Below are 56,293 nucleotides of genomic sequence, written 5' to 3' on the forward strand. Positions count from 1 at the left end.
CGGACGCGCCAACTTCGATTTGCTGCGCCGTCGCGTCCTCCTCGCAGCCTGATCCACGCAAAGTGCGGGAGAACCAGATCGATGGACACCGAGTTCATTCGGCCTGAAGCTCGGCCTGCTCCGGGGGTCTGTAACCGATCCGGAGAAGGCGCACGGAAAATTTCCCCCACCGCCGTGGACGCCATCCAAAATTCAACGGCACCGGTATCAGGCGTAGCGCATCGCATCGAGGTCGGCGATGAGCCCCGGACCTTGCGGATGCCAGCCGAGCCTTGCTTGCGTCCGGGCGCTTGAGGCCGGCATGTCCATGCCGGCGAACATCGCCATCCACCCGAAATGTTCGGCCGCCTTGTCCTGCTGGACCGAGATGGCCTCGATCTTCAGGCCACGCGCCAGCGCTTCCACGATCGCGCGCGTCTCGATCCCTTCTTCGCCGACCGCGTGGTAGCGCGCGCCGGGCTCATTCCTCTCGATCGCCAAGCGGTAGAGACGGGCAACGTCACTCACATGGCCGGCGGCCCAGCGATTGCGCCCCTCGCCAATGTAGGATGCGACGCCCTTCTGCCGGAAGATCGCGATCAGCGGCGTGATCAGCCCCTGCTTCTCCGTATTGTGAACCTGCGGCAGCCGCATCACCGAAACGTTGACGCCGGCCTCCAGCAGTTCGTTGCCGGCGCGCTCCGAGGCGATGCGTGGATTGGGGTGGCTGTCGTCGAAGATGTCCTCACGGGCGGGCAGGCCATGGCCGGCGCCGCCCAAGCCGGTTCCCGACGTGATCAGCAACGGTCGATCCGACCCTTTGAGCGCGTCGCCGAGCGCACCGATGACGCGGCGGTCCTTCTCGCAATTCTCGACGAAGCGCGAGAAGTCGTGATCGAACGCGGTGTGGATCACGGCGTCGGCCTTTTCCGCGCCGCTTCGGACGCTCGCCGGATCCTCCAGCGTGCCACGGTGCGCCTCGGCTCCCGCAGCGGCCAGCGAGCGGGCGCCCTCCTCGGACCGGGTCAGGCCGATCACCCGATGGCCGGCCTGCAGGAGTTCGGGAAGCACGGCCGAGCCGATGAAGCCGGTGGCGCCGGTGAGAAAAATGCGCATGGGAATGTCCTCGTCCAAGTCCGATCCCCAGTCTGGCGCGCCGCACTATCCTGTTAAAGTAGTGATGTTTTCCTATTATAATGATCACCAGGATCGCCCATACGTAGGAACCCATGCAAACCGACCACGCCAACACGCTCGCCGCCTTCCTGCGGGACCGCCGGACGCGGCTCGATCCGGCGGCTTTCGGCTTCTCGGGCCGCCGGCGCACCCCGGGACTGCGTCGGGAGGAGGTGGCGCAACGGGCCAACATCAGCCCAGCTTGGTACACTTGGCTGGAGCAGGGGCGCGGCGGCGCGCCATCCGCCGACGTGCTGAACCGGCTTGCCGGCAGCCTCATGCTCACCGATCTCGAGCGCGAGCATCTGTTCATCCTCGCGCTCGGGCGGCCGCCGGAGATGCGCTACAAGCCTGCCCAGGGTGTCAGTCCGCGGCTGCAACGGCTGCTGGACGCGTTCGACGCCTGTCCCGCCTTCATCAAGACCGCGACCTGGGACGTGGTGGCCTGGAATCGCGCCGCGGCGATCGTTCTGACCGATTACGGCAAACTCCCGCCCGATCAGCGGAACATTCTGCGCCTTGTCTTCTGCAACCCGGCGATCCGCGCCAAGCAGAAGAACTGGGAAGGCATGGCGCGCTTCCTGGTCGGCGCCTTCCGTGTCGATGCCGCGCGCGCCGGCGCCGTCAAGGAGATCGCCGACCTCGTCGATGAACTGTGCGAGGCAAGTCCGGATTTCGCCGCCTTCTGGAGGGAGAACGATGTGTATGGGCCGGGCGAAGGGGTCAAGCACCTCCAACATCCGTTGCTCGGGACCTTCGAGATGGAATATTCGGCCTTCGCGGTCGATGGCCGCCCGGACCTCGGTCTGCTTGTCTACAACCCGCTGGACGGGCGGGTCAAAGACCGCATCCGGAGCTTGATCGCTCAAGACTGCCTGGCCGAGCCGGCGAACGGTCAGGCAGTGTCGGAAAAGTTGTAAGCGGGTCCCCATCTGGCGGACCGTTGGCCAAGCTTGGTTCACCCCTCAGGAAGGACGAACCCGATGCCAGGAAAACGGAAGCGACATTCGGCGAATTTCAAGGCGAAGGTTGCGTTGGAAGCGATCCGAGGCGAGCTGACGATGTCGCAACCTCTCGCCAAGCCCGGCCTGGAGCAACGGCACCTGCGCTCCCCTGGTTCGTCCGTCGCGCCTGTTCCAAGCGCTGGAGCGGCAGTCCCTGCGGCGGGAGGTCGCCGTTTCGGTGACGCATTTCCTGGCCATCCCGGAACTGATCGCGGTGACGGATTGCTGCACGACGCCGCCGTGCCTGATCTGCCGCCACCCGACCAGCAAACTTAGACTGAAAATCGCGCCCCGCCGATCTCGGCCGGTTCCCGGTGCGGATGGCGTGGCATGTCCGTTATCGCCACAATCCGGCCCATCGCCGACTGCGCTCCCTGATCAGCGAGGTGGCGCGGGAGGTGTCCATGGAACACGGTGCCCCTCGCCTTCCCGCGTCAGGGTGACCGGCGACGCGTTGGGCGGCCACAGCAGCGCGGACTCGACGCCCATCCACCGGCAGAGCACCGGCCACGTTCCGGCGTGCGCGACGATCAGCGAGGCGCCGCCATCCCCGGACGCCGGCAACCCGTCGAGCGCCGTCGTGACGCGGGCGCGGAAAGCAGTCAGGCTTTCACCGTTCGGCACCTCTTCCCGCAGCAGATCCGCCGGGATGGCGCCGCCTTCGAGATCGCCCCAGCGCCGCTCCTCCAACCCGGTCACGGGAACGACCGGAACGGCCAGCGCCTCGGCCAGGATGCCCGCCGTCTCCAGCGCCCGGCGCTGCGGGCTGCTGTAGATCGTCGAAACCGACCGACCCTCGGCGACCAGGGTCGCGGCGGCCTCCCGGGCCTGTGCCCGGCCCCGGTCGGTCAGCGACACGTCCCGCGACCCGGCGAGCCAGCCGCCGAGGTTGCTCTCCGTCTCGCCATGGCGGCAGAAGATCACCACGCTCAGCATGACAGCCGCCCTGGCAGGTCAGCGAAGCCGGCAAGGATGCCGTCGTGCGGAAGGCCATCGAGCGGCACGCGGGCGTAGCCGTAGGGCACCAGCAGGACCCGCGCCACCCCGGCCGCGCGGGCGGCGGCCACATCGTGCTCGTTGTCGCCGACGAAGACCGTCTCGCCGGGATCGACCTCCAGCCGCTCCAGCAGGCCCAGCACCGGTTCCGGCGAGGGCTTGCGGGTCGGGTAGCTGTCGCCGCCGACCACGGCGGCGAAGCGGCCGGCGATGCCCAGGTCATCGAGCAGCCGCAGCGTCGCCCCCATCGGCTTGTTGGTGCAGACGCCGAGCCGCAGCCCGGCCTCCGCCAGCCCGCCCAGCGTCTCGGCGACGCCGGGGTAGAGCGCGCTGTGGGCGCTGGGGTCGGCCTCGTAGATCGCCAGGAAGCGCTGGAGGCAGCGGGCGGCCTCGTCGGCGGCCGGAATCCCGCCGGTGGCGGCCAGCACGCGCTCCACCAGCTTGGGCGCGCCGTCGCCGATGAAGGAACGCACCGCCGGCAGATCGACCGGCGGCCGCCCCAGTTCGGCGAGCAGGGCGTTGGAGGCGTGCATCAGGTCGGCGGCGCTGTCCACCAGCGTGCCGTCGAGGTCGAAGGCGACGGCGCGGATGGGACGGCGGTTCACGGAGTCGGTCACGGTGACGGCACCTTAAGGACGGAGGAGACGGGCCTTGTCGGCCGCGAGGTCGAGGACGATCGGGGCATCGGGCGCGAGCAGAGCATCGCCCGCCTGATGCGGCGCGTCCACCTGCACCAATTGCCCGCCGACGTCCACCGCGTAGCGGATGGAGGCGCCGAGGAACTCCCGGTGGCGGATGGTCCCCGTGAGCCGGGCGTGGCCGGGGGCCGGCGGTCCGCCGTCCGGACGGATGATCAGGTTCTGCGGGCGGAACATCAGCTTGCCGGCGGCATCCGCCCCGGCGGACGGCGGCAGCGCCACCGGCGTGACCCCGCTGCCGACGAAGACACGTCTTCCGGCCCCATCATCCCGCACCGCGCCGTCCAGCACGTTGGCGGTGCCGAGGAAGCCGGCGACGAACAGGTTGGCCGGGTGGTCGTAGAGATCCTGCGGGGTGCCGACCTGCTGCACCTTCCCGTCCTCCATCACCGCGATGCGGTCGCAGATGGTGTTGGCCTCCTCCTGGTCGTGGGTGACGAAGATGGTGGTCAGGCCGAGCTTGCGCTGGAGACTCAGCAACTCCTGGCGCATCTGCACGCGCAGCTTGGCGTCGAGGTTCGACAGCGGCTCGTCGAGCAGCAGCACCTTCGGCTCGATGACGATGGTGCGGGCCAGCGCGACGCGCTGCTGCTGCCCGCCCGAGAGCTGCGACGGCCGGCGGTCGGCCAGATGCCTCAGCCCGACGAGGTCGAGCGCGGCGTCCACCCGCCGCTCGATCTCGGCGCGGGGAACGCGGCGCTCCTCCAGCCCGAAGGCGACGTTGCGGCGCACGGTCATGTGCGGCCACAGGGCGTAGCTCTGGAACACCATGCCGACGTCGCGCCGGTGCGGCGGCAGGACGGAGATGTCGCGGCCGCCGATGCGGACCTCGCCGCGCTGGGCGGTGTTGAAGCCGGCGATCAGCCGCAGCAGCGTGGTCTTGCCGCAGCCGGACGGGCCGAGGAAGGCGAAGAACTCGCCCGGCTTGATGGCAAGGTTCACGTCCTTCAGGACATGGTTGCTGCCGTAGGACAGGTTGACGCCCTCGATGTCGACGCCGACGCTCTGGATCTGGGCGGCGAGCGCGGCCGGGGAAAACTGGTGGTTCATGACGATGGTTTCCCTCAATGATCCTGGCCGCGTTCGCGGCGGCCGCGCTCGATGACGACGTGCGACAGGTAGGTGCCCAGCCCGACGATGACGACGGCGAAGACGCCCAGCGCCGCGCCCGGACCGCGCCCGGCCGCCGACTGCATGTAGACGTAGAGGCCGTAGGCCAGCGGCGCGTCGCTCTGCGAATGCACCAGCATGATGGTCGCCGACAGTTCCACCGCCGCGGTGGCGAAGCTGGTGACGAAGCCGGCCAGGATGCCGCCCGACATCAGCGGCACGACGATGCGCCCGACCGTCCGCAGCTTGGTGGCGCCCAGATTCTCGGCCGCCTCCTCCAGCGAGGAGCTGACCTGCTGCAAGGCGGCGGTGCAGGCGCGCAACGCGTAGGGCAGCCGGCGGATCGCCAGCGCGAAGACCAGGATCAGCCAGAAGTTCGACAAGGGCTGCCCGGTGAAGGGCATCGGCACGCCGTAGAAGCTGCGCAGGTAGCCGATGCCCAGCACGACGCCCGGCACCGCCAGCGCCGCCATCGCGATGTAGTCCAGCCATTGCCGGCCCGGCAGCTTGGTGCGCAGCACCAGATAGGCGATGGCCGTGCCGATCACCACGTCGAGCAGCGCCGCCAGCGAGGCGTAGAGCAGCGTGTTGGTGATGTACTGCCCGCTCTCGGTGAAGACGGTCTGGTAGTGCTTCAGCGTGAAGGCGTCGGGAACCGGGCTGAACGACCAGATGGTGGCGAAGGACAGCAGCCCCAGCCCGACATGCGGCGCCAGCACCAGCACCAGGATCAGCAGCACCACCGCGTAGGCCGCCACCAGCTCCAGCGGCTTCAAGCGCCGCTTGGCCAGACCGCCGCCGCCGCGCTGCACGGTGGCGTAGTCCTTGCCGCGCATCGCCAGCGCCGACACCCACAGCGCCAGCAGCGAGCAGGCGATCAGCACGACGGAGATGACGTAGCCCATCGGGTCGGCGATGCCGATCGAGGAGATGCGCAGGTAGGCCTGCGGCGCCAGCATGTCGTTGACGTTGAGCAGCAGCGGCGTGCCGAGGTCGTCGAACACCTTGATGAAGACCAGCGAGGCGCCGGCGACGTAGCCCGGCATCGCCAGCGGGAAGACGATGCGGCGGAACAGGCGGAAGCCGTGACAACCGAGATTCTGCGCCGATTCCTCCATCGCCCGGTCGATGTTCTTCAAGCTGGCCGACAGGTTGATGAGGATGAAGGGGAAGTAGTGGATGCTCTGGACGAAGATGACGCCGTTCAGCCCCTCCATGAAGGGGATCGAAACGCCGAAATGATCCCGCAGCAGCAGATTGACCGAGCCGTTGCGCCCGAACAGCAGCTGCATCGCCACCGCGCCGATGAAGGGCGGCATGATCAGCGGGATGATGCCCAGGCTCTGGATCAGCACCGCGCCGCGGAACTCGAAGCGCATGGTCAGGTAGGCGAGCGGCAGGGCCAGCAGGCTCGCCACCACCACCGACATCGCCGAGACGTAGAAGGAATTGGCGAAGGACCGCATGAACAGGTCGTTGCGGAAGAAGTCGGCGAAGTTCACCAGGGTGAAGGCTCCGGTCGTCTTGTCCTGGAAGGCGACGAAGATGACCTGGACCACCGGAACGACCAGGAACAGCAGCAGGAAGGCGGCGATCAGCAGCGCGGCCAGCGCCGGCCCCGGCCGCACGCGCGCGATGCGGTCGCGCGTGAGCGCAAGTGACGTCATGGAAAGGCCCGTGAGCTGGGGGAGAAAAGAGGGGACGCCCGAAGGCGCCCCCCGAGGCTTGACGCACCAGCGTCAGCGCACCAGAGCCGCCGCCTCGTCGGCCTTCCTGCGGGCGGCGGCGTAGTTTTCCTTGGCGAAGGCGGCCCATTTCTGCTCGACCTGCGCCTGACGCTCCGGAACGGCGTCGGTGGCCGACTTGCGCTCCACCGTGAAGGCGCCGGCCAGCTGCGGATCGGCGGCCTGCTCCGCCGTGACCGGCATGGCGGCGACGAGGTCGCGCGCCTCGCCCAGCAGGGCCTTGGCCTTGTCGTTCGGCTTCTTGGCGAGCGCCGCGTCGGCCTTGTGGATGGCCTGGGTCGCCGCCTTCAAATCGTCGAGCTGGAAGGTGACGAGCTGGTCGAACAGCGCGTCCACCACGTTGTAGCGGGCCTGCGACAGGTTCACGTCGAAGCTCACCTGGGCGCCCAGCGAGGTGTCCTTGAACGGGTTGGGGTAGCCGGCGGGCGCCTTCTCGTAGGTGACCGGGTTGACCGGCAGGCGGCGGATCGCCGGCTCCAGCAGGACCTCCTGCCCCTTGGGCGACAGCAGGAAGTCGACGAAGCCCTCGGCGGCGGCCTTGTTGGGGGCGTTCTTCACGACGGCGACGTTGGCCGGCACGATGGTGGTGATGGTGGGGTAGGCGAACTCCACCGGGAAGCCCGACGCCTGCGACGACAGCGCGAAGAAGTCGATGACGATTCCGATGCCGAAGGCGCCCGAATTCACCCCGTCCGGCACGCCGAAGCTGCGTTCGGTGATGGTGCGGTAGTTGCCGGCCAACTCCTTGTTGGTGCGCCAGCCCTTCTCCCAGCCCTCGCCCTGGAGGATCGTCTCGATGGTGAGATGCGTCGTGCCGGAGCGCGACGGGGCGGAGATCGCGACGTGGTCGTAATAGACCGGCTTGGCGAGATCGGCCCATTCCTTGGGAATCGGCAGGTTGTTGGCCTTCATGTAGCGGGTGTTCCACATGATGCCGTAGCCCGAGGCGGCGAAGCCGGCGTAGAAGCCGCCCGGATCGTTGACCGGATAGGCGCCGACGATGTCCGGGATGCCCTTGACCTGCGGCTTGTAGGGCTGAAGAAGCCCGGCGCCCTTCAGCACCTCGAAGGCGTCGGGGGCCGAGGCCCAGAACAGGTCGGTGCCGTTGTTCGACGCGGTTTCCTGGAGATACTTCACGCCCGCGTTGGTGTTGCGGTTCAGGATCTCGACCGTGACCTTGGGGTTGGCCTTCTGGAAGGCCTGCTGGAAGGCGGTCGTCATGTCCTTGGGAAAGGAGGTGACGATGACCAGCTTGCCGCTGGGGTCCTCCGCGAAGGCGGCGGTGCCGGACAGCAGCAGGACGGCCAGGGCGGCGGCGGCGTTGCGCAGGGTGCGCGTGGTGCGAAGCATCGGTGTTGTCCTCCCCTCGATGTCTTATGCTCGCCCATTCAGCAATCGGCGTGCCAGACGGTCAGCCCTTGCGCGGTCAGGCTTCGGACGTCATCGATGGGTCAGGACGGGAACATCGGCTCCTGCGGCTGGGTAACGCGGGGAACACTTCCGCGCCCGGTCTTTTCACTCGTCCGCGAAATCGTCCCGGTTCAGGCCGTGGTGGCGCATCTTCAGGTACAGGGTCTTGCGGGTGATCCCCAGCCGCTCCGCCGTCTCGCCGACCCGGCCGCCGCAGCGGGCGAGCGCGTCCTCGATCAGCTGCTTCTCGACGCGGTCGAGCTGGCCGGCCAGCGGCTCGATCTCCGCCGTTGCCACGACCGCGCCCGCCACGGGGGCGAGACCGTCGCCCAGCCCCAGCGCCACCCGCTCGGCGACGTTGCGCAGCTCGCGGACGTTTCCGGGCCAGCCATGCGCGGCGAGGCGGGCGAGCGTGGCGGCGTCGAGCGGCGGGGCCGTCCGGCGCGAGCGGGCGACGGCGGCGTCGAGGAAGTGGCGGAACAGCAGCGGCACGTCCTCGCGCCGCTCCCGCAAGGGGGGCAGCGGGACGGTGACGACGTTGAGGCGGTAATAGAGATCCTCGCGGAACCTCCCCTCCGCCGCCAGCCGCAGCAGATCCACCTTGGTCGCCGCCACCACCCGCAGATCCAGCGGGATGGTCCGGTTGGCGCCGATGCGCTCGATCACCCGCTCCTGCAGCACGCGCAGCAGCTTGACCTGGAGATGCATCGGCATGCTCTCGATCTCGTCGAGGAACAGGGTGCCGCCGGCGGCGTATTCCAGCTTGCCGATGCGGCGTCCTTGCGCGCCCGTAAAGGCGCCCGGCTCGTGGCCGAACAGCTCGCTCTCGATGATCGTGTCGGGCATGGCGCCGCAGTTCAGCGCCACGAAGTTGCCGGTGCGCCGCCGGCCGCCCTCGTGCAGGCTGCGCGCAACCAGTTCCTTTCCTGTACCGGTCTCGCCGAACAGCAGGATGTCCACCTCGGCGTCGGCGAGGTTCGCCACGCTGGCCCGCAGACGCTCCACCACCGGGGACCGCCCGATGATCCGCCCCTCCGCCCCGCCCCCGGCCAACTGGGTCCGCAGGCGCCGGTTCTCCAGCACCAGCCCGCGATGGGCGAGCGCGCGCCGCACCACCTCGACCAGATGGTCGGGCTCGGCCGGCTTCTCGATGAAGTCGTAGGCGCCCTCGCGGACCGCGCGCATCGCCATGGCGATGTCGCCGTGCCCGGTGACCAGCACCACCGGCACCTCCGCGTCCACGGCGCGCACCCGCTCCAGCAGGGCGAAGCCGTCCATCCCCGGCATGCGCACGTCGGTCACCACCACGCCGGGCCAAGCCGTGCCGAGCCGGGCCAGCCCGGCCTCGGGTTCCGTCACCGCCTGCACCGCGAAGCCCTCCAGCTCCAGCGTCTGGCGGCTGGAATCGAGCACTTCCGGATCGTCGTCGATCAGCAGGACGGTCATGGGCGGAGCTTTCAGGCGCGGTTCAAGGTGAGGACGAAGGCGGTTCCGCCGGGGCCGCTCTCGGCCACCGACAGCACGCCGCCGAAGTCGCGGACGATGTTGTACGAGATCGACAGGCCGAGCCCCAGCCCCGTCCCCACCGGCTTGGTCGTGAAGAAGGGATCGAAGATCTGCCCGACCGGCTCGGCGGCGATGCCGGGGCCGCTGTCGCGCACCTCGATGCGGACGGCGTCGCCCTCCTCCCCGTCCCCTTTCTCCACCATCTCGGCGCGGATGAGGATGCGGCGGACCGGCGCGCCGGCCACCGCGTCCAGCGCGTTGCTCAGCAGGTTGACCAGCACCTGCTCCAGCCGCACCTCCTCGGCGCGGACCCGCAGGGGGGCGCCGGACTCGGCGTCGGCGTCGGGCAGCGCCAGCTCGACCCCGACCGCCTCCTCGCGCAGGCGGTTGCCGAACAGGGAGAGGGCGCCCTGGACCACCGGCCCCAGTTCCACCGCGCCCAGGCGGGAGTCGGGACGCCGCGCGAAGCGCTTCAGGTGGTTGGTGATGTTGGCCATGCGCGCCGTCAGGTCGGCGATCTTGCCCAGATTGCCCTCGGCCTCCTCCACCCGGCCCAGCCCGATCAGCTTGCGGCCGTTGTGGGCGTAGGAGCGTATGGCGGCGAGCGGCTGGTTCAGCTCGTGCCCGACCCCGGCGGCGAGCTGGCCCAGCGCCGCCAGCTTGCCGGCCTGCACCAGCTCCGCCTGCGCCTCGCGCAGGTCGCGCTCGGTGCGCTGGTGCTCGGCGATGGCCTGTTCCAGCCTGTCGTTGGTGGCCTGGAGGTCGGTGGTGCGCTCGCGCACCGTGCGTTCCAGGATGTGCTCGGCTTCCAGCCGTTCGGTCATGTCGGTCAGGGTGACGATGTAGCGCTGTTGCTGGCGGTGCCAGAAGGGGCGGACGCCGACCTGCACCGGCACCGCCCCGCCGTCCGGACGCCGTCCGGTGGCGAGGATGGACAGGGCGGGGATGACGCCTTCGGAACCGGCGGACGACTGGGCGAAGAAAGCCGCGACACGGGCCGCGCCTTCCGCGTCCAGCCGGTCGGCGAGGCGGGGAACGCCTCCGCCCTCCCCGGCCCGGCCGCCGGGCGGCGGCGCGATCAGGGCGGCCGCGAGCGGGTTGACGAACTCGATCACGCCCTCCCCATCGGTGATCGCCAGCCCGGCCTGGGCGTTGTCGATGATCGCCTGGGCGTTCGCCTCTTCCACCGCGACGGCGGTGTCGCGGAAGACCAGCAGCGCCGCCGCCATCTCCGACAGCTCGTCGCGGCCGCCCAGCGGAATGTCGGCCTTGAGATCCCCGGCGGCGATGGCGCGGGCGGCGTCGCCCAGCCGGGTCAGGCGGGAGATCAGGTTGCGGTTGACGTAGAGCCACGCCACCAGCACCGCCACCAGCAGGCTGACCACCGCGCTGGCCAGCAGGGCGGAGCGGCCGAAGGCGATGGCCTGGGCGGAGCGGGCGGCGGCGGCTCTGGAATCGCTCTCCACCGCCTGGACCTGCCGGGCGATCAGCCCGTTCAGCCGGGCGACGATGTCGCGGTTCTCGGCCAGCAGGGCCTGCCCGCGCGCGGCGGTCTCCAGCTCCTCCCGGCGTAGCGCCGGCACGCTGCCGTCGGGCCCGCGCGCGAGATCGAGAAGCTGGACCACCAGTTGCCCCAGCGACACGCCGTCAGCCCAGTCGGCCAGCGCCGCGAGGTCGCGTTGCAGCCGGTCGGCGGTCTCGTCGAGGAAGCCGGCGTTGTCGTCCAGCGTCTCGGCGGTGGCGAGCGTCGCCGCCCGCGCGATCAGCCCGACCGCGAGGTTGCCGTTGGCGCCGATCTGCAGCACCGCCTCGCTGCGCCGGTTCTCCTCGCGCAGGGTGCGGACGGCACCGGCGGATGGTCTTCCGCTCTCGACCGTGGCCAGCGCGCTCTGGATGTTGAAGCGCGCGTCGGCGACCAGCGGATCGATCTCGTCGAGGAAATCGGCGTGCAGCCAGCGCAGCCGCTCGATGACCTCCTGGTTGCGGCGGGCGAGCGCCAGCCGGTGGCGCACCGTACCGTCCAACTCCGACAGGTTGCGGCCGAGCGCGTCCACCACCGGGCGCAGGTCGGAAACGCCGCCGCCGATGCCGTCCGTCAGCGCCCGCAGAGCGGTCAGGCGGCGCCCGAGCGCGTCGCGGATCGCGTCCATCTCGGCCTCGGTCCGGCTGCCGGCCAGAATGGGGGCGGTGGCGATGATGGCGCCACCCTCCTCCGCCAACCTGGCGGCGAGGCCGAGGGCCGGCAGATGACTCTCCGCGAACTCGTCCAGCGTGCCACCCAGCCGGTCATAGGAAAGCCAGCCGAGCGCGCAGGCCACCACCGAAAGCACGGCCACCGCGACGAAGGCGAGGAACAGGCGGACCCGGATGCCGAAACGCACCGCTCCGCCATCCGGCGCGGCCGGTGCCGCCAGGACGCTCACGGCCAGCCCCCCTCGCCGGCCGCAACGCGCAGGATCACCAGCGCGCGTTCGGCCGCCGACAGCGCCGTGTCCAGGCGGGCCTTGGAGAAGGCCCGCCATTCGGCCTCCAGCTCCCCCTGGCGGGCCGAGATCGGCATGCCGCGCGCCGACCGGCGCAACGCCGCGGAGAAGGTCGGGTCGATGGCCTGGACGGCGTCGACTGGAACTGCGGTGGCCGCCGCGCGGGCATCGCGCAGCAGGTCGCGCGCCACCGGGTCGGGAAGCGTGGCCAGCCGGCTTTCACCCTCATGGATCAGTTGCCAGACGCGGTTGAGGGTCTTCAACCGGAAGGTGATCAGCTCGTCGAACAAAAGGTTGACCAACTCGTAGCGGCGGCTGGACAGGGCGCGGTCGAAGAGGAAGCGGTCGTTGCCGGTTTCCCGCGCGTAGGGGTTGGGGTAGCCGGCAGGGGCCGCGGCGTAGGCGTCGGGCCTCACCGGCAGGCGCCCGATATCGGGACGCAGCATCAGCGCCTGCCCGGCCGGCGACAGCAGGAAATCGACGAAGACTCCGGCCCCCGCCGGGTTGGGAGCGCCACGCAGGATCGCCACGCTGGCCGGCAGGAACACGCTGTCCGCCGGATAGGCGAAACGCAGGCCGCCGATGTCCGGCACCCTCTCCCCCGGCTCCGTGCCCTGGCCTGCTCCTTGCCCCAGAAAGTCGATGGCCAGCCCGATGCCGAAGCGGCCCTTGGCGACCCCCTCCACCACGCCGTAGCTGCGCGCCGTCACCGTGGCGAGGTTGCCGGCGATTTCCAGCCACGTCGCCCAGCCGCGCTCCCAGCCATGGAGTTGCAGCACCGTCTCCACCATCAGATGCATGGTGCCGGAGCGCGACGGTGCCGTGATGCCCAGGTGGCGGGCATAGCCGGGCCGGCGCAGATCCTCCCAGCCACGCGGAGCGGCGAGCCCATGGCGGTCGAGATAGGGCTGGTCCCAGACCAGCCCGTAGCCCGACAGCGCGAAGCCGAGGTAGGACCCGTCCGGATCGTCGATCGGCTGGTTGCCGATGGTCGCCGGAGCGCCGGTCGGCCGCGACGCGACGGGCGCCAACAGCCCTGCCGCCTTCAACACCTCGAAGGCGTCGGGAGCGGACGCCCAGAAGACGTCGACCTCCTCTCCCGCACGATCCTGCAATTGGGTGATGGCTGCGGTGGTCTTGGTGTTGACGACGCGGAGGCGCCGGTCGGGATGCGCCTGCTCGAACGCCTCCCGCACCGGCTCGTAGAAGCTGGCCGGAAAGGAGGTGAGCACGGTGACGACGGCGGGCGTCTCCTGACCGGTGGCCGCGGTCGCGGGCAGCAGCACCGCCAAAGCGACCATCACTCCGCGCAGCCACCCGTCGCTTTGCCGGATGCCAGACCTCATGTTTTCCGCAACCCCGCGTCGACCGCCCATGCCATTCCACCGACAGCGATTCTCGAGCGGACACACTCCCCACACTCGGCGCCTGCTGTCCAGAGTCGATGGGCGGACGGATGCCGAAGCCTGATCTGGACCTGCGAACAACTGGGAAGGCCGTCACACGTCAGCGTGGATTTGGATATTGGGGCGATCGATAGCGTGGTTTCGGGGGACACGCAACCAACGATCCTTGCGGTTGGTGGAGGTCGTGATTCCTGGATCGGCAGCATGAGGCCCGATGAAAAGGTTGGTAATGGCCTCGCTTACAGACACCGCTGTTTCCGCTCGGCAGTGCTCGGTGGTGCCTTGATTCGAGGATATCCCAGCGGGCGCAGTCAAAGTGTAGGCTCGTGTGGAGTTGTGTAGGCTCGTGTGGAGTTCGGATACCGGTTCACCCCGCCAGTTCCGCTGCGACCAAGCCGGCCCCTTCAGCGCCACAGCGTCGGGTGAACCCCGGCAATCTGTCGGTCGAGTTGCCACGCGAAAAGATTTTCATCGATGTCTCCGACAAGACCTACCCGTGTTGCGGCGCCGCGCCGCATCTCATCGGCGAGAGTATCTCGCAGCGCCTCGACCCCGTCCCGGCCCGCTTCCGGGTGCTGGTGACCCGCCGGCCCAAGTACGCCTGTCGCCAGTGCGAGGAGGGCGTCGTGCATGCCCCGGCGCCGGCCCGCCTCAACGGCATTGATGCGCAGGCTTGGTTCGCCGACGTGCTGACCAAGCTCGTCGCCGGCCACCCGATCACCAAGCTTGATGAACTCCTGCCCCGGGTCTATGTCAGGCAGACGGAACCCGCCGTGACCTGAAAACACCGCTTACGGAATAAGGCTTATACAGGACGGTGAATTCATCCGGCCATCCGCAAACGAGACAATCATCCAACCAGCTTGTGCAGGGCGTCCGCAACACGCCGTCCCACGGTGGTCCAGTCGCCCGACACGGTCTGCCGGAAAAGCCGCATCGTCGGGTACCAGGGCGTGTCGTCGCGGTCCTGAAGCCAACGCCAGCAGCCGTCATAGCGCGATAGAACCCAGACCGGCTTGCCCAGCGCTCCGACGAGGTGGGCGACCGAGGTGTCCACGGTGATCACGAGATCCAGCCGCAGGACCAGCGCCGCCGTGTCCGCAAAATCGGTGACGGCCCCCATCGGGTCATGGATGTCCATCCCCGCCGGCGGATCGGCGAGCTGTGCCGCCGGCCCGCCCATCTGCAAGCTCACGAAGCGCAGATTCGGGACCTCGGCCAGCGGCGCCAGGTCGCGCAGGGTCATGCTGCGCCGCCGGTCGGTCAGGTTCGCGCGCAGCAGGCTTGGGCGGGGATCTCCCGACCACACCAGCCCGACCCGGAGCCCGGCGCCCGGCAGGGGTTGGCCCAGCCATTTGCCGACAGCCGCAGCCGGCGGGTGGAGATAGGGAATGCCGCTGGGAATCGTGTCCAGCTCGGTGCCGAGCAGCCGGGGCAGACTCAGCAGCGGACAGTGGAAGTCCGGCGCCGGGAATGCCTCGGTCAGCGCGTAGACCGCCGCCACGCCGGGCATGCCGGCGACCAGCCGTTTCAGCGCCGGCTGGACCGCCAGCACCACGCGCCCGCCCTGCGCCGCGACCAGCGGAGCGTAGCGGACGAAATGCAGGGTATCGCCGTGCCCCTGCTCGGCGTGCAGCAGGATGGTGGCGCCGTTCAGCGGCTCCCCCCGCCAAGCCCGCAACTGCGCGTTCACCACCGGGAGCTGACCCGTCTCCCAGCGGGCTTCGTAAAAATCCCAGCCCTCTTTGAGGCGGCCGGCCTTTAGCAGGGCCAGCGACAGATTGAAGCGCGCATCGGGATGCTTCGGTTCGGCTTCCAGCGTGCGACGGAACAGGCGTTCCGCCTCGTCCAGCCGGCCGAGGTCGAGGTTGACGATGCCCAGATTGTTCAGCGCGGAAACATGCGACGGGTTGAGCCGCAGGGCCCGCCGGCACAGTGTCGCCGCCTCGGCAAAGTCGTCACCGTTCTGGGCCTGCGACCGTTGGATGTAACCAAGGTTGGCGTAGGGATCGGGATGGTCCGGCTTGAGCGCCATGGAGCGGCGGCAGAAGCCGGTGGCGCCGGGCCCGTCGTTCAGTTCCCACACCGCGCTGGCAAGATTGTTCCAGGCCCCGGGATGGTCGGGGGACAGGCGCAGAGCCCGGCGGTAGGCCGTGGCGGCCTGCGCATGGTCCGTCTTCCGGGAGGCGGTCGCGCCAAGATTGACGTAGGCCTGCACCGTCATCGGTTCCAGCGCGACCGCCGCCCGATAGGCAAGGTTGGCGTCGGCCAGCCGCCCCGCGAGCAGGCGGGAGTCGGCGACCGCCAGGAGTTCGCCCGCCCCGGCCAATCGCAGCCGGCAGAAGCGTTCCAGCAGGGCCGGCGCGTTGTCGCCCGGCTGGGGCTGCCTGAGAAGGTTGGCGAGCGCTTCCGGGTATGCCGGACGGAGCGCGAGAGCTAGGCGATACTGTTTCTGCGCCTCATCCGGTTGGCCGAGCGCACGCAGCGCCTCGCCAAAGCTGTTGCGGTAGTAGGCCTGCGTTCCGTCGACCGCCAGCGCCCGGCGCAGCCAGTTGCCGGCCGTCTCCGCCGCTCCGACCTGCAGCGCCGTCACGCCGAGCAGATGGAGGACGTCGCCATGCGACGGCTCGATCGAGAGGACAGCCCGGTACAAACCGCCCGCCGCAGCATCTCCCGCCTTATGCCGAGCCACTGCGGAGGCAAGCATCGCCCTCACGTCGGGCAGCGCTACCCCTGCGGGTTTCCCGACCTCAGGCTTGCAGGCCCGTTGGCCCATATCCTTACCTCTCTGCTGCGCCAGGAAATTTATAGGAACACATAGCGCTTTCCGGCGCCAACCTCGGCGTTGAACCCGTACGGGTTCCGGATGGAAACGGCACACGGCGCACCGCGCTCAAGAATGGGTCCGATCACCCGAGCGATGGTCGGACTCCCGTCCCCCGACCGCCTCGCCGGTTTTCTGCCGGAAGAAGGGGGGCCGGCCCGTCACCGGATCGGCCCCCTTCCTTTTCTCGTGCCGGCGTCAGCTCAGCCAGAGACCGCCATCGACCGCCTTGATGGTGCGACCTTCGCGGACGCCGTAATCCAGGTAGTGCGACAACGGATTGACGCCGGCCTGCGCAACGTCGGGGTTTTCGGTCAGATAGGTGGCGACGTCCATCCAGGTGGAAGGCCTGCGCCCCTCCTTCCAGCCGAAAGCCTCGTAATGCTCGTAGCCGCTTTCAAAGACGCCGGCCTGCAACGCCGCCACGACATCGGGGTTGTTCCGACGGTACCAGTCCTCGTCGAACAGCGCGTTCGGGTCGCGTCCCTCGGCGGCGCCGTGAGTGAGGTAATGTTCCAGGCCGCTAGCGAACTCGCCCCGTCCCACCGCGGCGGCGACGTCCTGATTCTGGGCAAGATAGAACTTCTCGTCCAGGGACACGCCCCCCTTCAGCCTCTGCTCGGCGCCGCCGTAGGCCTGGTAATGCTGCAGGCCGCTGGCGAACTCGCCCCGGGCGACAGCCTGCGCCACGTCGGGGTTTTCGGCAAGGTAGTCGCTCTCGAAGAACAGCCCCGTACCGGACTTCGTGATCGGGGCGTCCGGCGCGTTGACCAGTTCCACCCGGTCGTTGAAACGCAACAGTTCGACCCCCTCCATGATGTCCACGCCGAGCGTCGGGCTGGTCATGACCAGCGCCCCGTAGGCCCCGCGGGTGAGGATCACGTCGGCGAAGTTCGCCTCGATGCGGACGGCGTCCACCCCCTCGTCGCCATGCAGCGTGTCGTTGCCCGCGCCGCCCTGGAGACGGTCGTAGCCGAGTCCGCCGAACACGAAGTCGTTGCCGTCGTCGCCGTACAGCAGGTCGCGGCCTTCCCGGCTGCCGATGATGTCGTCGCCGCCGCCGCCGCGCAGCGTGTCGTCGTCGACGCCCAGGATAATGGTCTGGTTGGCACCGTCGCCGATCGCCACGTTGGAGCCGGCGCCGCCGCCCACCGTGACCGCGCCGGTGATGAAGGCGTAGTCCACGTTCTGCAGGTTCACCACCGTACCGGCGGGAAGATTGCGCGCATCCAGCAGCACGGCCGAGGCCTGGCCGGCCGGCGCCGAACCGGTGATGGTGATCGGCGTGACCGGCGCCACGCCCGAAGCCACCGTGGGCGTGACGCTGCGCAGCGTCACCGGGGCGCTGGCGGGCAGCACCTGGGTGAGGCCGGCACTGGACACGGTCGAGCCCGCCAACGGATCGGCGCGCAGCAAGCTGGAGAAGGCATCGGCCAACTCGCCCAGCACCAGGCCGGTGGCTCCGCTGGAGGTCACGCCCACGCCCACGGGCAGGCTGGCCTCCAGCAGCGGGTTGGCGGTGGTTCCGGCCAGCGGCACATCGGCCAAGCTGCTCTTGGCGTCCGTGTCGGTCCGGTTCTCCGTGACCGGGGCGATCACCACGGACTCCGTGGGACGGCCCCTGCTGTCCGTGCCCGTCGTCACCGTCAACAGCGCGCCGTCCACCACCGTTGTCGGGGAAGGCGCGGGAGGCGGCGGGGGAGACGGCGGCGCGGGCGTGGCATTGACGATCGCTTGCCCGAGGAGGCTGGCCATCTCGTTGCCCGCTTCGTCGGACAGGGCGCTGCCGGGCAGTGTCGGATCGTAGCCGAAGGTCACCACCTGCCCGACGGCGACGCCCGACGCGAGCGTCAGGGTCACGGTGCTGCCCCCTGTGCCTGAGGCGGCGATGATGGCGCGGGGCACGCCATCGACCAGAACGCTCATGCCGGTGGTCTGGTGGGGAGAGGCCGCGAGGCTGACCGCCTCGGCAAAGGTCAGGGTCAGCAGGTTTCCGTTGACGGAGGACGTCATCAGCGGCGTCGGCGCCACGGTGTCGACGGTCACGATGAACGCGCCGGACACGGAGGAGCTGTTGCCGGCCAGATCGACAGCCGTCGCGCCCAGCGTGTGGGCTCCCTCGCTCAACAGGCCCGAGGAAAGGCTCCAGGCGCCGGTCGTCGAGTTCGCCGTCACCGTGCCGAGGGCGACCGCCCCCTCGTATAGGACGACGGTGCTGCCCGCCTCGGCGGTGCCGGTGATCGTTGGCGTGGTGTTGCTGGTCCGCGTGCCGGCTTGGTTGGCGACGGCGAGGCCGGTCGGGGCCGCCGCGACCGTGTCGATGGTGACGATCAGCCCCGCCGAGGCCGCCGAGGTGTTGCCGGCGTCATCGAAGGCCTTGGCGGTGAGCGTGTGCGCCGCGTCGGACAAGGTGGAGGCCGCGACCGTCCATAGCCCACCGCCTCCGGCCACGGCCGTCCCCACGGCGATGCCGTCGGCGTACAGCACGACCCTGTTCCCGGCGTCCGCCGTGCCGACGATGGTCGGCGTGGCGATGTTGGTCAGGTTGTCGGTGCCGCTGGCGCCGCTGTCCGTCGTCAGGTCGAGGGCGCCGGGCGTCGCCGCGACGGTATCGACCGTCACGATCAGCACGGCGGACGCCGCCGAGGTGTTGCCGGCGGCATCGACCGCACGGACCGTGAGGCTGTGCGCCGCGTCGGACAGCGCGGAGGACGGGCTGACCGTCCACAGGCCCCCGCCGCCGACCGTGGCCGAGCCGACGAGGACGCCGCCGTCGTACAACTGCACCGTGCTGCCCGCCTCCGCGCTGCCGGTGATCGGCGGCGTGGGATTGTTCGTCAGGTTGTCGTCGTCGTTGGCCAGATCGAGGCCGGTCGGCGCCAGGGGCGCCGTGGTGTCGATGCTGAAGACGAAGGGCGCCGACCGCGGCGATTCGACGGTGTCGGGATCCAGGGCCGTGGCGGTGAAGGTGTAGCTCGACCCGGTCAGGCTTCCGGTCGTGATCGACCAGAGGCCGCTGCCGTCCGCCGTTCCGGTCCCGACGACGGTGACGAAGTCGTACAGCGTCACCACGCTGTTCGCCACCGCCGACCCGATAATGGTCGGGGTCCGGACGTTGGTCAGCTGGTCGGCCTGGACGCCGCTGTCGGACGCCGCAGCCAGCCCGATACCCGTTGGAGCGCTGCTTTCCGGCGTGATGGTGAGCGTCAGGCTGCCGCTTGCGGACGACGTGTTGCCGGCCGCGTCCACGGCCTTGACGGTCATGGCCTGGGCACCGAGGCTCAACGTCGAGGTGCCTCCCGACCAGTTCCCGGACGCGTCCGCATCGGTCTCTCCCACCAGCGTGCCGTTGGCAAACAGCAGGATGTGGGCGTTCGCCTCGGCGCTGCCGGTCAGCACCGGCTGCCGGACGTTCGTCACGAGGTTGTTGAGAAGGCCGCTGTTGCTGTCGGGGCTGAGAGCCGGGACGGCGGGCGCCAGGGGGGCGGTCGTATCGATCGTCACCGCCAGCCCCGACGCGGAGCTGGCCGTGTTCCCCGCCTTGTCGACCGTGGTGAGCGAGAGCTGGCGCAGGCCGGAGGCCAACGTCGCCGACGTGATCGTCCAGGCGCCCTGGGCGTCGGCGGTCGTGGTGCCCACCGCGAGGGCGCCGTCGTACAGCGTGACCACGCTGTCCGCCTCGACCATGCCGACGAGCGTCGGCGTGGTGTCGTTGGTCAGCAGGTCGTCGCGCGCGGCGCCCGTGTCGGACGCCCGCGTCAGCAGCATCGAGCGGACGGGCGTCACGAGGTCGATGGTCACCAGCGGCGCGCCGGACGGGCCTGCGGTGCCGCTGTTCGCACCGGGCGCCACGGCCGTCAGCGTACGATCGGCCACACCCAGGTCGCTTGCCGTCAGGGTCCACAGGCCGTTGGCGTCGGCCGTCGCCGACCCGAAGAAGGTTATGCCCTCTCCGGCGAGGTTCACGCCCTCGTAGAGGTGGACGACGCTGTTGGCCTGGGCGCTTCCGCTCGCCTGCATGATCGAACGGACGGCCGTCGTCAGGTCGATGCTCACGACCAGCCCGCCCGAGACGTCGCTGGTGTTCCCGGCCACGTCCGTCGCCTTGACGGTGAGCGTGTGTTCGCCCTCCGTCAGGGCGCCGGCCGTCACCGACCACAGACCGTCGCCGCCGGCGGTTCCGAGCCCGACGAAGACGCCGCCGTCGTACAGGGTGATGACGCTGTTGGCCTCGGCGCTTCCGCTCACCGTCGGCGTGCTGTCGGAGGTCAGCCGGTCGCTGTTCGAGCGGCCGAGGTCGGATCCCGGCGTCAACACCGGCGTGCTCGGAGCGGCCGAGACCGTGTCGATCGTGACGACGAGCGTACCGGCGGCGCTGGTGTTGCCCGCGATGTCGATGGCGGTCGCCGTAAGCGAATGCGTGCCGTCCGCGAGGGCCGAGGCGACGCCGATGGACCAGCTTCCGGATCCGTCGGCCGTGGCGGTGCCGATGTCCAGGCCGCTCACGTCGTCGCGCAGCGTGACGACGCTGTTCGCCTCCGCCACGCCGAGAACCATGGGGGCGGCGACGTTCGTGACGCGGTCGCTTGCCAGCGCGCCGCTGTCGGAGCCGGTGCCCAGCCCCAACCCCGACGGCGTCGCCGAGGTCAGATCGATGGTGATGACCAGCGGAGCCGAGGCCGCGCCGGTGTTGCCCGCCGCATCCCGGGAAACGACGGTCAGGCTGTGCGCTCCCTCGCTCAACGACGGCGAACTCATCGTCCAGGCGCCGGCGCCGTCGGACGTCGTCGTGTTGAGGAGAGTCGCGCCGTCGTACAGCGTGACCACGCTGCCCGCCTCCGCCGTCCCGGTCAGGACCGGCGTTGCGTTGTTGGTCACCAGATCGTTGGTCGAGCCGCTGTTGGAGCCCGCCGTCAGGACGAGCGACGAGGGCTGGGGCGCGGCGGTGTCGATGGTGACGAGCAGAACGGCCGAGGCGGCGCTGGTGTTGCCAAACAGGTCGATGGTCGTCGCCGTCAGGGTGCGCTGGCCGTCGGCAAGGCCGATCGCCTGGACCGTCCAGTTGCCGTCGACACCCGCCGTCGCCATGCCGACCAGGGCCGAACCGTCGTACAGCCTGACGGTGTTGGAGGCTTCGGCCGTGCCGCGGATCGTCGGCGACGCGACGTTGGTCAGGCGGTCGGTTGCGCTGCTGCCGGAGTCGGTCGTCAGCTCAAGGCCGCTCGGCGCGGCGGCCTGCGTGGCGATGGTGACGACCAGCGCGGCGGAGAGGCCGCTGGTGTTGTCGGCGACGTCCACGGCCCTGGCCGTGAAGGTGTGGGTGCCGTCGGCCCGCGTCGGCGTCGTGAAGGACCAGGCGCCGAGTCCGTTCGCCGTGACCGTCCCGATGGAATCGCCGTTGTCGTAGAGCGTGACGGTGCTGCCGGCTTCGGCGGTGCCGGTGATGATCGGTGTCGTGACGTTGGTCTTGTCGTCGCTCGCGCTCCGCCCGCTGTCCGATGCGGTGGCGAGGTCGAGCCCGCCGGGCGCGTCGCCGGTGAGGTCGATGGTGACCGTAACACCGCCGACGCCGGGATTCCCCGCGTTGTCGAAGGAGGTGATCCCGAAATTGTAGACGCCTGCGGCAAGCGAGCCCGAGGGCGTGAAACTCCAGGCGCCGGTGCCGGCGTCCGCCACCACCGTTCCGAAGGCTTCGGCGGTTCCACCGTTGAACGCGCTCGTGATGATGACGGTTCGGCCTGGGCCGGCGCCCACCGTGCCCACCGTGCCGGTGAGCGTCGGCATGGTCTCGGCGGTGATCCGGTCGCTGTTGGAGGAGCCGGTGTCCGAAGCCTGGGCAAGCTCGACCGACACCTCGTCCGGCACGGTGTCGATGGTGAAGTTGAGCGCGGCGGACGCGCCGCTGGTGTTGCCCGCCACGTCGACCATCGTGGCGATCAGCGAATGCGCCGTCCCGGTGCCGCCCGCCAGGACGGAGCTGGTGATCGACCAGACGCCCGTGCTGTCGGCGGTGCCGGTGCCGAGCGTCGTTGATCCCTTCAGCAGGGTGACGACGCTCCCCGCCTCCGCCCGGCCGGTGATGGTCGGGGTGGTGACGGAGGTCAGGTTGTCGCCCAGGAGGCCAGTGTCGGAGACGGCGGCCAGGGCGAGGCCCGTCGGGGCCGCCGCCGTGGTGTCGATCGTGACCGTCAGCGGCGCCGAGGCGGTGCTGGTGTTGCCGGCCAGATCGAGCGCGACCACGGACAGCGTGTGCGCGCCATCGGCAAGCGACGGCGTGGTGATCGACCAGGCGCCGCTGCCGTCGGCCGTCACGGTGCCGAGAGTCGTTGCGCCGTCGTACAGCGTGACGATGCTGTTCGCCTCGGCCGAACCGGTGACGGTCGGCGCGAAGACCGAGGTAACGCTGTCGGCCGTGGAGCCGCTGTTCGAGCCCGCACTGAGCGACGGGGTTCCCGGCGCGCTGGGCGCCGTGGTGTCCACGGTGATCGTCAGCGTCGCGGACGGGTCGCTGGTGTTGCCAGCGGCATCGACCATCCGGGCCGACAGCGTGTGCGCGCCCGCGCCCAGCCCGCTGGCGGTGACCGTCCAGGTACCCGAACCGTTGGCCGTGCCGGATCCGATGAGGGTGGAGCCGTCGTAGAGCCGGACGAGGCCGTTCGCCTCGGCCGTGCCGACGAGGGTCGGCGATCCGGTGTTGATCAGCCGGTCCGTGTTGGAGGCGCCGCTGTCGACGGCGAGCGACGGGGTTCCCGGTGCCGCCGCCGCGGTGTCGATCGTGATGACCAGCCCCGCGGAGGCCACCGAACTGTTGCCGGCGGAATCGACCGCGCGGGCGGTGAGGGTGCGGGTGCCCGGAAGCAGGGTCCCGGTGGCGATCGACCAGACGCCCACTCCGTTCACGGTGGTGGAGCCGAAGCTCACGCCGCCGTCGTAAAGGGTGACGACGCTGCCCGCCTCGCCCGTGCCGGTGATCGTCGGGGTGACGATGTTGGTGATGCCGTCCGTGCTGGAACGTCCGCTGTCGTAGGCTGCACCCAGCACCGGCGTGCCGGGCGCCGCCTGGACGGTGTCGATGGTGACGTTGAGCGGCGCGCTGGCGGCGCCGGTGTTGCCGGCGGCGTCGGTCGCCTTCACCGTCAGCGTGTTCACGCCGTCGGCCAGCGACGCGGCAGTGATGGTCCAGGCCCCCCCGCCGCCGGCGGTCGCCGTGCCGACGACCGTGGTGCCGCTGTAGAGCGTGACCGTGCTGTTAGCCTCGGCCGTGCCGGTCAGGGTCGGGGTCGTGACGTTGGTGACCCGGTCCGTGTTCGACGCCCCGCTGTCGGACGCGGACGCAAGCGTGACGCCGGTCGGCGCGTTCGGCACGACCGTGTCGATGGTGATCACCACCGCCGAGGACAAGGCGCTGGTGTTGCCGGCCGCGTCCATGCCGCGCGCGGTCAGCGTATGGGCGCCGTTGCCCAGTTGGCTGCTGGTGATGGTCCACAGGCCCGCGCCATCGGCGGTCGCCGTTCCGCGCAGCGTGCCACCTTCGTAGAGCGAGACGAACCCGCCCGCCTCCGTCGTGCCCGTGATGTCGGGCGTGGAGTTCTTCGTCAGGCGGTCGCCGGCGACCCCGGTGTCGCTCGCGGTCGACAGATTCAGCGAGGGCACGGCCGCGACGAGGTCGATCGTGACGACGAGGGCGGCGGAGGTCGCGCGGTTCCCGGCGCGGTCGGTCGCCTCGGCGGTCAGGCTGTGGCTGCCCGGCGCCAGCGAGGGAGAGAGCAGCGACCAGGCGCCCAGGCTGTCGGCCTGGACGGTGCCGAACGCGGTCGGGCCGTCGTAAAGGACGATGGTGCTGCCGGCCTCGGCCGTGCCGCTCAGCGGCAGGATCTGGTGGTTGGTGATGCGATCGCTGTTCGAGACGCCGCTGTCGGACGCGACGGCCATGAGCAGGCTGGGCTGCGGGGTGGACAGATCGACCGACAGGACGATGTTGCTCGACACCGTGGAGGTGTTGCCGGCCCGGTCCACGCTGAGCGCGGTCAGGGAGTGTTCGCCCTGCGACAGGGCGTTCGTGGTCAGCGAGAAGGCGCCGTTCGCGCCGGCCGTCGCCGAACCGACGCTGGTGTTTCCTTCATAGAGGGTGACGACGCTGAAGCTCTCCGCCGTGCCGACGATCGTCGGCGTGGCGAGCTTGGTCAGCCCGTCGTGGTCGGACACCCCGGTGTCGTCCCCGGCGGCGAAGGCCAAGTCCGACATGATGAGGTTTTCGGTGTCGATGGTGACGATCAGCGGGGCGGAGGCGGCGGCGGTGCTGTTGCCGGCCAGGTCGGTGACGTGGGCGACCAGCGTGTGGGTGCCGTTGATGAGCGAGCCCGTGGTCACCGACCAAGTCCCCGAACCGTCGGCGGTTCCCGTGCCGACGAGCGTGGTGCCGGCGTAGAGCGTGATGACGCTGTGCGCCTCTGCGCTCCCGCTCACCGTGGGCGTGGTGTTGCGGGTGAGCCGGTCGTTGGCCACGCCGGTGTCGGAGCCGGCGGTCAGGCTGGGCGCCGACGACGGCAGCACGGTGAGGTCGATGTTGAGGACGAGGGCCGCCGCCACGAGCGCGGTGTTGCCGGCCGGATCCACGGCCTGGGCCGACAGCGTGTACAGCCCCTCGGCGAGCGTCGGGCTGGCGACCGACCATTGGCCGAGGCTGTCCGCCGTCGCGCCGCCCAAAACGGTGGTGCCGTCGGGGTAGTAGAGCGTGACGATGCTGCCGGCCTGGGCGGTGCCGGTGATGACCGGCGCCGTCACCGCCGTGACGGCGTCGTTGCCGACGCGGCCGCTGTCCGTCGCCGGCGTCAAAGCGAAGCCGCCCGGGGTCGGAGGCGTGGTGTCGATGGTCAGCAGCAACGTGCCCGAGGCGCTGCTGGTGTTGCCCGCATCGTCCACGGACCGGACGGTCAGCGTGTTCACGCCGTCGGACAGGCTGCTGGCGGTGATCGTCCAGGCGCCCGCTCCGTCGGCGGTGGTCGTTCCGACGCTGACGCCGCCGCTGTAGAGGTAGACGGTGCTGAGCGCCTCGGCCGTGCCGGCCAAGGTCGGTGTGGCGGCGGACGTGATCAGATCGCCCGGCATGCCGCTGTCCGACGCCGCATCCAGCACCGGCGTGGACGGCGCGTCGGGCGCGACGGCATCGATCGTGATGACGAGCGGGGCCGAGGCGGCGGCCGTGGCGTTGCCGGCGGCGTCGACGACGCGCGCCGTCATCGTGTGCGCGCCGTTGCTCAACGGCGTCTCGATGGAGTAGACGCCCGAGCCGTCGGCGGTGCCCATCCCCACGAAATTGCCGCCGTCGTAGAGGGACACCACCGCGCCGCTCTCCACCGTGCCGGTGAAGGTGGGCGCGAGCAGGCGGGTCTTCCCATCGCCCAACACGCCGGTGTCCGACGCGGGCGCCAGGGTCGGCGCGCCGGGCGCCTCCACGGTCAGGTCGACCGTCACCACCAGCGTGCCGGAGCCGCTCGACGTGTTGCCGCTGGGATCCACCGCGGTGGCGGTGAGGGTGTGGACGCCCTCGGCGAAACCGGTTCCGGTGTAGGACCAGACGCCGCCGCCGTCCGCGACCACGGTCGCCAGCGGCGTCAGGCTGCCGGCGTTGTTGTCGTAGAGGGTGACGGAGCTGTTCGCCTCGGCGGAGCCGGTCAGCGACAGGGTCGTGGCGTTGGTGATGCGGTCCGTGGCGCTGTAGCCGGTGTCCGACGCCGTGGTCAGGGCCATGGCGCTCGGAGCCGGAGTGCTCACGTCGATGGTGACGACGAGGCCGCTGGACGCGGCGCCGGTGTTGCCGGCCACGTCGATGGCCCGGGCCGTCAGCGTGTGCCCGCCCTCGGCGAGCGTGCCCGTCCCGATCGTCCAGACCCCGCCCGTCGCCACCTGCGTGCCAAGCGCGGTGGCGCCGTCGTACAGGATGACGGTGGCGCCGGCCTCCGCCGTTCCGGTGACGGTCTGCGTGGTGATGTTGGTGACGTTGTCGCGGACGCCGCTGTCGCCGGCCGGGTCGATCGAAAGCCCGCCCGGCGCGTCGGGCGCGGAAGCGTCGATGGTGACCGAGAAGACTGAGGAGGCGTTGCTGGTGTTGCCGACGATGTCCACGAGGCGCGCGGTCAGGCCGTGCGTGCCGTTGCCAAGCGCGGAGGTGTTGACCGACCAGCTGCCGTCGCCCGCCACGGTGGCGGTGCCGACGAGGCTGGAGCCGTTGTACAGCGAGACGACGCCGCCGGCCTCCGCCGTTCCCGTGACGGTCGGGGCCAGGACGCTGGTGATCGCGTCGCCCGCCAGCCCCGTGTCGGATCCGCCCGCCAGGGCGAGGCCGGTCGGCGCGTCGGCGGTGCGGTCGATGGTGACGACGAGGCCGCTGGACGCGGCGCTGGTGTTGCCGGCGACGTCGACGGCCCGGGCGACGAGCGTGTGGACGCCGGCCGCCAGGGAGCCCGTGCCGAGCGACCAGGACCCGCTGTCGGAGACGGTCGCCGTGCCCAGCGCCGTGCCCCCGTTGTCGCCATACAGCGTGACGACGCTTCGCGCCTCGGCGGTGCCGGTGACGGTGACCGCCTCGAGGTTGGTGACGCGGTCGTTGCCGACCGAGCCGCTGTCCGATCCGGCTTGCAGCGCCAGCGCCCCCGGCTGGTCGGGCGCCGTCGTGTCGATGGTGACCGTCAGCCCCGAGGAGGTGAGGACCGTCCCGTAGGCGTCGATCTTGGCCTGAAGCGTGTGGGTGCTGCCGGTCGCCAGGGTGCCGGTCGCGGCGATGGTCCAGAGGCCGGTGCCGGCGTCGGCCGTGCCGGTGCCGATCAGCGTCAGGCCGCTGTAGAGGGAGACCGTCGCGCCCGCGAGCGCGGTCCCCGTCAGGGTCGGCGAGGCCACGTTGGTGATCCCGTCGCCCGCCACGCCGGAATCGGAGACGAGTTGCAGACCGCCGGGCACGCCGATGCGCCCGGTCACGGAAAGCGATGTGCTCGTGCTGGTTTCGTTGCCGGCCGCGTCCAGCGCGCGCGCGGTCATCGTGTAGGTGCCGCCGCCGAGTTCCGTCGTGGTGATCGACCACAGGCCGGTGTTGTCGACGGTCGCGACTCCGAGCACCGTCGCCCCGACGGAGGAGCCGTCGTACAGCGTCACGACGCTGTTGGCCTCGGCGGTGCCCGAAAGGATCGGGGTGAACTGGCCCGAGGGCCCGGCCGTGTCCGCCGTCGGCGCCGACAATCCCGGCCCGGTTCGGTCGATGCTGATGACCAACCCGGCGGACATCTGGCTGGTGTTGCCGGCCACGTCCACCGCGGCGGCGGTCAGGGTGTGGGCGCCCTCGCTGAGCCCGGCGATCGTGGCGGACCAGCGGCCCGAACCGTCGGCCGTCGCGCTGGCGGTCGAACCGCCGCCGTACAGGGTGATCGTGGCGCCGGCCTCGGCCGTGCCGATGATCGTCGGGGCGACGGCGTTGGTCAGGGCGTCGGCCAAGCTTCCGCTGTTCGTGGCGCTGCTCAACGCCAGACCGCTCGGGCTAGCCGAGGTCTGGTCGATCGTGACGGCGAGGGCGGCGGAGGCGGCGCCCGTGTTGCCGGCGGCGTCCACCGCCCGCGCGGTCAGCGTGTGGGCCCCCTCCCCCAGGGTGGAGGAGACGATCGTCCAAGCGCCCGTGGAGGCGTCCGCCGTGCCCGTTCCGAGCAGGGTCGCGCCCTCGTACAGCCGCACGGTGCTGCCGGCCTCGGCCGTGCCCGTGATCGCCGGAGTTCCCACCCGGGTCCGGTTGTCGTTCGGCGTGCCGCTGTCCGAAGCCAGCAGAAGCGCGCCAGGCGCGTCCGGCGCCGTCAGGTCGACGGTGACGACGAGACCGCCGCTCGCCACGGAGGTGTTTCCAGCCAGATCGACGGCCTTGGCCGTCAGGGTGTGGGCGGCGCCGGTCAGCGCGGCGGACATGACCGTCCAGTTGCCGTCGGCCCCCGCCGTGGCTTGGCCGAGCAGGGTCGAGCCTTCGTAGAGAAGCACGATGCTGGAGGCCTCGGCCGTCCCCGTGACCGAGGGCGTCGTGAGGTTCGTCCTCGAATCCCCCGTGACGCCGCTGTCCGACGACGCCGCCAGAGCCAATCCGGTCGGAGCGGAGGCGCTCGTGTCCACCGTGACCGTGAAGGCGGCGGAGGGGAGGCTGGTGTTGCCGGCGGCGTCGATGGCCTTGGCCGTCAGCGTGTGCGCGCCGATGGAAAGGCCGCTGGTGGCGATCTCCCAGTTGCCTTGGCCGTTGGCCGTCACCGTGCCGAGCGCCAGGGCGCCGTCGTAGAGCGTCACGACGCTGCCGGCCGCCGCCGTGCCGGCGACGGTGGGCGAAAGATTGTTGGTGAGGCCGTCGGTCGCGCTGCGGCCGCTGTCGGTGGCGGCGGTCAGTTTCAGGCCGCCCGGCGCGTCCGCCGTGCTGTCGATGGTGACGATCAGGCTTCCCACGCCGTCGCGCGTGTTGCCGGCCGCATCGCGCGAGCGGGTGGAGAAGGACCAGCTGCCGTCCGCCAAGGCGCTGCCGGCGGTCACGGTCCAGGCGCCGGCACCGTCGGCGGTGCCCGTTCCCACCACGCTGCCGGAGACCAGAAGGTCGATGACGCTGTTCGCCTCGGCCGTGCCGGTGAAGGTCGGCGTCTTGACGTTCGTCAGCCGGTCGGACGAGGAGTTGCCGCTGTCCGACGCCGCCGTCAGCGACGGGGCGGAGGGGGCGACCGGCGGCGTGGTGTCGATGGTGACGGTGAGGCTGTTCGAGGCGGTGCTGCTGTTTCCCGCCAGATCGACCGCGCGCGCGGTCAGCGTGTGCGCGCCTTCGCCCAGCGCGCCCAGCGTCATTTGCCAGACGCCGCTCCCGTCGGCGGTCGCGCCGCCGAGAAGGGTGGTGGAATCCTTGTACAGGCTTACGACGGCGTTGGCCTCCGCCGTGCCGACGATGACCGGGGTGTTGACGTTGGTCAGGTTGTCGCCCTGCGTCCCGGTATCGCTCGCCGTCGCCAGCGCCACGCCCGTGGGCGCGGCCACCGTGGTGTCCACCGTGAGCAGGAGGCCGGTCGAGGCGGCGCTCGTGTTGCCGGCCGTGTCCACGGCGCGGGCGGTCAGGGTGTGGCCGCCCGGGGAGACCGCCGGCGTGGTGATCGACCAGGCGCCGACGCCGCTGGCGGTCGTCGTTCCGACGCTCGCCCCGTCGAGATACAGGGTGACCGTGCTTCCGGCCTCCGCCGTGCCCGTCACGGTCGGCGTCGTGACGTTGGTGATGCCGTCGGAGGACGAGCGGCCGCTGTCCGATCCTGGCGTGTAGGAGATGGTCGGTGCGGTCGGCGCCGTCGCGTCGATGGTCAGCAGCAGCCCGCCCGACGCCGAGCTTTCCATGCCGGAGGAAACGGCCTTCGCCGTCATCGTCCAGGTGCCGTCGGTGAGCGCCGTGGTCGCCGTGATCGTCCACTGGCCGGATCCATCGGCGGTCCCGCTGCCCAGCGCGGTGCCGTTGCCGTAAAGATTGACGACGCTGCCCGCCGCGGCCGTGCCGGTCAGGGTCGGCAGGGTCGCGTTCGTCTTGAAATCGCCCAGCGTTCCGCTGTCCGAACCGGAGCTGAGACTGGGGGCCGAGGGCGCGGACACCGCGACCGGGAAGACCAGCAACCGATCGGTGTTGCCGATTTCCATGGCCTGACCGCCCACGAAGACGGTGTCGATCCCGGACACATAGACGGTGCCCGAGGCTTCGGTGAACCACACCACGTCGTTGCCCACGCCGCCGATCAGCGTCTCGACCGCCGACACCATCGTGGTCATGCCGACGATGGCGCTGCCGCCGGTTACGGACACGACGTCGATGCCGGCGCCGCCGATCAACGTTTCCAGGGCTGAGATCTTGACCGTGTTGCCGCCGGCGCCCAGCAGCACCGTTTCAGAGCCTCCCCTTCCGACGATCGACTCGATCGCCGTGACGCTCATCGTGATGCCGGTGTTCCCCAGCACCATGAGCGCGTCTTCGCCGGCGGTGCCGATCACCGTCTCGAGCGCTTCCACCTGCATGGTGTTGCCGACGGTGTTCCAGGCGATGGGACCCACGCCGACGATCGGCGTTCCATCCCGGAACGTCATGGTGACGACGTCCTTGCCGCCGCCGCCGATCAGGGTGTTGAGGCTGGCGACCGTGACGGTGGTGCCGACATCCATCAGGATGGCGGTGTTGCGGGAACTGGTTCCGCCGACGATGGTCTCGATCGACGACACGGCGGTGGTGCCGCCGCCCGACCTCATGTCGATCGAGCCGATCTTGTAGCCCATCGTGAAGACATCGTTGGCGCTGCTGCCGATCAGCGTCTCGACGAAGCTCAGGGCAATGGTGCCGCCCATGCTGCCGAGCATGACGACGTCCCCGGCCTTGGAGCCGTTGCCGAGAAACATCTCGATGCTTCTCACCTGGACGGTGTTGCTGCCGCCCGCGACGGTCGCCACGATATCGTCGCCCGCGGTGCCGATCAGCGTTTCGACCGCCGTTACAACGGTGGTGGTTCCCAGCTGGCCGCCGGCGCCGAAGTTGATGACGTCAACGCCGGCGCTGCCGACGAGCGATTTCAGATAGGCCACCGACATCGTGTTGCCGGCGTTGTTCGTCAGGCTGATCAGGGTGGTGCCGGTGCTGGCGCCGATGAAGGTTTCGATCGACTCCACCGCCATGGTCGTGCCGGTCGAGGTGCCGAGGACCCGGTCGTTGCCGGCACCGCCGATCAGCGTCTCCAGCCCCGCGACGGTGATGGTGTTGCCGCCCGCGCCCCCCAGCGTGACGACGTCCTTGTAGAGGCCGCCGGGCGTGTTTCTGCCGCCGGTGATGTGGTCGAGGTTGGTGACCGTTACGGTGTACCCCAGCGTCTCCAGCACCACGCCACGCGTGCCGAACCCCTTGATGCCGGACCAGGTCTCCGTTTTGGAGAAGAGATAGTCCGTACCAGCGGTCAGGGTCAGAGTTGCACCGGCAGCCATAACAATCCCCACTTAGAGGCTTCCCAGCGGGAAGCTTGACGATCACGGGCGAAAGACACGCATCGCGAGCAGATTTCCGCCATCGACACAGCTTTAAATGCTTAAATTTTTACAAAAGGCGGACCTCAGCCACTTTAAGAGGATATGTTTAAAGAAGTCCAAGAGCGAAATCGGTCGATTTGTGACAAAGTTTCCTGTCAGTAAGTTGTTAATGATGGTTAATAAATAATTTACACAGAAATTCAAGAATCGGATTGCAATAAAAAAATTGTGTGATTGCGATTTTGTGATTGAGCCCGATCAGCCATTTTCAACCTCTTCCGTGGGACGCTGGCATGAGGGCCTGAGAGCGGGGGCGTTTGGACCAAATTGGACGCCGGGCCAATCGACAACACCCGGTTGGACGAAGACGCGGCAACGCAGGAGGACACGCTCCGGCTCAAGCCGTGCAACGCCACTGTGCTGCTCCATATCGCCGGCGCATTGAGCAAAGTCGGCTGGCCGAAGATCGCCGCAACGAGGTTCAGCGGTTCATGGAACGATACGCTTAAGGACGGCCGCCCGACGCCCAACCGCGCCACATGGCTCGGTAAGCCTCCTCCACCGACCGCGCGAAGCCACGGTGATCGAGAAGCGCCGAGCCCTCCAGCCGCGCCCGCATGCCCCGGCGCAGCCCGGAGAGCCGCGCGAGGTCACCGGCCAACGCCGCCGCCGCCTCGACATAACCGGCCTCATCCCGCCCGATCAGCTCCTCCAGCCCGCAGCGGGTCAGCAGGCTGGCGCCCACCCGCGCCACGTGATGGCGGCCGGCGAGCGTGACGACCGGAACCCCCATCCACAGGGCCTCGCACGTCGTGGTCGTGCCGTTGTAGGGAAAGGGGTCGAGCGCCACGTCCAGCCGGTCGTAGGCCCGCAGATGATCGGCGACGGACGCCGCCGGCGTCAGAAGCTCGATCCGCCCGGGGTCCACGCCCCGGCGGGCGAAGTCTTGAAGGATGGCGCTCCGCACCGCGACGTCCTCGAAGCCCCGGCTCTTCAGCAACAGCCGGGCCGGCGGCACCCGCGCCAGCAGGGCGGACCAGACCCGCACCACCTCCGGCGTCACCTTGGCCAGGCTGTTGAAGGAACCGAAGGTGATGAAGCCGTTGGCGACCACCGGCGGTTCTCCGACCGGGCCGGCGCTGGCCGGCGGCTGGAAGGCGAGGAAGCCGCGCGGCAGCCGGACCAGCCGCTCGGCATGCCAGCCGTCGGTGCCGCCCGGCGGGTCCGCGATGGCGTCGGTCAGCCGCCCGTCCACCGCCGGCATGCCGGTCGTGTCGGGATAGCCGAGCCACGTGACCTGCACCGGCGCCGGCCGACGCGCGAACAGCAGGGGCCGCCCACCCGCCGTGTGGCCCGCGAGGTCGATCAGGAGATCGACGCGGTCCCGCTCCACCAGCGCCGCCGCCGCCGCGTCGTCGAGATCGGCCAGCGAGCGCCAGCCGGCGGCCAGGGACTCCATCCGCACGGTCATGTCGTCCCGCCGAGACTCGGTGGCGTAGCACAGGATCTCCACCGCGCCGCGATCATGCTCGCGCAGCAGCGGTTCGATGAAATGGGCACAGGCATGATGGCAGAAATCCGGAGACACATAGCCGACCCGCAGCCGCCGGTCCGGATCGCGGTCGTTGGCGAAGCGCTTCGCGCCGTCGAAAAGCGGCCGTGCGTGACGCTCGTTCCAGTGCGCGTGCGCGCGGGCGATGACCTCTGGCGGAACCCAAGGCGAGTAATGGAGCGCCAGCAGCAGGTTGGAGCGCATCAGCGCCATGTCCGGGTGATGCTCCAGCCCCTTCTGGAGAATGCCGATCGCCTCCGTGATGCGCCCTTGGTCCTTCAGCGCCTCCCCCAGATTGATGAAGGGCTGGGGCAGATCCGGCCGTGCCCGGATCGCCGCCAGGTAGCTTTCCACCGCTTGCGTCAGCGCCCCTTCCTCGCGTTGGGAATCGCCGAGATTGCTCAGCGCCTCGCCCATGTCCGGCTTGAGGCGGAGCGCCCTCCGGTAGGCCGTCTTGGCACCCGCCGGGTTCCGCGCCGCTTTGAGAAGATTTCCGGCGTTGAACCAGGAACCGGGAGAGTCCGGGCTGAGTGCGAGCGCGACGCGCAGGGCGGCCATCGCCTCGGCGACGCGCCCCTGGTCGCCAAGCGTGCAGGCGAGGTTGCTCCGCACGCCCGCGTCCTCCGGCCAGCACGCCACGGCCGTGCGGAGGCGAACGGCCGCCTCCTCCCAGCGCTGCGCCCGGCGCAGCAGGATGGCCAGGTTGTTGTTGGCCTGCGGATGGCTGGGCTCCCGTGCGAGGACGGCGCGGTAGCCGGCCTCAGCCGCCTCGGGGCGGCCGCCCTCATGCTCGGCCAGCGCGGCGGCAAAGATCCCCTCCGTTTCCATCAGCGCATCCCCGCCTCGTCGAGGATGGCCAGCAGCCGGTCGGCCGAACGCTCCCAGGTGAAGCGCTCCGCCAGACGGTCGCGGGCGGACGGCAGGCGATCCCCACCCCGGACGATGCCCGTCAGGGTGGCCGCGGCGGCCTCCTCGTCCGGCAGCCACCAGTCCAGCCCATGGAAGGGCGGGTGGAAGCCCTCCTGCCCCGGCACGCGGGCGGGACCGACGGAGGAGGGGATCAGCCGCGCGTTTCCCTCGTCGAGATAGGCGAGATAGGCGGAGTGGGCGGGCGCGATCAGCCCCAGCCCCATGGCCCCGGCCTTGGTCATGGGCAGGTCCCAGCCCTCCCCGTGCGACAGGCTCCAGTAATGGGTCGCGGCGCGGTAAAGCCCCGTCATCTCCCCGTCGGTGAGCAACCGGTCGATCAGCACCACCGGCGCGGCCTCCGCCAGCCGCCGGCCCACGGCCCGCTCCGCCCCCCGCACCAGCGCGCCGAGTTCCGCCCGCAGGGTTGGGCCGAGGCTCCGGCCAAGTTTCAGGATGAGCACCGCCTCGTCCGTGGGTGCGGTGGCGCGCAGCCAGACCCGCATCAGCCCGTCGATGTTCTTGCGCGGGTTGAAATCCGAGACGTTGAGGAAACGGTGCCGGTAGCTCGACACCAGCCGTCCGCCGGGGGCGACCAGGACCGGCACGGCACCCGGCTCCACCGGATCGACGCCGAGCGGACAGACGCGCAGACGGTCCTCGGGAAAGCCTTGCTCCGCCCAGGCAAGGCGCGAGGATTCGGTCGGCACGACGATCAGGTCGCTGAACGCGCTCATCCGCCGCCAAGCCGGCGGAATGCGCGTTCCCTCGAACATGGTGAAGGTCACGCTGGCACGGCCCGGCACCCGCTCCACCGCCAGCGGAATGAGACAGTTCACCACCGCCCGCGCCGGAACGGGCCGGTCCAGCGCGCCGCCCGGCCAGGATTCCGTCCCCCTGGTCCCGATGACCTCCAGCGGCACTCCCTGTCTTCCACGCAACGCCCGGATCAGGCGCTGGCAGAAATAGCCGTAACCCGTGGCGCTCTCGAAGGGCCCACGGATCGCCACTCCACCGGCCTGCGTGCCTATGGCGGCCGTCATCGCGCGGTAGCGTGCGCAACGGGCCAGCCCGTTGACCGCGTTCGAAGCGGCCGGATCGAGCCTCAACCCCCGCCGGAAGACCTCCGACGCCGCCCCGACCGTCCCCAGCCGCAGCAGCATCTCGCCAAGCTGGACATGGGCGAGGGCACCGGCGGGATCCTCGGCGACGGCGTGGCGGAAGCCGGCGATGGCCTCCCCGAACAGGCCGGCCAGCATGCGCACTGAAGCGAGGTTGAACCACGCCAGCCCGGAGCGTGGGTCGATCCGGACCGCCCGCGTCAGGACACGGATCGCCCCATCCAAGTCGCCCCGCTCCTGCCGCACCGTGCCGAGCCGGTCCTGGGCGAGCCGGAAGGCCGGGTCCAGCAAGGCCAGCACGCCGAAATGCGTTTCCGCCGCCGCCCAGTCGCGCCGCTGCTGCCGCAGGAGGGCCAGATTGCACCGCGCCGCAAAATGGGTGGGGGCAGTCCGCACCGCCTCCTCCAGCGGCCCCACCGCCGCATCGCCGTTGCCGGCCGCGAAGAGCGAGGCGCCCAGCAGGTTGAGGATGTCGGCGCCGCGCGATCCCGCCTCCAGAAGGGCGAAGCACGCGGCGGCGGCCTCCGCCGGCCGGCCGGCCTCGTAGAGCGCGATGGCGGGATCAAGATCGGACACGACGCACCTCTTCCGCAACGGCTTCGGCCACCCGCGCCATGACCCCGTGCCAGTCGTTGCGGCGCGCCATGCGGAACAGCCGGTGCGACGGATACCAGGGCGTGCGGTCGGGGTGATTCATCCAGCGCCAGTCGCCCAGCCAGGGCAACGCCAGGAACACCGGCTTGCCCAGTGCGCCGGCAACATGCCCGACCACGGAATCGCAGGCAACCACGAGATCCATGCCCTCCGCGAGCGCGGCGGTGTCGAGGAAGCCCTCCGCCCCGGCGCGCCGGCCCGGCGGATCGACGATCCCGAACCGCCCGCCCAGCCGCTCCAGTTCGTCCAGCCCGGCAACCCGCTGGAGGCTGAAGAGCCGCGCGCCGGGAATCCGCGACAGGGGCTCGAAACACTCCAGCGGAATGGAGCGGTCGTCGCCATCGGCGCGCCACTGGATGCCGACGCGGAGTTCGCCCGGCCGTGGTCGTCCAAGGACCCGCTCGCGCCAGAAGGCCACCCGCTCCGGATCGGCCCACAGATAGGGAATGTCCTGGGGGATCGTGTCCGCCCTGGTGCGGCACCGGTACGGCAGGCTCATCAGGGAGAGGCTGCAATCGAAATCAGGCAAGGGTTCCCCCCGCGCCACCAGCGAGTCGATGCCGGGGGCGGTGGCGAGCAACCGTTTCAACACCGGCTGGCACTCGAAGACGGTTCGCGCGCCCATGGCCTTGAGCCGCGGGAAATAACGGACGAACTGCGCGCTGTCGCCCAGCCCCTGCTCGTAATGGACCAGGATGGTCAGGCCGGCGAGCGGACCGCCGTCCCAGACCGGCTTGCCTGGAAACGCCCGGTTCCACGGCCAGACCGCCTGGCCGGTGCGCCATTCGTACTCGCGCAGCCCCTCCTCCAGTTCGCCACGCATGAGCTGGGCGGTGCCGAGATTCTTGTGATGCTCGGGCCAGGCCGGGGCGAGCCGGATGGCGCGCCGGAAATGCCCGAGCGCCGCGCCGGGCCGCCGTTGCGCCATGACCGCCGCTCCGACGTTGTTGTTCACCGACGCGTCATCGGGCTGCAGCAGGGCTGCCAGCCGGAAGGCGCGCTCGGCCTCTTCCGGGTCGTCGAGCGCCATCAGAGTGCCGCCCAGCGCGAAAGCCGCTCCCGTCTGGTCCGGCCGCAAAGCGATCAGGCGCCGCAGGGCCCGCAGGGCTCGATCCGGCCGCAGCAGTTCCAGGTGGGTGGAGGCGAGGTGAAAGAGCGTGTCGGGATGCTCGGGCCGCAGGCGAAGCGCCGCGTGCAATGCCGCCACGGCCTCCTTCGCACGACCGGCCGTCCGCAGGGTGACTCCCAACAGAAACCATGGCACCGGGTGCTCCGGGCGCAGGGCGACGGCGGCCCGGAAGCTCGCCACCGCGTCGGGCAGCCTCGAATGCTCGATGTGGAACAGCCCCTGGTTGAATCGCTGAAGAAACGCTTCCTCGCCCACCGGTCCCCCTTCACGGACGCCGCAGAAAAAAGCGCCATCCGGAAAAGCCCTGTCGGCGGGCCGGCGGCCAATGCTAACCATTGTCGGATGGAAGCCGCTCCGCCGCAAGGCGCCATCACGCTCGCCGAAGCCCTGGACCGGGCGCTCGCGCTCCATCAGGCCGGTCGCGCCGGGGAGGCGGGCGATCTCTGCCGCTCGATCCTGCGTGCCCTGCCGGAGCAGGCGGAGACCCGCTGCCTGTTCGGTACCATCGCGTTCGGGCAGGGCCGCCTGGACGCGGCGGGCGCTCTCTTCACCGTCACGGCGGCGCTGGCTCCCGCCTTCTTCGACGCCCACCGCAACCTCGCCATCTTGGAGCAGGCCGCCGGCCGGCCGCTGGCGGCCTGCCGGCACCACCGGCGCGCCCTGGCCCTGCGGCCCGACGACGGGGAAACCCACCTCGCGCTGGCACTGCTGCACGGCCAGACCGGCAACGAGCCGGGAGCGGTCGCCTGGATGCGGCAGGGCATCGCGCGGGCTCCCGGCTTCCTGCCCCTGCGGGAAACCTACGTCGGCTTCTGCGAGCGCGCCGCCGCCCGCGCGTTCGGCCGCGGGGATCTGGAGGGCGCCGCCACCCTCTGCGAACAGGCACTCGCCCTCCTGCGGGAAGCGCCCGCCGTCACCGGAGTCCTTCGCGACCTGCTGGAACGGCTCGTGCGCGTGGCGCTGGTCGTCGGGCGCCCGGCCCTCGCCATGGAATTTCTGGCGATCAAGGATCCGATCGACTTCCCCGAGGTCCGGCCTCAGGACATCGACCGCTTCACTCTGTCCCTGCTGCCCTTCCCCGCTTGGTGCGCCGCCGCCGGCTTCCGCCACGAGATATGGCAAGCCCCATCCCAGGAGCCCGGCCAGACGCTGGTATCGGCAAGCCCCCCTTGGCTGCGCCCCCAGATCGACCGGCTGCCGGTACTGGCGCGGGAGCCGGTGGGCGTGGCGCTCGACGCGGAGGTCGAGGTCGTCCAAGGCTTCTACGTCAAGGACAATTACGAAAGCCACCTGCTGGCCGGCCGGCGTTTCCTGCTGCGCGAGGTGGCTGACACGGTCGTGCATGGTCCCCGCGTGCCGCTGGTCGGCGTGACGCCCGGCGCCATAGCGGGCGCCTTCCGTCTGCCCCGCCCGCTCTACCGGACGGTGGCGATCGACCAGCCGGTGTTCTTTCTCCCCTCCACCCCGAATTACTGGCATTTCCTTGTCGAGGTGCTACCGAGGCTGATGGTGCGGGAGCGAGTGGCCGAGACCCGCGCCCTGCCGGTGCTTCTCTTCGACGTGCGGCCCTACCATCGGGAGATGCTTCAACTGGCCGGCCTCCCCGCCGAACAGATCATCGACGCGCGGGAACTGATGGGTCTGGACGGCGCCCAGGTCCTCTACCGCCTGAGCCGGGCGGCGGTGCCGTCGGCCGTTCCCTACCCCGCCGCCTATCGCTGGCTGCGGGAACGCCTGCTGCCGCAATGGCGCGGCGATGGGCCGCCGACGCGGCGCCTCTACCTGTCGCGGCGCGGCGCGGCGCCCAAGCACCGCATCGCCAACGACGCCGAGGTAGCGGCCCTGCTGGCAGACCGGGGCTTCGAGACGGTGCAGCCGGAACGGCTTGGCGTGCTGGAAACGATCGGGCTGATGGCGGAGGCGGAGGTGGTGGTGGCCCCGGTCGGGGCGGCCACCGCCAACCAAGTCTTCCTGCCGCCGGGCGGGCAATGGGTGCATCTCTGCAACCCGGACTTCTTCCATCCGGACTCCCGCTGGAACCCGCAGATGGGCGTGCAGACTCCGCTGCTCGGCCGTTTCCACCATCTGGCCGGCCATTTCACCGACGATCCCGCCGGCCGGCCCGACGACCTGCTCGCCCGGCTCGACATCCCCGTGCGGATCGACCCCGACGCGCTTGGCCGACTGTTGGACGAGATTCCGGCTCACCCTTCAGGATCAGGACCGGGGTGAGCCGCCGTCCCGTTCCTCCTCATCCCCCAACAGCAGCGCCTCCACGCCGTCCGGGCGGGCCAGCGCTTGCTCGAAGTTCCCCGCCTCCACGATTTCGACGCCGGGCAGCGGAAACAGCAGCTTGGTTCCGCCCATCACCATCGCGCGCTCGCGCTCCAGGAACTCGCGACGGAAATGCCAGGGCAGCACCAGGTAGAGGTCGGGCCGTAGCGAGCGGGATTCCGACTCCGAGACGATCGGGATGCCGCTGCCCGGCGTGACGGCACCGACCTTGTCGGGGTTGCGGTCGGCGGCGCACTCGACGAGATCCCGGCCGATGCCGCACCATTGCAGAAGCACGTTGCCCTTGGTGGAGGCACCATAGACGTGCACCCGCCCCCCCCCGTCGCGGACGGCGCGCAGCCGGCCGACCAACTCCTCCCGCAGGGCCTCCGCCCGCGTCTGGAAGGCACGGTAGGGATGGTCTGTCGCCAGCCCCATCGCCGCCTCCCGCCGCCGCAGCGCCTCCAGAAAGGCCCGGTCCTGCGCCGTGCCGAACCGGTCGTTCGCGGCGTGGCAGACGAAGCAGCGAATGCTGCCGCCGTTCATCCCGTTGATCTCCGCCCGGAAAATCCGCAGCCCGGCCCGCCGCGCGACGGTCTCCAGCACGGCGAGGCTGTAATACTCCAGATGCTCGTGGCAGACCGTGTCGAAGGCGTTCCGCAGCAGCATGAGCGGCAGGTAGGACAACTCCAGCACCCACAGCCCGTCCGGAGCGAGCAGCCGGGCGATCGCGACGGCCGCCCCGCATGGATCCTCGATGTCGTAGAACATGGCGATGGAGGTCACAACGTCGAACCGGGCCCCGCCGAGTTCCCCCAGCGCGGCTTCGGATGGAAAGAAGGCGTTGACGACGGTGACGTCGCCTTCGAGCCCGGCGGCGATGTCGGACGGATCGACCCCGACGCGCACCGACGCCGCAGGGTAGGAGAGGAGCAGGGTCCCGTCGTTGCAGCCGATGTCGAGCACCGCCGGCGCCAGGAGGCCGGCCAGCGCCCCGGCCTGCTCGGCGATGCCACGCAGATGGTCGCGCATCGTCGTGTTGAGGCCCGACCGGTACCAATAGGTTCGGTATAGCAATTCGGGAGGCACGCTGGCGGCGGTCTGCAACAGCCCGCAGGCCGCCGGATCCCGGTCGGCTCCGCAACGCACGAGCCGCATGGGAAAGGCCACCCCGGCCGGCACCGTTCGCCCCGGCTTGGCGAAGGCTCCCTGCAGGACCTGGGGGCCGAGATCGATGACCGGCACCAGGACCGGCGAACCGCAGACCCGGCAAGTCTGTCGCGGGCGAAGGGACATACCGAGACCTCGACGAGCGTGGGGAGGAGACACGGACCAGGGGGTGGAACGCGCTGGCGGACCGAGACGCCCGCAGGATTGCCAAGTCCCGGCCGATGATGCAGGGTCGCTCCCCTGATCGGTTCCGGAAAGAGGGGACAGATGGAATACACCGCCGGTTCCCGCTTGGCACACGTCTTTCTTCTCCAGTTCCTCCCCCGCCGCGGGCGAGGAACGTCGGCCGGGGGCTGACCGGTGCATCCCTTCGCGATCGCGACGGCCGGCGACAACGCCTATTTCCCGCTGCTCCAGGGACTCGTCCGCTCGGTCCGTGCCTTTCCGCAGGGGGGCGGGGTCCCCATCACCGTGCTCGACCTCGGGCTCGGGGCGGAGGAACGGCGCTGGCTGACCAGCGAAGGGGCTCGGCTGGCGGCGCCCGGCTGGGACCACCCCTTCGACCGGCCGATGCCGGAGTATTTCAAGGCGATGGTGTCGCGCCCGCATCTCCCCAGGCACGTTCCCGACGCCGCCGTCATCCTGTGGCTGGACGCCGATTGCTGGGTGCAGGACTGGTCGGCCATCGACCTGCTGCTGGCGGGCGCGGCGGCGACCGGCTTCGCCATCGTGCCGGAGCTCGACCGCACCTACACGCCCTTCTACGACGGCGCGCCCTACGTCCACCATCTCCATGACTGGTACAAGGCCTGCTTCGACGAGGCCACGGCGCGCCGGCTCTTCGCCTACCCGCTGCTGAACTGCGGCGTCTTCGCCGCGCGCCGCGACGCGCCGCATTGGGCGCTCTGGGCGCGCCTGCTGGCGGAGTCCCTCCGCCGGACCGTGCTCTTCGTCAGCGAGCAGGTCGCGTTGAACCTCGCCCTGCGCACCGGCGGGCTGCCGTTCAGCCAGTTGCCGGCGCGCTGCAACTGGATCTGCTTTCGGGCCACGCCCTTCAGCTCCGGAGACGGCCGGCTGCTGCTGGAGCCGGAGCTTCCCCACGCTCCGCTCGGCATCCTGCATCTGGCGGGCTACCCCCTGCCCCGCAAGCAGGACCCGCACACCCTCTCCACGCCCGACGGCGGCACGGTCGTGCGCCCGCTCAGCCACGGGCCGCCGGCCGGAACGCCGGTCTTCAAGCCCATGGCCAAGCCGGTGGAGCGGCCGGAAAACGCGCTGGGCCGGGCTTTCGCCCTCTACCAGCAAGGGAAGCCCGAGGAGAGCGCCGCGCTGTGCCGGGCGATCCTCGCCGCTTCGTCCGACCAGCCGGCGGCGGCCTTCCTGCTGGGGGTGGTGGATTTTTCGTTGGGGCGGCTGGAGGAGTCGCGGCGGTGCTTCGCCGCCGCCATCGCCTTGCAGCCGGATCTCGCGGATGCCTTCAACAACCTCGCCCTGTTGGAACACCAAGCCCGCCCCCGCCTCGCCGCGACCCTGACCAGGCGCGCCCTCCGCCTCGAGCCGGACGCCCTGCCCTTCACCCGGCTCGGCACCCTGCTCCGGGACGAGCGGCGGAATGGGGAGGCGCTGGACGCCCACAGGCGGGCGCTGGCGCTCCAGCCGGATTCGGCCGACGCATGGCGCGAGAACGCCCACAGCCTGCGTGCGGCGAAGCGGACGGCACGGGCCGCCCAGGGCTACGACCATGCCCATCGGCTTGCCCCGGAACGGACGGAATTCCTCTGCGACCGCCTGTTCGCGAGCCTGTCCATCTGCGACTGGCGGAGCCACGCGGAGACGTGCCGCCGGCTGGTGGAGACCATCGACCGTGACCAGGGGGTCGTGCTGCCGCTGTTGAGCCTGCTCATCGGCACCAGCCCGGCGCAGCAGGACCGCGCGGCCCGCCGCTTCCATCGCGCGTTCGTCGGGCCGGCCACGGCGGCTCCGGCCATGCGGCGGCCCGTCGCCTCCGGGGGACGGCTGAACATCGCCTATCTCTCCGCCGACTTCCACGAACACGCCACCGCCCATCTGACGGCGGAACTCTTCGAACTGCACGACCGGACGCGCTTCGGCGTCTTCGGCTATTCCTATGGGGAGGACGACGGAAGCCCCATGCGGCGGCGGCTGGAGGCCGGCTTCGACCGCTTCCGCGACCTGCGGCACGCCGATGCCGAGAAGGTCGCGGCTCTGTGCGCCGAGGACGACATCCACATCCTCGTGGATCTCAAGGGCTACACCCGGGACGCCCGGCTGACGCTGCTGACGCGGCGGCTGGCGCCCGTCCAGGTGGCCTATCTGGGTTATCCGGGAAGCTCGGGCGCGGATCTGATGGATTACGCGATCGGCGACCGCTTTGTCACCCCGCCCGAGCATCAGCCCTTCTACCGCGAACGGCTGGTGCGGATGCCCGACAGCTATCAGGTCAACGATCGCCGCCGGCCGGCCGACGCCCCCGTGCCGACGCGCGCGGCCTGCGGCCTGCCCGCCGAGGGCGTCGTCTTCTGCGCCTTCCACGCCGCCTTCAAGATCGACCCGGTCCTGTTCGGCCTCTGGATGCGCATCCTGCGCCGCGTACCGGGCGGGACGCTCTGGCTCCTGGAGGCCGGAAAGGATGCCACCGCCAACCTGCGGATGGAGGCGGCGCGCCATGGCGTCGATCCGGCACGGCTGGTCTTCGCCCCCCACCGCCCGCAGGCCGAGCACCTCGCCCGCTACCGGCTTGCCGATCTGGCGCTCGACAGCTTCCCCTACACCGGACACACCACCACCTCCGACGCCCTGTGGATGGGTTTGCCCGTGCTCACGACGCGGGGGGAGACCTTCGCCTCCAGCGTCGCGGCCAGCCTGCTGCACGCGGCCGGCTTGCCGGAGACGGTCACCCGCTCCTTCGCCGAATACGAGGAGCGGGCGGTGCGGCTGGCCGGGGAGCCGGCGACGCTGGCCGTCTACCGACACCGGCTGGAGTCCGGGCGCGCCACGGCGCCCCTGTTCGACAGCCCGCGCTTCACTCGAAACCTGGAGCGCGCCTACCGGACCATGTGGGAGCGCCACGCGGCCGGTCTGCCGCCGCAAGCCTTCACGGTGGAGCCATCGTGAGGAGCGCCGCGTCCATCCCGGCGCTGGAGCGCGCCACTCGCCTCAATCCCGGCTCCGCCGAAGCTCATCACGCGCTGGGGCTGGCCCTGCGCCAAGCCGGGAGGCTCGATGAGGCGCAGGACAGCCTGCGGCGAGCCATCCGGGCCGAGCCCGGCTTCCTGCCCGCCCACATGAACCTGGGCAACGGCCTCCTCGACGAGGGGGCCCACGCGGAGGCGCGGGCGCGGCTGGGTCTGGCGCTGGCGCTCGGGCCCGCGACGCCGGAATGCTGGTACAATCTCGGCAACGCCAGCCAGGGCGACGATCCCGAGGGGGCGCTCCGCGCCTACGAGCGCGCGGCCCAGCTCGGGCTCGGGCTGGCCCACACGCGCATCGCCGGCATGCTGGACGCGCTCGGCCGGCAAGGCGAGGCGGAAGACCTCCTGCTCGACAGCCTGTCCCTACCGGAAACCGATGCCGCCTCCGCCATCGAGCATCTGAGCGGGCTCCTCGTCCGGCGTGGCGCGCTGGGTCCGGCGCGCGCGCTGTTTACCCATCTCATGGACATGCCGCTGGCGGGCCGCACCTACCCCGCCGAATGCCTGACGGCGCTCGCCGCGCTGGACCTCCAGGAGAACGCGCCCGACGCGGCCGCCGCGCGTCTGGCGCGCATCCAGGGCGACCACGGCTGGTTCTTCACGATCCGGTCGCTGGCCATGCTGCGGGTCACGCTTGCCGGCCGGGGCCTGCGGCTGAGGCGGCCGTCCCCGGACAGCAGGCCCGTTCCGCGCATCACCTCCTCCTCCTTGGCCAGCCGGGGCCGCTTCGCCCACAACGTTCTCGAATACATCCTTCTGCGGCTCTACGCCGAGACGCACGGCCTCGTGCTGGAAACCCCGGACTGGGTGGGCGGCGCGTTCTTCACCCTGGACGATCCTCCCCAGAGCAGGCCGCTGCCGCCCCTGCCCTTCGCCCGCAATCTCCTCAACGGGCTGGTGGCCGGCGGCGCAGCGGCCCCGGCGCCCGTTCTGGACCGCGACATCCTCTCGCCCCTGTTTCTCTTCGACCACAAGGAGAGCCAGCGCGAGCGTGTGCAGTCCTGGCTGCGGCCGCGTCCGGTCTGGGCACCCTGGCTCGACCCGGCGGTCGAGCGGCTCCGGGCCGAGGGCGCCACGGTGGTGGCGCTGCACCTGCGGCGCGGTGACTTCGTCCCGCTCGGCTACCCCATCACCGACGCGGCCTGGTACGTGGACTGGCTGCGCGCGCTGTGGCCCCAACTCGACCGGCCGGTGCTCTATCTGGCCAGCGACGACCTGCCGGCGGTGCGCCGGGATTTCGCCGAGTTCCGGCCGCTGGCCCGGGAGGATTTGGCGCCGGACTGGCCCCACCTGGAGTATCTCCAGGACTTCCACGTGCTGACCCAGGCCGATGTGGTCGGCATCAGCGCCGCCAGCGGCTTCAGCCAGCTCGCCGCCCGGCTCAACCGGCGCGCCCGGATCTTCGTCGAGCCGGATATGATGGCACGGCGCATCCGCCCGTTCCGGCCCTGGACTCCTTGAGCTTCAGCCGGAAAGGCCCTCCAGCACCCCGCAGAGCCGCGCCACGACCGCGCTCCAGTCGCCGCGCCGCTCCTGCCGGAACAGGCGCATGGTCGGGTACCAGGGCGTGCAGACGCCGTGCTCCAGCCACCGCCAGTCCGGCGCGAAGGGCAGCACGGTCCAGACCGGCCGGCCGAGCGCGCCGGCGAGATGGGCCGGTCCGGTGCAGGAGCTGACGACGAGATCAAGGCTGTCCATGATCGCCGCCGTGTCGGCGAGGTCGGCGATGTCCGCGCCCAGATCGACGAAGCTCGCCGGCAGCGGCCCGCACCGATCCAGATCGCCCCGCCCCGCCCCTTTCTGGAGACCGTAGACCGAGACTCCCGGCAGATCGAGCAGGGGCCGGAACGCCGCGAGGCCGGGGGAACGCAGCCGGTCGCTCTTGAACTCCGGATTGCCGGCCCAGACCAGCCCGATGCGGAGACCGCGCCGTGGACCGAGCCGCGCGCGCCAGCTTTCCACCAGCGCCGCTTCGGCCCGCAGATAAGCGACCGGCGCGGGGATGGTGTAGAGGGTGGCGCGCAACCGGTGCGGCAGGCTCGCCAGCGACACGTGGAAATCATGCGGCGGCGCCGGATCGTGGCGGGGAACGACGCCGGCGATCCCCGGCATCGACGAAAGCAACCGGACGAGCGGCCCGCCGCAATCCAGGAACACCCGCGCACCCTGCGCCTGGAGCAGCGCGGCGTAGCGCGCGAACATGATGGTGTCCCCCACCCCCTGCTCGTCATGAACCAGCACGGTGCGGCCCGCGAGCGGCGATCCGTCCCAGACGGGCGAGGCGAAGTCGCGTCGGGGCGAGGCGAAGTCCGCCATGCGGGACCGCCATTCATACTCCGCGAACCCCTCGCGGAACTCGCCCTTGATCAGGAGGCCGTGGCCCAGAGCCGTGTGCGCCTCGGCCAGCGCCGGAGCCAGCGTGGCGGCGCGACGCGCCAGACGGATGGATTCGTCCACCCGCATCTCGTCGCGCGCGACGAGGCCGAGGTTGAGATGGGCGTGGGAACCGTCCGGCTGCTCCACGATGGACAGGCGGAAACAGGCGGCGGCCTCCTCGTAGCGGCCGAGATCCTGAAAGGTGATGCCGAGGTTGTTGAGGGTTCCCGGCTCTCCGGACGCGAAGCCCAGCGCGCTGCGGTAGGCGGCGATCGCCTCCTCCAACCGCCCGAGCCGGCGCAGCGCCACGCCCAGGTTGGTGTATCCCGCCACCGACAGAGGCGTCATGCCGAGCAGCGCCATCAGCGCCTCGCGTGCCTCCTCGTTCCGGCCGGCGAAGAGGAGCGCGTGGGCCTGTCTCAGCCTCGGTTCCGTCACCCATGGGGTGAGCGCCAGCCGGTGACCGAGCGTGTCCGCCAGGGCGTCATGCTCCCCCCGATCGGACAGGATGTCGGCAAGGGTGTCGAGACCGTCGGGAGAGGCGGGATCCAGCGCCAGCGCCAGGCGTGCGCTCGCCCGTGCCGTGCCGAGCTGACCGAGCTGGCGCAAGGCGCGGGCGAGGCTGGAATGGCCAGCCGGGTTGCCGGGGTTCCGACGGACGGATTCCCCGATGAGCTGTGCGGCGATCGCCGGCCGTCCGTGCTGAAGCGCCAGCACCCCCAGCAGATGCAGGGCGCCGGGGTGGCCGGGATCGGCGGCCAGCACCGCCCGGTACGCGCTCTCCGCTTCCGCCGCGCGGCCGGCGGCGTGGTGGGCGATCGCGGCTTGCAGCGTCGCGTCGGAGTGGCTGGCTTCCATCGTCACAGCAGGACCGGACTGGACCAGGGGTCATAGGGAAGAAGCGCCTGCCGGGCCTTGTCGGGGCGGACAGTGCTTCGGGCGCGCCGGTTCAGCATGGTCGCCACGAAGGAAAAGCTGCTGTTGGACACCGCCACCAGATCGGCCTCGCACAGGACATGGAAATCGGTGAGGAACTCCGCTCCGGGGATCGGCTCCGCCACATCCCGCGCACAGAGCGGCCGGTAGGCGGCGAAAGCGGAAAGGCAGCGCGGGTCGTCCGTCGCGACATAGAGAACCGGCTGGTCCAGGCCGGGCCAGACCGTGTCCAGCCAACGCAGGTACCAGGATTCCGGCGCCATCCAGAAGGGACCCCAGCCGAAGTCGCCGCGCCGGATGTGCAAGGCCACCACCGTGCGGCCGGCCGCGCGCAGGCGGCCGGTCAGCGCGTCCGCCCAGGGCCGGATTTGCGGTCCCGGCGCGAAGAAGCCTCGGAACGTCTCCCGATGCGGTGCAAGGAGGCGGGTGTCGCCGCAGAAATAGGCGGTGACGTCCCGGTCGGCCAGCACCGCGCCGCCCGTGTCGCCGAGCGACGCCATGACGCTGGCCTCGACCTCCCGCTCCGGCAGACGGGGCAAGGCCGGACCGGGAAGCGGATCGTCCAGCCCGTAAAGATGACGCCCCGGCCAAGGCGGCACTTCCAGGGTGAGACCATGCCGCGCCGCGTACAGGCGCAGGACCCCGTATTGCAGAAGCTGGTTGCCGAACCGGCCATGCTGGCCGAGCGGGGTCGAGGCGAGCCGGCGCCCCGCCACCGCCCTCGGCGTCGGCGCGGGCGGCCGCCCGTACCGCCGGACGAGCAGATTGACGGCGCGCCGGGTGAAGGCCTCCCCACGGCCCGCGTTGCAGAGGATCGCCCGCTCCCAGCCCGGCAGCGCCGCATCCGGCCGGCCGAGCGCCTCCAGGGCGCCGGCAAGGGCGGTGTGGCCGTCGAACAGGGCGGGCGCGAGGGCCAGCGCACGCCGTGCCTGCTCCGCCGCCTCCGCCGCGCGGCCGAGGCCCAGCGCCGCTTCCGCCCGCTCCGCGCGGACCTCCCCCAAATTCGGCGCGACCCGCGCGGCGCGGCCGAGAATCCCGTGCGCGACGCCCGCCTGCCCCCGCCGCCGCTCCGTCCGCCCCAGCAGGAACAGGGTGCCGCCGTGCTCCGGCCGGAGCGCCAGCGCGTCGCGCAGATGGCGGGCGGCCGGATCGAGGGCGCCCTGCTCGAACCGCAGGGAGGCGAGGTTGAAGCGCGCCCCTCCCGCGTCCGGGTGAAGGCTCGCCACCGCCTGGAACGCGCGGAGCGCCAAGGCGTCGCGCTTGAGCCCGTTCGCCGCCAACCCCAGCTCGAACCAGACCGTCGCGTCGGCGGGATCGAGGGCCGCCGCCCGGACCAGCACGGCAACGGCGGGCTCCGGCTGCCGGTCACGGACCAGTTCCTTCCCCTTTTCCAGCCAGACGGCGGCCTCCATCGGCGGCGACGGCGGCCTACGTGTCCCGTCGGTCGCCAAGCTGTAGAGACGGCGCTGGGTCAGGAGTTCGATGGCCACGAAGCGGCTGTCCGGCTGCTGGCGTTCCGCCGCAAGGGGGCCGCCGGTCATCTCGGCCCGCTGCCGCTCCAGCGCGTTGCCCGGCCGCATGGTGTAGCGGACGGTCTTCTCGGGGAACTTCAGCCCGCCGAACCGGCTGTGCAAGGCGCGGCTGTACGCAACATCGTCGGCGACCGCCGGGTGGAACGGCGCCTCCTCCGGAAAGCCGCCGATCCGGTCGTGGCAATCGCGGCGGACACAGAGATTGCCGGGATAGCAGTTCTCCGAGGCCTGCCGCCAATCCGGGGTGATCTCGGCGTCAATTTCGTCGAAGAGGATGCCGGTGCGGACGAAGCCCATCTCGGGGGCCGCGTCCAAAGCCCGGATCGTCAGGAAGAGGTGCCGTTCCAGATAGTGATCGTCGGCATCGAGGAACCAGAGATAGCGGCCCAGCGCGGCGGCGGCGCCCGCGTTGCGTGTCCGCCCCGCACCCCGGTTCCGGTTGTTGGCGATGACCGCGACGCTCTGTTCCGGATGCGCCCGCGCCCAACGCAACGCCCGCGCCACGCTGTCGTCGGGGGAAGCGTCGTCCACGACGCAGACATGGACCTGCGCGCCGGCCTCGCCGGACGCGGCGCGGTGATGCCGGACCGCCGCCAGGACGCTGTCGAGCGCCCGTTCGATCGTGTCCTCCATCCGGTGGACCGGAATCACGACCGTGCCGATGAAGTCGTAGTCGGTCCGATGGCGGGCGATCCCGGCCAGGGCGACGCCGAGGCCGTTGCCGTCCATCCGGGACGCGGCGTGGAAACGCACGGCCTCGTCGTCGCGTCCCTGGATCAGGCGCAGAACGCCGAGAACATGCGCAAAATCGCCGCGAGGCGCGACGATTTCGGCCAAGGGTTCGATGAGCGTGGCCGCCTCGTCGATCCGCCCGTTCTGCATCAGCACCACGGCTTGGTTGAGGGCGGGGGTGATCACCCGCTCGACCTGCCGTTCCAGCACGGCGCCATCCCCATGCAGCCGGGCGGCGCGGATGAAAAGCGACAGGGCCCGCGGCCCTTCGCCGGCTTGGTACACCTCCAGCGCCAAGCGCTGCCAGGACAGGGCCTCCGCCGGATCGGCGGCCAGCGCCCGCCGATGCGTCCTCACCGGATCGGGATCGTCCGTCATCGGCCGGTCACCGCCCGCGCCCAGGGCGCCGCGAAGGCGCCGCCGTCAGCGTTGATCCCGGACTCGCAGGTCCACGTCGCACTTCGCAAAAGCCTACGACCTTCATGCCGGTGGTGGCGGGGTGCTATGGTATAGGCCTCCTGGCCGAAAGGGTCCATCGCGCATGCATCGGGCGCCCGCGCGCGCAGGCCTTCAAGGCAGGACCGCGACAACCGCCCCCGGCGCGAGCGTGGAGCAACTTGGCCCCATGGAACGGTTCAGCATGCACGTCGAAACGGATGATGCCGACAGGGCTCACGATCAGGATGACCAACTTCGCCGGTCCATGGGCGATGACCAGCTCCGCCGGTCCGCGGAGGCGGCGCTCGACGCCGATCCGTCCGACGCGAAGGCATGGAGCATTCTGGGCCTGCTGCTTCGCCGCGCCGGAAAGCTGGAGGAAGCCATCGCCTGCCACCGTCGCGGGCTGGAGCATGCACCCGACAACTGGAGCGTCTGGAGCAACCTCGGCAACGCGCTGACCGAAGCCGGACGTCTTGCCGAAGGAGTCGCGGCGCAGGAGGAGGCCTTCCGGCGCGAGCCCGGCAACGGGACGATCCTGTTCAACCGCGCGGTCGCCTTCCGCAAGGCGGGGCGCTACGCCGAAGCGCTGGCGGCGATCAACCTCGCCAGCAGCGAAAACGGTGAGCCGACGGCGCTCCTGCGGTGGGAACGGGCGCTGACGCGGTTGCAGATCGGCGACTATGTGCATGGCTTCGACGATTACGAGGCGCGCCGGCAGATTCCGTCCTATCACGCGCGACGACCCTCGGCGCCGCCGTGGAACGGACAGGAATTGGACGGGCGCCGCGTCTTCGTGACGACCGAACAGGGCTTCGGCGACGCCCTGCTGGTGGCCCGCTACCTGCCGATGGTCAAGAAGGCCGGCGGCCGGCTGGTTTACGAATGCCATTCGGAATTGCGACGCGTGTTTTCCGGGCTCGACCCGGACGAATGGGTGGCATGGGGAGCCCCAGCGCCGTCCTGCGACGTCGAGGTGTCGCAAATGACCTTGCCTATGCTGTTCCGCACGACGCTCGCCTCCGTGCCGCCGCCGGTGCCGCTCACCGTTCCGGTCGAGGCGCGGGAGAAAGCCGCGTGGCGGCTGGGGGAGCGGGAGCCGGGAACGCTGCGCGTGGGCATGGTCTGGTCGGGCCGGTCCACTTTCGCCGACAACGCCTGGCGCGCCACGAGGCTGGCGCCGTTCCTGCGCCTCGCCGAAATTCCGGGGGTGCGGCTCTACAGCCTTCAGAAAGGACCGCAGGAGGCCGAACTGGACGCGCTCGGCCCGGCAGGCCGGCTGGTGGTGCCGCTCGGCCCCCATGTGGAGGATTTCGCCGACACCGCGGCGATGATCGAGCGGCTGGATCTGGTCATCATGACCGACAGCTCGGTCGCGCATCTGGCCGGCTCGCTCGGCACCCCCATCTGGAACCTCGTGCAGCACGTGCCCTACTGGGTCTACGGCTTCACCGGAGAGCGCACGCCTTGGTACCCGTCGATGCGCCTGTTCCGCCAGGGGCCGGAACTGGACTGGGCACCTGTCTTCGCGCGCGTCCGCGAGGCTCTTCACGAGGAAGTCCGGCGACGCGCCGAGCGGGACGCCCCTACCGCGCGGACTCTATGACCGCCCGTTGCAGCGCGCTGCGCAGCGCCGTCACGACGTCGCCCCAGTCGCCCGCCCGCCTCTGCCGGAACAGCCGCATGGTCGGGTACCAGGGCGTGTCGGTGCGCTCCAGCATCCACCGCCACTCGGACTCCGCGCGCACCATGGTCCAGACCGGCCGCCCCAGCGCGCCGGCGAGGTGGGCGACCGCGCTGTCCACCGCGATGACCAGATCGAGCTGCGCCACGACGGCCGCGGTATCGGCAAGGTCGTCCAACGCGTCCCCGACATCGCGGAAGCCCATGGGAAGCCGACCGCCCAGCCGCTCCAGATCCGCCCGACCGGCACCCTTCTGAAGGGAAATGAAGACGATTCCGGGAAGGTCAAGAAGCGGCAGCAGAGGTTCCAGCCCCGGCGAGCGCTTCGGATCCTCGTGGAGATCCGCGTTGCCGGCCCAGACCAGACCGACAACCAGCCCGACAGCCGGCCCGGCGCGCAGCCCCGCCCACACCGGCCCCAGCCGGTCGCGCCACTTCTCGACAAGGGAGGGTTCGGCCGCGAGGTAGGGCACCTCCGACGGAACCGTCGCGAGGGTCGTGCCAAGGAGATGCGGAAGGCTCATCAGGGCCGCATGGGCGTCATGCGCCGGGGTCGGCGCGGAGCGTCCAACCACCGTCGCCACGCCCGGCAGCGTGGCGAGGAGCTGCGCCAGCGCGTCGCTGCACTCCACGATCACGCGGGCGCCGCGCCGGGCAAGCAGCGCCGCGTAGCGCGCGAACTGGATTCCGTCGCCCAGCCCCTGCTCGTCGTGCAGAAGAATGCGCCGGCCGTTGGGATCGCCACCCTCCCACAGCGGGGTCGGCAGACCGCGTGCTTCCACCTGCCCATCGCCCAACCGGGTGCGCCATTCATACTCGCGGAACCCCGGCGCGAGATCGCCCCGCATCAGCAGACAGGTGGCCAGGAGCGTGTGGGCGCCGGCGTCGTCCGCCCGCTCCGCGATAAGGCGGCGGCATACGGCCTCCGCGTCGTCCAACCGATGCAGGCTGCGCAGGACCAGCGCGTGGTTCATCCGCGTCCCGGCATCGGCCGGCTCCAGGACCATGGCGCGCGACAGGGCGCTGGCCGCCGCCTCGTCCCCCCCGATCCGCATCGACAGGGCGAGGCCCAGGTTCCTCAACAGGCCCGCATCGGCCGGCGCCAGCGACAGCGCCTGGCGGCCGACCGCCACCGCCTGCCCGTGGAGACCGAGATTCTTCAGCGCGACCGCGAGGTTGCCGTAGGCGCGATGGTCCTCCGGCTCGCGGCGGATCAACACCCTCAGAACCGCTGAGCCTTCCTCGTACCGGCGAAGCAGGAGCAGGCTGTGGGCGAGCTTGAACAGGTGGAAGCTTCCCTCGGGGTCCAGCCGGATGCAACAGCGCAGAGGCCGGAGCGCCTCGGCCATCGCGTTCCGCGCCAGCCGCCGCTCGGCAAGCGCGTGGAATGCCTCGATGTCGGTGGGATCGAGGGCCGCTGCCCGGCGCAAGATCGCCTCGGCGCCGTCCCCGCGCCTCTCCGGCACGCGGCCGTCCTCAAGCCGGGCCTCCGGCGCGGGGGCCGCTTGCGGGACGAGCCAGCCGAGATCGCGGAAGCGGGCGAGGTCTTTCCGGATGCGGGCCGGATAGTGCTCGTCGACGGGCACACGCCGAAGGCCCGTCCACATGCCGGGCAGCGCGGCTCCGTCGAAACGGCCGGTGGCGTAGAAGCGGTCGAGCCGAGCCCGGTTGATCTGTGGATCGCGGTCGAAGTCGGCGATCATCTCGCGGTGAGCGAAAGCCTCCAGCTTCGCGAGGAAACGGTCGGCGCCCCCCATCCAGGTGAAGTGCCAGCCGGCGTCCGGAACGACCCGCCCGATCCCCTGCTTGGGCAGGTAGCGGGCGCGGTTGGCGCCGATGCGGCGGATCAGCTCCCAGGGAGCGGCGGCCACCGAGACCCAGGGATCCGGCGCCTTCAGGTCGAGGAAATAGAGGAAGATGTCGAGATGGGGAGCGAAGAGCGTCGCGCCTTCGTCCGGTTCCCGGCGCAGCCGCTCGACGACCGGGGCGCGCAGGATCTCGTCGGCGTCGGAGATGAGGATCATGTCGCTGGGCCGGCACTCCCCGAGGCCGCGCAGGATCGCGTCCCTCTGGTACGCCTCGCGGTTCCAGGCGAAGCCACCCGGATCCTCGGCCACCACGATGTGGACGATCTTGTCCGCATAAGCCGCGAAACGCGCCCGGTTGTCGGCGTAATGCAGCGGCTTGGCCGCGCCAGCATGGGTGTGGGTCGCCTCGACCAGGACGAAGCGGTCCACCACCGGATAGAGTTCGGCCAACCGGACCTCCAGCAGATCCAGTTCATTGTAGAACTGGAAGCAGTCGAAGATTCGGCGCCCGCCGGGCGGCAGCGGGGACGGCGGCGGTAGCGCGGACAACGCGGTTTGGTAGGAAAGCCAGGCGTCGTAGCCGCGCAGAGCCGACCAGACGCCGGTGCGCGCCTCTTCGTCGTTGTGATCGAGGCGGAGCGAACGCTCCACCAGCTCGATCATCCCGCGCGCCTCGGCCCGCCAAGCCGGATCGGCCAGCCGGCGGTCGCCCCCGGAATTCAAATGGGTGCCCAGCGCTTCCATGATCTGCTGCTGGGCGGAGACGATCTTGGCGGTGATCGCCGTGGCGGCCCTCACCGGAGCCGGAGCCGGCGTCCGCAAATCCTCGAACCAGGCGATCCAGTCTTGCGCCCGCACCGCCCAGGGTGTCTTCGCGTTCGCGTGGTCGACCTGGGCGCGGAGCCGGCGGCCGGCGGCGGGATCCGTCCGCAGCTCGGTCAGGGCGGCCACCGTCGCCTCGGCGTAGCGCCGCGCGTGCTCCTGCGGATCGTCCGGCACGGGGATGAGCCGCGCGAACCCGGCCCCGCTTTCCGGCAGGGCACCCAATTGGCTCGACACCACTAGGCAGCCGGCCGCCAGCGCCTCCAGCACGGCGATGCAGGAGGTTTCGGCGAAGCGGTTGAGATAGGCAAGGCAGGTCGCCTCCCGCAACACCCCGGCCAGCGCCACCTGACCGAGGCCGCCGATATACTCCACCCCTTCGATTTCCCGACAGCGCTGGTACAGGGCGGTGAAGGGATCCCGCTCCTCGGAGACCTGATAGACTTCGAGGCTCGAACAGACGCGCAGCCGGGTTCCGGGAATCGCCGCGCGTATCGACGGAAAGCTGTTCAGCAGTGCGTCGAGGCCGCGGAACGGTGTGCTGGTGTAGGCCAGTACCGGTGGCCAGGGGATCGCCGCCAGGATGTCCTCGCCTGCCCCGAACAGGCCGGCAAAGGCTGGCGCGATCCCGTTGCGCATCACCCGGCAGCGCGCCGGATCGATGGGGAAGGCGTCCAGATACCCATCCATCTGCCATCGACTGACGAAGGCGATGCCGTCCAGACCGTCGCGCAGGTCGGCCTCGGCCATGTTCGCCACCGCCGGCTGGTCGGCCGCGTGCTGTGTCCAGAGAATCAGTTTGCGCGCGCTGCCCATCCTGGCGCGCAGGCGCAGCAGCAAGTCTCGATCGCATCCGTTCAGAAACACCACGACGTCGAAAGCGCACAGATCCTCAAGGCTCACCGAAGCCATGGGCAGGCAGCGCACCCCGCGCACGGTGACGGCCGCGCGCGTGCCGTTGACGAGCGTGATCGAATGGCCGGCGGCGGCCAGCGCCTCCCCGAGGTAGCAGAGCGCCGATTGCGACCCGCCAAGCGGCCGATGGCGCGGCGTCTCGGGGGTGTAGTCGCCCTTCGTCGGGTCTATGAACGCGATCTTGATGGTCATGCCTTGAAGGCCGAGGTGGGCCGGCGCTAAATGATGGGCCGGCTGGATGCCGGCACGTCCCACCGCATAGCACCAGCCCGCAACGGGAAGGTCAACCGGCTTCGCGGTCCGCGTCGAAAGGCTATGCGTGGAACAGAACCTTGCTTTGACTTGGCAGCTTTCGGAAATCCATGGCTGGGGTCTGGTCGGCGTGCACACGGCGCTTTACCTGATGGACCAAGGCCGACCGCCGCTTTTGCTGGAACGGCCGCTGCTGGCGACCCTGCGGCCGGAGAACCGGGAGAGGCTGACGGCCCTGACCATCGGGCATGAGCGCATCGGAGCCATCGCCGAGCAGGTTCCGGGCAAGGTGGTGGCCATCAAGGGCTGGACCGTGCTGCACGCGTTGGCCAACGGCTTCGTGGCGGGGCCGACATCCGCTCGCTTCCGCGGCAGCTGCAACGTCGGCGTGATCGCTTTCGAGGACAGTCGGTTCGACGCCGGCACATTGGAGCGCGCGCGCGGTTATGACAGAATCGTGGTGCATTCGACCTACAACCGGGATTTGCTTCTGGAGCAAGGAATCCTGGATGTCGGTTGCGCGTTCCAGGGCATTGATCCAAGTGAGCTGCCCCCGCTATCTCCGACCGGCCGGTTCGGCGACCGCTTCGTCATCTTCTCCGGCGGCAAGCTGGAGTTCCGTAAGGGCCAGGACATTGTGCTGGCCGCCTTTCGCCGTTTCCACGAGCGTCACCCCGACGCGCTGCTGGTCACCGCTTGGCACAATTACTGGCCGCACACCTCCGGAACGATCGCCGAATCCCCGTTAACGCCGACGCCCCCGATGATCGGCAAAAATGGAAAGCTGCGGATCGTGGAATGGGCGATGGCGCACGGCGTGCCGCCCGAGGGCTTCATTGACATGGGATTCATCGCAAGGCACCAGATCGCGACGATCCTAGCCGATTGTCACGCAGCCGTTTTCCCCAATCGCTGCGAAGGCGCCACCAACCTTGTCGCCATGGAGGCGATGGCCTGCGGCGTGCCCGTGATTCTGTCGGCCAACACCGGCCATCTCGATCTGATCCATGAGGGCAATTGCCTACCGCTCCGCAACCAGACCCCGGTGGCCGATCCCACGGGTGCCCGTCGGGGGTGGGGCGAATCCGCCGTGGACGAGGTGGTTGAACAGTTGGAGCGCGTCTACACCGACAGGGCCACGGCACGGGCCTGCGCCGAAAAGGGGCGGATCTTTATGCGCGAGGAGAGGAGTTGGCGCGCTTTCGCCAAATTCTTCGTACGGACTGCCGCTTGAGTTGGTCCCCATTTCCCGGACAGATTTGCGGCTGAAATAAGCTTGGTTCTGGTTCCTGTTATGCCACCCCGCCAGAGGTGGCCGCAGAAAACTGGTTCTCCCGCACTTTGCGTGGATCAGGCTGCGAGGAGGACGCGACGGCGCAGCAAATCGAAGTTGGCGCGTCCG

25 protein-coding genes and 1 pseudogene are annotated in these 56,293 nt (G+C 70.4%); 8 read left to right on the forward strand and 18 right to left on the reverse strand.

Features of this window, described 5'->3' with window-relative positions:
• Nucleotides 1–207: 207 nt before the first annotated feature.
• Nucleotides 208–1,113 (reverse strand): SDR family oxidoreductase, encoded by a 906-nt coding sequence (locus tag EJ913_RS28240; protein WP_425321130.1) that lies wholly within the window; start codon nucleotides 1,111–1,113, stop codon nucleotides 208–210.
• 95 nt (nucleotides 1,114–1,208) lie between these two features.
• Here EJ913_RS28240 and EJ913_RS28245 point away from each other — a divergent pair, with 95 nt between their 5' ends.
• On the forward strand, nucleotides 1,209–2,075 hold the full coding sequence (locus EJ913_RS28245) for a helix-turn-helix transcriptional regulator (protein WP_127004257.1): 867 nt from the start codon (nucleotides 1,209–1,211) through the stop codon (nucleotides 2,073–2,075).
• A 63-nt stretch (nucleotides 2,076–2,138) separates the two neighbouring features.
• Nucleotides 2,139–2,252 (forward strand): annotated as a pseudogene (locus EJ913_RS28250) (IS3 family transposase); the annotation flags it as partial.
• 285 nt (nucleotides 2,253–2,537) lie between these two features.
• Here EJ913_RS28250 and EJ913_RS28255 read toward each other — a convergent pair.
• From EJ913_RS28255 to EJ913_RS28290, 8 genes are all read right to left on the reverse strand, one after another.
• Nucleotides 2,538–3,095, reverse strand: a complete 558-nt coding sequence (locus EJ913_RS28255) for a histidine phosphatase family protein (protein ID WP_127004259.1) — start codon at nucleotides 3,093–3,095, stop codon at nucleotides 2,538–2,540.
• Nucleotides 3,089–3,772 (reverse strand): phosphoglycolate phosphatase, encoded by a 684-nt coding sequence (gene gph / locus EJ913_RS28260; protein ID WP_127004261.1) that lies wholly within the window; start codon nucleotides 3,770–3,772, stop codon nucleotides 3,089–3,091. Before gph ends, EJ913_RS28255 begins: the two co-directional genes overlap by 7 nt.
• A 12-nt stretch (nucleotides 3,773–3,784) precedes the next feature.
• Nucleotides 3,785–4,903 (reverse strand): ABC transporter ATP-binding protein, encoded by a 1,119-nt coding sequence (locus tag EJ913_RS28265; RefSeq protein WP_127004263.1) that lies wholly within the window; start codon nucleotides 4,901–4,903, stop codon nucleotides 3,785–3,787.
• 14 nt (nucleotides 4,904–4,917) lie between these two features.
• Entirely contained in the window at nucleotides 4,918–6,630 is a 1,713-nt protein-coding gene (locus EJ913_RS28270) for an ABC transporter permease (RefSeq protein WP_127004265.1), read from the reverse strand.
• Between the two features lie 72 nt (nucleotides 6,631–6,702).
• The gene (locus EJ913_RS28275; protein ID WP_127004267.1) at nucleotides 6,703–8,058 is read right to left on the reverse strand and encodes an extracellular solute-binding protein; all 1,356 of its coding nucleotides are present in this window, start codon (nucleotides 8,056–8,058) and stop codon (nucleotides 6,703–6,705) included.
• 165 nt (nucleotides 8,059–8,223) lie between these two features.
• Nucleotides 8,224–9,564 carry a sigma-54-dependent transcriptional regulator gene (locus EJ913_RS28280; protein WP_127004269.1) on the reverse strand — a complete coding sequence of 447 codons (1,341 nt, stop codon included), beginning with the start codon at nucleotides 9,562–9,564 and terminating at the stop codon, nucleotides 8,224–8,226.
• An 11-nt stretch (nucleotides 9,565–9,575) separates the two neighbouring features.
• A complete protein-coding gene (locus EJ913_RS28285; protein WP_244939530.1) occupies nucleotides 9,576–12,047 on the reverse strand; it encodes an ATP-binding protein in 2,472 nt (823 codons plus the stop codon).
• On the reverse strand, nucleotides 12,044–13,453 hold the full coding sequence (locus EJ913_RS28290) for an ABC transporter substrate-binding protein (protein WP_238520302.1): 1,410 nt from the start codon (nucleotides 13,451–13,453) through the stop codon (nucleotides 12,044–12,046). The genes EJ913_RS28285 and EJ913_RS28290 overlap by 4 nt, the downstream gene beginning before the upstream one ends.
• A 482-nt stretch (nucleotides 13,454–13,935) precedes the next feature.
• On the opposite strand from EJ913_RS28290, the gene EJ913_RS33320 reads away from it, so the two are divergent.
• Nucleotides 13,936–14,295, forward strand: coding sequence for an IS66 family transposase zinc-finger binding domain-containing protein (locus EJ913_RS33320; RefSeq protein ID WP_185909979.1), 360 nt, complete (start codon nucleotides 13,936–13,938; stop codon nucleotides 14,293–14,295).
• 68 nt (nucleotides 14,296–14,363) lie between these two features.
• On the opposite strand, the gene EJ913_RS28300 is transcribed toward EJ913_RS33320, so the two are convergent.
• The 5 genes from EJ913_RS28300 to EJ913_RS28320 all read right to left on the reverse strand — a co-directional run bounded on the left by EJ913_RS28300 (nucleotide 14,364) and on the right by EJ913_RS28320 (nucleotide 36,996).
• Nucleotides 14,364–16,166, reverse strand: coding sequence for a tetratricopeptide repeat protein (locus EJ913_RS28300; protein WP_185909980.1), 1,803 nt, complete (start codon nucleotides 16,164–16,166; stop codon nucleotides 14,364–14,366).
• A 369-nt stretch (nucleotides 16,167–16,535) separates the two neighbouring features.
• Nucleotides 16,536–31,337: an Ig-like domain-containing protein gene (locus EJ913_RS28305; protein ID WP_127004275.1), complete on the reverse strand. Its 14,802-nt coding sequence runs from the start codon at nucleotides 31,335–31,337 to the stop codon at nucleotides 16,536–16,538.
• A gap of 547 nt (nucleotides 31,338–31,884) precedes the next feature.
• Nucleotides 31,885–33,759 carry an O-linked N-acetylglucosamine transferase, SPINDLY family protein gene (locus EJ913_RS28310; protein WP_127004277.1) on the reverse strand — a complete coding sequence of 625 codons (1,875 nt, stop codon included), beginning with the start codon at nucleotides 33,757–33,759 and terminating at the stop codon, nucleotides 31,885–31,887.
• The gene (locus tag EJ913_RS28315; protein WP_185909981.1) at nucleotides 33,759–35,534 is read right to left on the reverse strand and encodes a tetratricopeptide repeat protein; all 1,776 of its coding nucleotides are present in this window, start codon (nucleotides 35,532–35,534) and stop codon (nucleotides 33,759–33,761) included. The genes EJ913_RS28310 and EJ913_RS28315 overlap by 1 nt, the downstream gene beginning before the upstream one ends.
• The gene (locus EJ913_RS28320; RefSeq protein WP_185909982.1) at nucleotides 35,521–36,996 is read right to left on the reverse strand and encodes a tetratricopeptide repeat protein; all 1,476 of its coding nucleotides are present in this window, start codon (nucleotides 36,994–36,996) and stop codon (nucleotides 35,521–35,523) included. The genes EJ913_RS28315 and EJ913_RS28320 overlap by 14 nt, the downstream gene beginning before the upstream one ends.
• 87 nt (nucleotides 36,997–37,083) lie before the next feature.
• Between EJ913_RS28320 and EJ913_RS28325 the strand changes: the two genes are divergently transcribed.
• On the forward strand, nucleotides 37,084–38,973 hold the full coding sequence (locus EJ913_RS28325) for a glycosyltransferase 61 family protein (RefSeq protein WP_127004283.1): 1,890 nt from the start codon (nucleotides 37,084–37,086) through the stop codon (nucleotides 38,971–38,973).
• Here EJ913_RS28325 and EJ913_RS28330 read toward each other — a convergent pair.
• Nucleotides 38,959–40,260: a class I SAM-dependent methyltransferase gene (locus EJ913_RS28330; protein ID WP_211099062.1), complete on the reverse strand. Its 1,302-nt coding sequence runs from the start codon at nucleotides 40,258–40,260 to the stop codon at nucleotides 38,959–38,961. The genes EJ913_RS28325 and EJ913_RS28330 overlap by 15 nt on opposite strands.
• 285 nt (nucleotides 40,261–40,545) lie before the next feature.
• Here EJ913_RS28330 and EJ913_RS28335 point away from each other — a divergent pair, with 285 nt between their 5' ends.
• Complete coding sequence (locus tag EJ913_RS28335; RefSeq protein ID WP_238520306.1) at nucleotides 40,546–43,320, forward strand: O-linked N-acetylglucosamine transferase, SPINDLY family protein; 2,775 nt, start codon at nucleotides 40,546–40,548, stop codon at nucleotides 43,318–43,320.
• Complete coding sequence (locus tag EJ913_RS28340) at nucleotides 43,317–44,858, forward strand: tetratricopeptide repeat protein (protein ID WP_244939531.1); 1,542 nt, start codon at nucleotides 43,317–43,319, stop codon at nucleotides 44,856–44,858. Before EJ913_RS28335 ends, EJ913_RS28340 begins: the two co-directional genes overlap by 4 nt.
• Before the next feature lie 3 nt (nucleotides 44,859–44,861).
• On the opposite strand, the gene EJ913_RS28345 is transcribed toward EJ913_RS28340, so the two are convergent.
• Nucleotides 44,862–46,631 (reverse strand): tetratricopeptide repeat protein, encoded by a 1,770-nt coding sequence (locus tag EJ913_RS28345; RefSeq protein WP_127004289.1) that lies wholly within the window; start codon nucleotides 46,629–46,631, stop codon nucleotides 44,862–44,864.
• A gap of 2 nt (nucleotides 46,632–46,633) precedes the next feature.
• Nucleotides 46,634–49,351 (reverse strand): glycosyltransferase, encoded by a 2,718-nt coding sequence (locus tag EJ913_RS28350; RefSeq protein ID WP_127004291.1) that lies wholly within the window; start codon nucleotides 49,349–49,351, stop codon nucleotides 46,634–46,636.
• A 247-nt stretch (nucleotides 49,352–49,598) separates the two neighbouring features.
• Between EJ913_RS28350 and EJ913_RS28355 the strand changes: the two genes are divergently transcribed.
• Nucleotides 49,599–51,017 carry a tetratricopeptide repeat protein gene (locus tag EJ913_RS28355; protein ID WP_244939532.1) on the forward strand — a complete coding sequence of 473 codons (1,419 nt, stop codon included), beginning with the start codon at nucleotides 49,599–49,601 and terminating at the stop codon, nucleotides 51,015–51,017.
• On the opposite strand, the gene EJ913_RS28360 is transcribed toward EJ913_RS28355, so the two are convergent.
• Nucleotides 50,998–54,831: a glycosyltransferase gene (locus EJ913_RS28360; RefSeq protein ID WP_127004293.1), complete on the reverse strand. Its 3,834-nt coding sequence runs from the start codon at nucleotides 54,829–54,831 to the stop codon at nucleotides 50,998–51,000. The genes EJ913_RS28355 and EJ913_RS28360 overlap by 20 nt on opposite strands.
• Nucleotides 54,832–54,958: 127 nt before the next feature.
• Here EJ913_RS28360 and EJ913_RS28370 point away from each other — a divergent pair, with 127 nt between their 5' ends.
• Complete coding sequence (locus EJ913_RS28370) at nucleotides 54,959–56,125, forward strand: glycosyltransferase family 4 protein (RefSeq protein ID WP_185909983.1); 1,167 nt, start codon at nucleotides 54,959–54,961, stop codon at nucleotides 56,123–56,125.
• Nucleotides 56,126–56,293: the final 168 nt, after the last annotated feature.

This window comes from Azospirillum doebereinerae (assembly GCF_003989665.1).
In the GTDB taxonomy this organism is placed as follows: domain Bacteria; phylum Pseudomonadota; class Alphaproteobacteria; order Azospirillales; family Azospirillaceae; genus Azospirillum; species Azospirillum doebereinerae.

Excerpts from the sequence above, each read along its gene's own strand:
- EJ913_RS28245 (WP_127004257.1), top strand. The coding sequence starts at position 1,209 with ATGCAAACCGACCACGCCAACACGCTCGCCGCCTTCCTGCGGGACCGC.
- EJ913_RS28255 (WP_127004259.1), bottom strand. The coding sequence starts at position 3,095 with ATGCTGAGCGTGGTGATCTTCTGCCGCCATGGCGAGACGGAGAGCAAC.
- EJ913_RS28265 (WP_127004263.1), bottom strand. The coding sequence starts at position 4,903 with ATGAACCACCAGTTTTCCCCGGCCGCGCTCGCCGCCCAGATCCAGAGC.
- EJ913_RS28270 (WP_127004265.1), bottom strand. The coding sequence starts at position 6,630 with ATGACGTCACTTGCGCTCACGCGCGACCGCATCGCGCGCGTGCGGCCG.
- EJ913_RS28275 (WP_127004267.1), bottom strand. The coding sequence starts at position 8,058 with ATGCTTCGCACCACGCGCACCCTGCGCAACGCCGCCGCCGCCCTGGCC.
- EJ913_RS28280 (WP_127004269.1), bottom strand. The coding sequence starts at position 9,564 with ATGACCGTCCTGCTGATCGACGACGATCCGGAAGTGCTCGATTCCAGC.
- EJ913_RS28290 (WP_238520302.1), bottom strand. The coding sequence starts at position 13,453 with ATGAGGTCTGGCATCCGGCAAAGCGACGGGTGGCTGCGCGGAGTGATG.
- EJ913_RS28305 (WP_127004275.1), bottom strand. The coding sequence starts at position 31,337 with ATGGCTGCCGGTGCAACTCTGACCCTGACCGCTGGTACGGACTATCTC.
- EJ913_RS28310 (WP_127004277.1), bottom strand. The coding sequence starts at position 33,759 with ATGGAAACGGAGGGGATCTTTGCCGCCGCGCTGGCCGAGCATGAGGGC.
- EJ913_RS28325 (WP_127004283.1), top strand. The coding sequence starts at position 37,084 with ATGGAAGCCGCTCCGCCGCAAGGCGCCATCACGCTCGCCGAAGCCCTG.
- EJ913_RS28345 (WP_127004289.1), bottom strand. The coding sequence starts at position 46,631 with ATGGAAGCCAGCCACTCCGACGCGACGCTGCAAGCCGCGATCGCCCAC.
- EJ913_RS28350 (WP_127004291.1), bottom strand. The coding sequence starts at position 49,351 with ATGACGGACGATCCCGATCCGGTGAGGACGCATCGGCGGGCGCTGGCC.
- EJ913_RS28355 (WP_244939532.1), top strand. The coding sequence starts at position 49,599 with ATGGAACGGTTCAGCATGCACGTCGAAACGGATGATGCCGACAGGGCT.
- EJ913_RS28360 (WP_127004293.1), bottom strand. The coding sequence starts at position 54,831 with ATGACCATCAAGATCGCGTTCATAGACCCGACGAAGGGCGACTACACC.